18 protein-coding genes (2 of these 18 only partly in view) are annotated in these 57,671 nt (G+C 73.8%); all 18 read left to right on the top strand.

Going from position 1 to position 57,671, the window contains the following annotated elements; all coding sequences use genetic code 11:
* Positions 1-1,021, top strand: partial view of an amino acid adenylation domain-containing protein gene (locus ACWIGU_RS28120; protein ID WP_454404477.1) — the 3' end only. It extends 1,736 nt beyond the left edge of the window; the window shows 1,021 of its 2,757 coding nt (coding positions 1,737-2,757); its start codon lies beyond the left edge, outside the window; it ends in the stop codon at positions 1,019-1,021.
* 87 nt (positions 1,022-1,108) lie between these two features.
* Positions 1,109-1,696, top strand: coding sequence for an isochorismatase family cysteine hydrolase (locus tag ACWIGU_RS28125; RefSeq protein ID WP_454404478.1), 588 nt, complete (start codon positions 1,109-1,111; stop codon positions 1,694-1,696).
* 148 nt (positions 1,697-1,844) lie between these two features.
* Positions 1,845-2,876, top strand: coding sequence for a hydrogenase expression/formation protein HypE (hypE, locus tag ACWIGU_RS28130; RefSeq protein WP_454404479.1), 1,032 nt, complete (start codon positions 1,845-1,847; stop codon positions 2,874-2,876).
* A 22-nt stretch (positions 2,877-2,898) separates the two neighbouring features.
* Positions 2,899-5,283 carry a carbamoyltransferase HypF gene (gene hypF / locus ACWIGU_RS28135; protein ID WP_454404480.1) on the top strand — a complete coding sequence of 795 codons (2,385 nt, stop codon included), beginning with the start codon at positions 2,899-2,901 and terminating at the stop codon, positions 5,281-5,283.
* Positions 5,284-5,314: 31 nt separating this feature from the next.
* Positions 5,315-6,658, top strand: a complete 1,344-nt coding sequence (locus tag ACWIGU_RS28140) for a hypothetical protein (RefSeq protein ID WP_454404481.1) — start codon at positions 5,315-5,317, stop codon at positions 6,656-6,658.
* A complete protein-coding gene (locus ACWIGU_RS28145; protein ID WP_454404482.1) occupies positions 6,655-7,371 on the top strand; it encodes a gamma-glutamyl-gamma-aminobutyrate hydrolase family protein in 717 nt (238 codons plus the stop codon). Before ACWIGU_RS28140 ends, ACWIGU_RS28145 begins: the two co-directional genes overlap by 4 nt.
* 94 nt (positions 7,372-7,465) lie before the next feature.
* Positions 7,466-12,733: an amino acid adenylation domain-containing protein gene (locus ACWIGU_RS28150; protein WP_454404483.1), complete on the top strand. Its 5,268-nt coding sequence runs from the start codon at positions 7,466-7,468 to the stop codon at positions 12,731-12,733.
* Positions 12,734-12,758: 25 nt separating this feature from the next.
* Positions 12,759-14,147: a condensation domain-containing protein gene (locus ACWIGU_RS28155; protein ID WP_454404484.1), complete on the top strand. Its 1,389-nt coding sequence runs from the start codon at positions 12,759-12,761 to the stop codon at positions 14,145-14,147.
* A 138-nt stretch (positions 14,148-14,285) separates the two neighbouring features.
* Positions 14,286-15,485 (top strand): cytochrome P450, encoded by a 1,200-nt coding sequence (locus ACWIGU_RS28160; RefSeq protein ID WP_454404485.1) that lies wholly within the window; start codon positions 14,286-14,288, stop codon positions 15,483-15,485.
* A gap of 11 nt (positions 15,486-15,496) precedes the next feature.
* Positions 15,497-15,733, top strand: a complete 237-nt coding sequence (locus ACWIGU_RS28165; protein ID WP_454404486.1) for a ferredoxin — start codon at positions 15,497-15,499, stop codon at positions 15,731-15,733.
* A gap of 286 nt (positions 15,734-16,019) precedes the next feature.
* Entirely contained in the window at positions 16,020-16,367 is a 348-nt protein-coding gene (locus tag ACWIGU_RS28170; protein ID WP_454404487.1) for a YciI family protein, read from the top strand.
* Positions 16,368-16,452: 85 nt separating this feature from the next.
* A complete protein-coding gene (locus ACWIGU_RS28175; RefSeq protein WP_454404488.1) occupies positions 16,453-17,769 on the top strand; it encodes an alpha/beta fold hydrolase in 1,317 nt (438 codons plus the stop codon).
* A 65-nt stretch (positions 17,770-17,834) separates the two neighbouring features.
* Positions 17,835-18,752, top strand: a complete 918-nt coding sequence (locus ACWIGU_RS28180; protein ID WP_454404489.1) for a DUF6039 family protein — start codon at positions 17,835-17,837, stop codon at positions 18,750-18,752.
* A gap of 17 nt (positions 18,753-18,769) precedes the next feature.
* Positions 18,770-19,567, top strand: coding sequence for an enoyl-CoA hydratase-related protein (locus ACWIGU_RS28185; RefSeq protein ID WP_454404490.1), 798 nt, complete (start codon positions 18,770-18,772; stop codon positions 19,565-19,567).
* A 31-nt stretch (positions 19,568-19,598) separates the two neighbouring features.
* Complete coding sequence (gene fabD, locus ACWIGU_RS28190; protein ID WP_454404491.1) at positions 19,599-22,013, top strand: ACP S-malonyltransferase; 2,415 nt, start codon at positions 19,599-19,601, stop codon at positions 22,011-22,013.
* 72 nt (positions 22,014-22,085) lie between these two features.
* On the top strand, positions 22,086-22,910 hold the full coding sequence (locus ACWIGU_RS28195) for a DUF6039 family protein (RefSeq protein WP_454404492.1): 825 nt from the start codon (positions 22,086-22,088) through the stop codon (positions 22,908-22,910).
* 344 nt (positions 22,911-23,254) lie between these two features.
* Positions 23,255-36,550: an amino acid adenylation domain-containing protein gene (locus tag ACWIGU_RS28200; RefSeq protein ID WP_454404493.1), complete on the top strand. Its 13,296-nt coding sequence runs from the start codon at positions 23,255-23,257 to the stop codon at positions 36,548-36,550.
* Positions 36,547-57,671, top strand: the 5' portion of a protein-coding gene (locus ACWIGU_RS28205) for an SDR family NAD(P)-dependent oxidoreductase (RefSeq protein ID WP_454404494.1). Its footprint extends 985 nt past the window's final position; the window shows 21,125 of its 22,110 coding nt (coding positions 1-21,125); its start codon is at positions 36,547-36,549; the stop codon falls past the right edge of the window. Before ACWIGU_RS28200 ends, ACWIGU_RS28205 begins: the two co-directional genes overlap by 4 nt.

Here is a 57,671-nt window from a genome sequence, read left to right on the forward strand (position 1 = left end):
CACGGCGCCGACGCCGCTCGCCCTGCGGCTCGTCGTCTTCGGCGGGGAGCCGCTCGACGCCCGCGCCCTGCTCCCGTGGTTCGACAGGCATCCGGAGTCCGCGTGCCGGATGGTGAACATGTTCGGCATCACGGAGACCACCGTGCACGTGACGGCCCAGACCGTCACGCGCGCCGACGCCCTCGCCTCCTCGCAGTCGGTGGGCCGCGCGCTGCCCGGCTGGAGCGTGCGGGTCCTCGACGCACGCGGCAGGCTGGTGCAGCCCGGCTGCGTGGGCGAGATAGCGGTCGGCGGGGACGGACTCGCCCTGGAGTACCTGGGACGGCCCGAGCTGACCGCGGAGCGGTTCGTACCCGACCCGGACGGCGAAGGCCGCCTCTACCTCAGCGGCGACAAGGGCCGGCAGCTGCCCGACGGCCGCCTGGAGCATCTGGGCCGCCTCGACAGCCAGGTCAAGCTGCGCGGTCACCGCATCGAACTCGACGAGATCCGCTCGGTGCTGCTCAACCACCCCTCGGTGCGTGCCGCGGCGGTCGTCCTGACCCGCCCCACGGACGCGAACGGCGAGGACGCCACCCTCGACGCGTACGCCGTACTGGACGGGGCCGACGCCCGCGAGGTCCGCCGGCACGCCGCCCGGCTGCTGCCCGAGTACATGGTGCCCGCCACTGTCACCCCGCTCGCCGAGCTGCCGCTCACCGTGAACGGGAAGGTGGACGTGGCCGCGCTGCCCGCGCCCCGGGCCGCCGGCGGTGAACTCCCCCGTGTGGCGGACGAGTCCGCACAGGGCACGCTGGCCGCCGTGCTCGCCGCCTGGCACACCGCGTTCGGCGAACAGGTCGCGGCCGGCGACGACTTCTTCGAGCTGGGCGGCAACTCGCTGCGCGCACTGCGCGTCGTGCACCTGCTGCGGGACGCGGGCGTCCGTGTCGACGTGCGCGACGTGTACCGGCTGCGCACCCCGTCGGCGCTGGCCGAGGCCGCCTCCACGGCGCCCGCCGAGGCGGCGAGGACGGCCTGAGCGGGCCGTGTAAGGGCTTTGCCCGACTGTCCCGGACGCCACCGGCGGCGGGATGTTCGAGACCTGACACCGATTCGAGGAGTGTTCATGAGCAAGGTCGCGGTCCTCACCAATGACCTTCAGTACGACCTGGTGAACAAGAACCAGGAGCGCATCGACGCCGTGGCGGAGGCCACCCCCAGCTTCTCGGGCTTCCTCAAGGACATGCGCAAGCGCGGCCACCACGTGCTGCACCTGCAGCTGATCAACAAGGCGGACGACCCGGTCGCCGAGCGGTACGAGGGCGGCCGGCTGCCCGCGCAGAAGGGCACCCAGGGCGCCGAGATCCTGCCCGTCTTCCTGGACGACACCGACATCCTCGTCGAGAAGAACAAGGACAGCGGCTTCTACGAGACGGACCTGCACGAGCGGCTGCAGGCCCTCGGCGTCGAGACCGTCATCGTGACCGGCATGCAGGGCCAGATCTGCGTGCAGACCACGGCCGCCGACGCGTTCTTCCGCGGCTACAACGTCTGGGTCCCCAGCGACTGCGTCGTCTCGGCCCAGGAGCACGACAAGGTGCGCGCCCTGGACTGGCTGGACGGCTACTGCGCGACCGTGGCGCCGTCCGAGGAGATCGTCCGCGTCCTCGACGCCGACGGCGACCTGCCGCGCAAGGTGTTCCGCACCCCCTGAGCCCTCGGTCCGCGAATCCGCGACCGGCCTCGCCGGCGGGCGGCGCCCCTCCCCGCGCCGCCCCCCGCCTCCCCCGTCATCAGCCCGCCTCACCCCGCTTCAGCCGCCCCCTCATCCGCGTACGTCTTCGACCCCACCGGGAGTCACGTTGCCGACGGCCACGACGTCCTTTCTGGACCAGAAAATCGTCCTTGACCACGGGACCGGGGCCCGGCTCAGCCGGGAACTCGTCGAGTTCGTCGTGGAGGTGCTCGGGGACGTCTACCTCGGCGAGATGGAGGACAGCGCCATTCTCCCGCCGCTGGACGGCGCTCTCGCCATGACCACCGACTCCTTCGTGGTGGACCCGCCGTTCTTCGGCAACGGCGACATCGGCAAGATCGCGGTGTGCGGCACCGTCAACGACCTCGCGGTGGCCGGCGCCGAGCCCCGTTACCTCACCCTGGCGATGATCCTGGAGAGCGGGTTCCCGCTCTCCGGGCTGCACCGCGCCCTGGAGTCCGTCCGGGACACCGCGCGCGAGGCGGGCATCAAGATCGTCGCCGGTGACACCAAGGTCGTCGGGGAGGGCGAGGCCGACGGCATCTTCCTCAACACCACCGGCGTCGGTGTCTTCACCTCCCCGCCCAAGCGCATGAAGGACGTGGCCGTAGGCGACAAGATCCTGCTCAGCGGCCCCATCGGCGACCACACCATCCACCTCCTCTCGGTGCGCGAGGGCCTCGGCTTCGAAAAGAACGTGCTCAGCGACTGCGCCCCGCTGAACAACATGATCGACACGGTCCGCGGCGCGGTGCCCGAGTCTGCGGTGCGCTCCATGCGCGACGTGACGCGCGGCGGCCTCAACGCGGTGCTGCACGAGTACGCCTCGGCCCTCGGCCACGCCGTACGGGTCGAGGAGGAGGCGCTGCCGATCAGCTTCGAGACGGCGATGGCCGCGGACATGCTCGGCATCAACCCGGTCAACTGCGCCAACGAGGGCTGTCTGGCGCTGTTCGTGGCGCCCGAGCACGCGGACGACGTCCTGCGCGTGCTGCGCGGCCACCCCTACGGCAAGGACGCCGTCATCGTCGGCGAGGTCACCGAACGCCCGGAGCCGGTCGTGGAGATGGCCGGCAAGGACGGCCGGATCCAGGAGATCGAGGAACTGCAGGGCGCCGAGCTTCCCCGGCTGTGCTGATCCGAGGTTCCGAGGAGGAGTCATGGCAGAGACCGAGCAGTGGCTGATCCGGGTGACCGGGGTGGTGCAGGGCGTGGGCTACCGGCCCTTCGTGCACACCCTGGCCACCGGCCTGGGCCTGAGCGGCTGGGTCCTCAACGACACGCTGGGCGTGCAGACCGAGGTGTGCGGCGAGGCCGGCGAACTCGCGCAATTCGCGGGGGCGCTCAAGGACCGCGCCCCCCTGCTCGCCCGCGTCGAAGAGGTGCGCGTGGAGTCGCGGACGCCCCGGGCGGACGGTGACCTGCCGACAGGCTTCGAGATCCGGGAGAGCCGGCGCACCGGGCGGGCGAACACCATCGTCGCCCCGGACTCGCACGTGTGCGACGACTGTCTGCGCGAGGTTCTCGACCCCGCCGACCGCCGGTTCCGCTACCCGTTCACCAACTGCACCCACTGCGGGCCCCGTTACTCCCTGATCAAGGGCCTGCCCTACGACCGTGAGAAGACCACGATGGCCGTCTTCGCGATGTGCGAGGACTGCCGCGCCGAGTACGTGAACCCCGCGGACCGCCGCTACCACGCGCAGCCCACCGCCTGCCCGCGGTGCGGCCCGAAGGTGACCCTGTCCACGCCCGACGGAGTGGTGGCCGAGGCCGAAGAGGCGCTGACGCGCACCGTCCGGGCGCTCGCCGACGGCCGGATCGTCGCCGTCAAGAGCGTCGGCGGGTTCCACCTCGCGGTGAACGCGCGTGACGCGGCGGCCGTGGCCCGGCTGCGGCGCCGCAAGAAGCGGGACTCCAAGCCGTTCGCGGTGATGGCCGCGGGCCTCGCCGAGACGGCAGAGATCGCCCACGTCACGGACGCCGAGCGGGAGTTGCTGCGTTCCCCGGCCCGCCCCATCGTGCTGCTGCGCAAGCTGCCGGGCGCACTGCCCGAGGAGGTCGCCCCGCGCAACCCGAACCTCGGTGTGATGCTGCCGTCGGCTCCGCTGCATCAACTGCTTCTCGACCGGCCGGAGTCGGACGTCCTCGTGATGACCAGCGGGAACATCTCCGGCCGGCCGATCGCGTACCGTAACGAGGACGCGCTGGCCGAGCTGTTCGAGGTCGCCGACCTGATCCTGCACCACGACCGGGACATCCACGTCCGCGTGGACGACTCGGTGGTCCGCAGCTCCGTGCACCCGGCCCTGGACGAGCCGGTCATCACGTTCCTGCGGCGCTCGCGCGGCTACGCCCCCTACCCGGTGAAGGTCGACGACATCGCCGGACCGGTCATCGCGTACGGCGCGGAACTCAAGACCACGGTCGCGCTCGGCGACGGCAACGAGGTCTACGTCAGCCAGCACATCGGCGACCTGAAGAACGACGAGACCTACGCCTCCCACCGCGAGGCCGCGGCCCACCTCGCCGAACTGTACGAGCTGAAGCCCCGTCACGCCGCCTGCGACCTGCACCCCGCCTTCAGGGCCCGGGTGCTGGCCGGCACCGACCGGCCCGACGATGTCGTCGAGGTCCAGCACCACCATGCCCACATGGCGTCCTGCATGGCCGAGAACCGGCTCAGCGGGCCCACCATCGGCGTCGTCTTCGACGGCGCCGGCTACGGCGAGGACGGCACCATCTGGGGCGGCGAGTTCCTCGTCGGCGACTTCGCCTCGGTGCGCCGGGCGGCCCATCTGCGGCCGTTCCCGCTGCTCGGCGGCGACAAGGCGGTGGCCGAGCCGGTGCGCACCGGATACGCGCTCGCGCTGCAGGCACTCGGCTCTCCCGAGCGGGCCGTCGCCGCGTTCCCCGCGCTGGACATCCTCGACGACCGCAAGCGCACCGTGTTCGCGACCATGGCCGAACGCGGCATCCAGGCCCCGCCGGTGTCCAGCATGGGACGGCTCTTCGACGCGGTGGCCGCCCTGCTCGGCGTGTGCGCCTACGCCGAGTACGAGGCACACGGCCCGATCGAACTGGAGGGGCTGCTGGGCCGCGACCTCGCCCTGACCGCGCCCTATGCCTTCGGACTCCAGCGGGAGGGCGACACCGAGCTCGTCGACCCGAGGCCGCTCGTGCGGGCGATCGCCGCGGACCTGGCACGCGGCACCGGCGTCACCGACATCAGCCGGCGCTTCCACTCCACGGTGGTCGACATGGTCGTCAAGCGGTGCGGCGCGCTGCGCGAACGCACCGGCATCCGCCAGGTGGTGCTTTCCGGCGGCGTCTTCCTCAACGAGTTCCTCCAGGTCAACTGCCTCGTGGAGCTGCGCAGGGCGGGCTTCGACGCCCACGCGCACCGCCTGGTGCCCACCAACGACGGCGGTATCGCGCTCGGCCAGGTGATGGTCGCGAACGCACGCCTGCGTGACAGCCCGGACAGCCCAACCGGCACAGACAGCCCGGCCACCCCGAACCCCGGCACGAACGAATGCCGCTGACCCGCTCCACCGACGACGGAGGCACAGCCCGATGCGGACCGCAGATCTGACGCTGGACACCGTCGTGCGCCTGCTGAGTGAGAACGAGGCGAGCGCACGGCAGACCCTGAGCATGGTGCCGTCGGAGACCTCCATGTCGGGGCTGGCCAAGTTGCCCATGCTCCTCGACCCGTACCACCGCTACTTCTTCAACGAGGGCGACGACCCCGACCGCTGGCACTTCCGTGGCGCGCAGCGGCTGCGCGACCTGGAGATGGAGCTGACCGTCCCGCTCCTGCAGGAGCTGGGCCGGGCCTCGTACGCCTCGGTGCGGCCGCTGAGCGGTCTCAACGGGATGACGCTGGTGCTCGGCGCGCTGGGCGGCGAACCGGGTTCCACGGTCGTCACCGTCTCCCCGGAGCAGGGAGGCCACTACGCGACGCCGCAGGTGGCCGGCCGGCTCGGCCTCCATGTGGAGTTCCTGCGCGGCCCCGACCCGCACTCCCTCGACCTCGAGCACGCGGCCGGGCTCCTCGCCCGGGTGCGTCCCTCGCTGGTGTACGTGGACCAGTCGCACTGCCTGTTCCCCGTCGATGTGAAGTCCTTGGTGGAGACGGTGCGAAAGGCCTCGCCCGGCACGCTGGTGCACGTGGACGCGAGTCACTGGCTCGGCCTGGTGCTCGGGGACGCGTTCCCCAACCCGCTGGACCAGGGCGCGGACAGCTGGGGCGGCTCCACCCACAAGACGTTCCCCGGCCCGCAGAAGGCGGTCGTGCTGACGCGGGACCCACAGGTGGAGCAGCTGATCCGCGACGCCCAGGACTTCCTCATCAGCAACCACCACTTCGCCGCGACCATCGCGCTGGGCATATCGCTGCTCGAGTTCCGCGAGTTCGGCCCCGCCTACACCCGGGCGGTCCTGGAGCACACCGGCCGCTTCGGCAGGCTCCTGACCGAGCGGGGCCTGACCGTGGTCGCCGCCGACCGCGGCTACTCCGCGGGGCACCAGCTGTGGCTCGACACGGAGGCCGACGGCATCGCGCCGAAGGACGCGGCCGCCCGGCTCTCCGCCGCCAGCCTCAAGGTCAACTTCATGGCCGGGCTGCCCGGCTTCACCGGGCAGGGCGTGCGCATCGGCCTCAACGAGGCCACGTACCAAGGGCTTTCGGGCGACGACATCGACGAGCTCGCCGACATCTTCGTGGCCGCCGTGCGCGACACCGAGCCGGCCGCCCTGCTCGCCGAGCGCACGGCCGCGCTGCGCACCCGGACCCCGTTCGGCGCTTGTGCGGCCGACGGCAGTCCGCTCCTCGCCACCGCTGTGGACCTGTGCGAGGGCGCCCTGCGGCGCACCGGCGCGGCCGCCGGGCGTCCCCTGACGAAGGCGTCCCGGTGAGCCGGCCCGTCATCGGCATCGCCTCGTACCGCGACCGCGCGCGCTGGAACATCTGGGACACGGACGCGACGGTGCTCCAGCAGGGGTACGTCGACGGGGTGCGCCGGGCGGGCGGCCGAGCCGTCGTGCTGCCGCCCGACGACACCGACGCGGACGTGGTGGCCCGTCTCGACGGGCTCCTGCTGCCCGGCGGCGCCGACGTCGACCCCGCGCTCTACGGTGCCGCCCGCCATCCGCGCACGGACACTCCGTCGGCCGACCGGGACGCCGGGGAGCTGCTGCTGCTCGAGGCGGCGCTCGCCGCGGGACTGCCCGTCCTCGGGGTGTGCCGCGGGCTCCAGCTGCTCGCCCTCGCCTACGGCGGCACCCTGCACCAGCATCTGCCCGATCTGGTCGGGCACAGCGGCCACTGCCCGGCCGAGGGTGTCTTCGGCCGGCACCCCGTGCACCTGGTGCCCGGCAGCCGGGCCGCCGCGCTGTACGGGGAGCTGGCCGAGGTCAACTCGCACCACCATCAGGCCGTGCTCGATCCGGGCGCACTGCACGTGAGCGGACGTGGCGAGGACGGCGTGGTGGAGGCGGCCGAGGACCCGTCCAGGCCGTTCGTCCTCGGCGTCCAGTGGCACCCCGAAGTCTCCGGCGACCGGCAGCTGTTCGCGGCGTTCGTCGCGGCCTGCACCACCCGGTCGCCGCGCACAGCGGCCTCCGTCTGACCGCGCCGGCGCCGTGCCGCCGGTGCGGCGGCGCGTGCCATCGCCTGACCGGGCCCCGTACACCTCACCGTAGGACTTTGCCAGGAGGGCAACCGTGCACACTCACGTCCGTCCCGTCGGCGGCACACTGGTCGACATCCTGCGCGACCGGGCGGACGCCACTCCGCACCGCACCGCCCTGGAATTCATCCGCGACGACGGCAGCGAACACGCCGTCGGCTACGCGGCGCTGGACCGCCGGGTGCGCGCGGTCGCCGCCGCCCTCACCGAGCGCGGCCTGCGTGGCGAGCGCGTCCTGCTGCTGTTCCCGCCGGGCGAGAACTATGTGACGGCCTTCCTCGGCTGTCTGTACGCGGGCGCTGTCGCCGTGCCCGTGTACGTGCCGACCGGCAAGCGCGGCCTGTCGGCGGTCCTTGCGACCGGGGCGGACGCGGGCGCCGTGCTCGCGCTGAGCAGCCGCGAGGTGACGGACGCGATCACGGCCTCGTACCCGGAGCTGACCACGTCGGGGCTGATCCAGTGGCTGGTCACCGAGGACATCGAGGACGCGGCGGCCGACGACTGGCCGGGCGCGGGCCCCGCGCCCTCAGACCTGGCCTTCCTGCAGTACACGTCCGGGTCCACCGGGACGCCCAAGGGCGTGATGGTGCGGCACGACAACCTGGTGCACAACTCGGCGTCCATCAGCACCGCCCTGGGCGTCGGCCCGGACAGCCGGGGCGTGAGCTGGCTGCCGCCGTATCACGACATGGGCCTGATCGGCGGCATCCTGCAGCCCTTGTACGCGGGGTTCCCGTGCACCCTGATCTCCCCGATGGCGTTCGTACGCAGCCCGTACCGCTGGCTCGACGCCATCAGCAGGCACCGCGCGACGGTGTCGGCGGCGCCCGACTTCGCGTACGGCGAGTGTGTGCGCCGCATTCCCGAGGACAAGCGCGCCGAGCTCGATCTGAGCAGCTGGCAGCACGCCATGGTGGGCGCCGAACCGGTGCGGCCCGCGACCCTGGACGCCTTCGCGCGCGCCTTCGCGGACAGCGGGTTCGACCGGTCGGCCTTCCACCCCTGCTACGGGCTCGCCGAGGCGACGTTGTTCGTCACCGGCGGCGCGCCCGAGCGGGGCGAGCCCCGGGTGCTGCGCGCCGACCGTCGCGAACTGGAGCTGGGCCAGGCCGTGTCGGCCACCGCGGGCAAGGAGGACAAGGAGAACGCCGCTGTGCTGACGGGCTGCGGCCGCTCACGCAGCGAGGACGTCGTCGTGGTGGTGGTGGACCCGGCCGAGGGCCGTGTGTGCCCGCCCGGCGGGACCGGTGAGGTGTGGGTGAGCGGCCCGACCGTCACCGCGGGCTACTGGGGCCGGCCCGAGCTGACCGAAGAGGTCTTCCGCGCCACCCTGGAGTCCCACCCGGGGCGGCACTTCCTGCGCACCGGTGACCTCGGGTTCGCCCTGGGCGACGAGCTGTTCGTGACCGGCCGTGCCAAGGACCTCCTGGTGGTGCGCGGCCGCAACCACTACCCGCAGGACATCGAGCAGAGCGCCGAGCACGCCCACCCGCTGCTGCAGCCCACCCGGGCGGCGGTGTTCTCGCACGACGACGGGACCGAGGAGCGGGCCGTCCTGGTGCACGAGGTGGTCCGCGGCTTCGACCCCGAGCGCGCCGCCGAGGTGATCGCGGCGGTCCGCAAGGCGGTGACGGCCGAACACGGGCTCTCCCTGCACGAGGTGGTGCTGGTGCGGCCCGGAGCTATTCCCCGTACCACGAGCGGCAAGGTGCGCCGCAGCACCTGCCGCGAGCGGTGGCTGGACGGCACTTTGCAGCCGATCGCGACCGGCGGCGCGGACACCGCGCCCGGTGCCGGGGGCGGTGACATGCCCCCGGTGTCGCGGGCGGTCGCCGAGGTCGTCGCCCTGGAACTCGACGTGCCCGCCGAACAGCTGCCGCCCGGTGTGCCGTTGGTGGTCCTCGACCTCGACTCGCTGCGGGCCGTGCGGCTCGCCGAAGCGGTGCGTGAGCGCTTCGGGCTCCGGGTGTCCCCCGCCGAGCTCCTCGACGGGCTGACGCTCGCGGGCCTGAGCGCCCTCGTCGACGCCGTCGATGCCGTCGATGCCGTCGATGCCGTCGACGATGCAGCCGAGGCGCACGTCGGTGCCGACGCCACGGAGGCCGCCGACGCGTCCGCGAGCCGGGCGCAGGAGTGGATGTGGCTCCTTGACGCCATGGGCGGCGGCGCGGCGTACCACGTGGCGGGCGGCATCGACCTGCACGGCCCGCTCGACCCGGAGCTGCTGCGCGCGAGCCTGGAGGACCTGGTGGCGCGCCACCCGGCGCTGCACAGCGGTTTCGCCTCCGACGCCGAGGGCACCCTGCGGCGCACGCCGCTCGCCCCCCGCTCCTTCGAGCTGCCGGTGGTGGAGCCGAGCCCGGACCGGGACGCCCGCGCACGGGCGGCCGAACTCGCCCGGGAGCCGTTCGACCTGGCGGCGGGGCCGTTGCTGCGCGCGGTCCTCGTGCGGGCCGGCGCCCGCGAGTGGACGCTCGCGGTGGCCGCCCATCACATCGCGGTGGACGGCTGGTCGCTGGGGCTGCTGCTGCGCGAACTCGGGATCTGCTACCGCGACCGGCTCGCGGGGCGCACCCCGTCGCGCACCGTCGTCACGGTTCCCGCGCCGAGGAGCGCGGGCGACGACGCTGACGCCGCCGCGTTCTGGCAGGAGACCCTGGCCGGGGCGCAGGCGGTCGCGCTGCCCCTGGACCCGGCCCCGCACCCGAGCCCTTTCAGGGGCTCCGCCCTGCCCTTCACTCTGCCCGCGCCGGTGGTGGCCCGGCTCAAACGCTATGGGGCCAAGCGCCGTTCGACCCTGTTCATGGTGATCCTCACCGGCCTGTCCGCTGTGCTGAGCCGGTGGACCGGCCAGCAGGACCTGGTCGTCGGCGCCGTCACGGCCGGCCGCCACCGTCCCGGCAGCGGTGACCAGGTCGGGCTGTTCGTCAACACCCTGCCGTTGCGCGTCGAGACCTCCGGTGACCCCGCCTTCGGCGAACTGCTGTCCCGGGTCCGCTCCTCGTGCCTGGCCGCCTACCGGCACCAGGACCTCCCCCTTGAGGAGATCGTCCGGCTGACCGGCGCGGACCGCGCCGACGGGCGGGCCCCACTGGTGCGCGTGGCACTCGCCCTGCAGAACCTGCCGCTGGCGCCCTGGCAGTCCGGCGAGGTGCGCGCCGAGCCCTTCGAACTCCCTTCTCCCGGCGCGCAGTTCGAGCTGTCGCTGCATCTGACGGAGGAGAGCGACGGCAGCCTGACGGGCCACGCCGTCCACGCCTCGGACCTGATCTCCGCACCGAGCGCGCGCCGCGTCCTCGAGGCCCTGACGCTCGCCCTCGAATCCGTGCCGGGGCCGCCGGGAGCGGCGGCGACGGATCTTCCGATGCTCACCTCGCACGAACTCGACCGGGTGGTGAGCGAGTTCAGCGGCTCGGACACCCCGCTCGACGACGGCCTGGTGCACGCCGGTTTCGAGCGGCAGGCCCGGCTCACCCCGGACGCACCGGCCGTCGTGTGGGACGGCGGCACGCTGTCGTACGCACAGCTGGACGCCCGGGCGAACCAGCTCGCCAGGCGGCTGCGCTCCCTGGGCGCGGCCCCCGATCAGGTGGTGGCGGTGCACCTGCCCCGCTCCCCCGAGCTGGTCGTCGCGCTCCTTGCGGTCGTCAAGGCGGGCGGGGCCTATCTGCCGCTCGACCCGGACCACCCGCGCACCCGGCTCGCCCTGCAACTCGCGGACGTGAACCCGTCGCTGCTGGTGACGTCGCGGGATGCCGCGCACGGCCAGGCGGGCGAACTCGCGGCAGGCTCGCCCGGGCTGACGCTCGTCGAGACCGACGACCCGGCCCTGGCCGAACTGCCGGACGGCCCCCTCGACGAGGTCGCGCGCCCGGACAACCTGCTGTACGTCCTGCACACCTCCGGCACGACGGGCACCCCCAAGGGTGTGATGAACCAGCATGCCGGGGTGGCCAACCGGATGGCCTGGATGCAGGCGAAGTATCCGCTCGTGGCCGGGGAACGCGTGCTGCACAAGACACCCGTCGGGTTCGACGTGTCCGGCTGGGAGATCTGGTGGCCGCTCGGCCACGGCGCGACGATCGTGCTCGCCCGGCCCGGCGGCCACCAGGATCCCGGGTATCTGGTGCGGTCCGTCGTCGACCACGCGGTGACGACCTGTCACTTCGTGCCGTCCATGCTGCGCGTGTTCCTCGACGAGTCCACGGCCGCGACGGCCGGGGGCACGCTGCGCCGGGTCGTGTGCAGCGGTGAGGCGCTGCCGCCGGACGTGGCCGCCCGGTTCCACCGTCTGCTGCCGGGCGTGGAGCTGCACAACCTGTACGGGCCGACCGAGGCCGCCATCGACGTCACCGCGGAGCGGGTCGAGCCCGGCGCGACCGACCGGCCCCGGCTGCCGATCGGACGCCCGGTACCCGGCGTACGCCTGTACGTGCTGGACGAACGAGGCAATCCCGCGCCCGTCGGCGTGCCCGGCGAACTGCACATCGGCGGCCCGCAGGTGGCGCGCGGCTACTTCGGGCGGCCGTCGCTGACCGCGGCCTCCTTCGTCCCCGACCCGTTCGGCTCCGGCGGGCGGCTCTACCGCACCGGCGACCGGGCGTGCTGGACCGAGGACGGCACCCTCGACTACCTCGGCCGCGCCGACCACCAGGTCAAGATCCGCGGGCAGCGGGTGGAGCCCGGCGAGTCGGAGGCGGTGCTGGCCAGGCACCCGGCCGTCGGCGACGCCGTGGTCGTGCCCCGCCGGCGGGACGGCGAGACGTATCTGGCCGCCTACCTGGTGGCCGCGGCCGGCGCCGAGCAGCCGCACCCGGCGCATCTGCGGGAGCACCTCTCGGTCAGCCTGCCACCGGCGATGATCCCTTCGGCGTACACATGGCTGGACGCGCTGCCGGTGGGCGCCAACGGGAAGCTGGACCGCGACGCGCTGCCGGAGCCGGACCAGAACCTCGCCGGCGGCGAGCACGTGGCGCCGCGCGACGCGGCCGAGCAGCGGGTGGCCGAGGTGTGGTGCGAGGTCCTGGGCCTCGCGGAGGTCTCGGTGAGCGCCGACTTCTTCGCGCTCGGCGGGCACTCGCTGCAGGCGACCCGGATCGCGCTGCGGCTGCGCGAGGCGTTCGGGGCGCAGTTCTCGGTCGCCGACCTGCTGACCGGGGTGCCCACCGTGGAGCAGACGGCACGACTTCTGACGCAGCGTCAAGTGGAGGAGAGCGACCCGGAGGAGCTGGCCCGGCTCCTCGACCAGTTGTCCGGGCTGTCCGACGACGAAGTGGCCGACCTGCTGCAGCAGCAAGGCTGACGGTGCGGAAAGGAGACACCGGCGCATGGCCGTGACACTCAAGGACGACTTCGCCGAACGAGCCCGCCTGGAGGCGCGGCTGCTCGCCCGGCGCAGGGGCGGAGCCGCACTGCCGCTGCTGGAGCGCCCGGCCGGGGCCGAGTGGCACTTCGCCGCCTCACTGGGCCAGGAAGGCATGTGGCCCTCCCTGGCGACAACCGCGCGCCAGCCCCTGATCGTGGGAGGGCTCAGGGTGTCGGGGCCGCTGGACACCGGGGCGCTGCGCGAGGCGTGGCATGCTCTCGCCGAGCGGCACGAGACGCTGCGCAGCGCCTATCGGACGGTCGACGGCGCGCTGACGCAGGTGGTCCGGGTCCGCGCGCAGCCGGTCATGGACGTGGCCCCGGCGGACCCGGCGACGGCCGCCTCGGTCGCGGACGACGAACTGGCCCGCCCCTTCGACTTCGGCCGGGGCCCTTTGGCCCGGCTGCGCGTGCTGCGCCGCGCGCCCGGCGAACACCTCGTGGTGGTGTGCCTGCACCACCTGGTCGGCGACGCCCGCGCCCTTGAGGTGGTGACCTCCGAGCTCACCGCACTGTATGCCGGCGCCGTCACGGGCTCGCCCGTACGACTGCCCGAACTCCCCGCCCAGTACGCCGACTTCGCGGCCTGGCACCGAGCGCGCGTCGAAGGTGAGCACGGCAGCCGGTCCGTCGCGTACTGGCTGGACCGCCTGGCCGGCGCCGAACCGGCGGCGCTGCCCTGCGACCGGTCCGCGGACCCCTCGGACATCGCGGGTCACACCCGGTCCTTCCCCCTGCCGCCGGAGCTCTTCGCCCGGCTGCGCGAGGTGGCGGCCCGGCATCGCACCAGTTTCTACGTGGTCGGGCTCGCGGCCTTCCAGATCCTGCTCGCGCGCCGGTCGGGCGAGCGGGACATCTGCGTGCGGGCACCCGTCTCCTACCGCGACCGCAGCGACGTGCACGGCCTGGTCGGCGACTTCTCCAACGACGTGGTGGTACGCGCCGACCTGCCGGGTCACATCACGCTGGCCGAGGCCGTGGAGCAGGTGCGGGCGAGCACGGCCGACGACTTCGCCCACCACGACGTACCGCCCCATGTGGTGGCCTCGCGCATGCCCGATCCCGCCCTGCTGGAGCGGCTGTTCCACGTGCAGTTCACCGCGGAACGCGAGCACGACATCGGCGCCGCCCGGCAGCTGGGCCCGATACGCGCCGAGCCGTTCTCCCCCACGGCCAAAACCGTCGCGCGCCCGCTCAGTGTCCGTCTGCGCCACGACGACCAGGGCGGCCGCGTCATCGTCGCCTACCGCTCGGGCCTCTTCTCCGACGAGCGTGTACAGGCACTCCAGCGCGAGTATTTCGCCCTGTTCGAGGAGATCGCGGCGCACCCGGGGCGGCCGGCGGTGGGTTGACCCGATGCTCACTCCTCCCCACCGATGGGGCCGTGTGTTCAAGAGTGAGCGGCGTCCGGCGGGCGAAGGGGTCACGCTCCCAGTGCGAGGAGGCCCTCATCCGAGGTGCCCGGTTGCTGTCGCGGAGGAGTGGGACTCATGTCGGCTACGAGGCGGGTGCACATCTACCCTTTCGAGGGGGAGGTCGACGGCCTTGAGATCCACCCGAAGTTCGGGGAACTGAGGGAGACCGACCCGCTCGCCAGGGTGCGCCTCCCGTACGGGGGCGAGGGGTGGCTGGTCACGCGGTACGACGACGTGCGCGCCGCCAACTCCGATCCCCGGTTCAGCCGCGCGCAGATCGGTGAGGACACCCCCCGCACCACACCGCTGGCCCGCCGCAGCGACACCATCCTCAGCCTCGACCCGCCGGAGCACACACGGCTGCGCCGCCTGCTGTCCAAGGCGTTCACCGCGCGGCGCATGGGCGCGATGCAGTCCTGGCTCGAGGAACTGTTCTCCGGGCTCCTCGACGGCGTGGAGCGCACGGGGCATCCGGCCGACATCGTGGGGGACCTGGCCCAGCCGTTCACCATCGCCGTGATCTGCCGGCTGCTCGGGGTGCCGTACGAGGACCGGGGCAGGTTCCAGCACTGGTCCGAGGTCATCATGTCCACCACGGCGTACAGCAAAGAGGAGGCGGTGTCGGCCGACGCCTCGATCCGCGCGTACCTCGCCGACCTGGTGTCGGCACGCCGGGCCGCGCCCCACGACGACCTCCTGGGCGTGCTGGTCTCCGCCCGGGACGACGACGACCGCCTCACCGAGGACGAGCTGATCACGTTCGGGGTGACGCTGCTCGTGGCCGGGCACGAGACCTCGGCGCACCAACTGGGCAACATGGTCTACGCGTTGCTCACCCATGAGGACCAGCTGTCCCTTCTGCGGGAGCAGCCCGAGCTGCTGCCGCGCGCGGTGGAGGAGCTGCTGCGGTTCGTGCCCCTGGGCAACGGTGTCGGCAACGCCCGGATCGCTCTGGAGGACGTCGAGCTGAGCGGTGGCACGGTACGCGCGGGTGAGGGTGTCGTGGCCGCCGCGGTGAACGCCAACCGGGATCCCCGGGTGTTCGACGACCCGGACCGCCTCGACATCACCCGGGAGAAGAACCCCCATCTGGCATTCGGCCACGGGGCGCACTACTGCCTCGGTGCCCAGCTCGCCCGCATGGAACTTCGGGTGGCGATCGGCGGGCTTCTGGAGCGCTTCCCGGGGCTGCGGCTCGCGGTGCCCGCGGACCAGGTCGAGTGGAAGACCGGCGGACTGTTCCGGGGCCCGCAGCGGCTGCCGGTCGCGTGGTGAGGGGAACCGGCATGGCGCAGGAACAGAACACACGCTGGCGGATCGAGGCCGACCACGGCGCGTGCATGGGCACCGGCATCTGCGCCGGTGTCGCACCGGACGTCTTCCAGGTGGTCGACGGGCGGTCCGTGCCGCCGGCCGGAGAAGTGCCCGCGGACGAGAACGTGCTGGACGCGGTCGAGTCCTGCCCGATGGAGGCGCTGCGGCTGCGGGACGCGGTGAGCGGCGAGGTGCTCGACCTGTCGTGACGGTGCGGGCCTGCGCGGCGCCTCTCAAGTGGCTCTCCAGCGGAATTCGAGTGGGGTGTGGCAGGAAAGGACTACGGTCGGACGGGTATAGGCACCGCCCGGCTGGAGACGGGTCCCGCGGTACGCCGCGAATTCGCCCACGTGTGCCAATCCCCTTATGCCGCAATCCAGTTGCACGACTTGCGCCGACTTGACATGAATCATGGGGACATATGAGTATCCCCTTGGATTCAGGAATTCCATATTCCGGTCCGGTTTTTCGCACATTGCGACAAGGAGAGCCCGAATGAAGTTCGCGATCGTCATTATCGAGAACGCCGAGTCCCGGCGTCAGATCCAGGAGGACCGCGCCACCTACCGCAAGGCGATCGAGGGCTGGATGGGCCAGCAGGCCCAGGCCGGAGCCCTCGTGGGCGGCGAGGCGTTCGAGACCGAGACCCTCGCCCCGGTGACGGTGCGCCGGGAGGCCGACGGCACCCGTAAGGCCGTCGAGGGCCCGTTCGCGGGCGGCGACGAGACGCTGGGCGGCTACATCCTCGTCGAGGCCGCCGACCGCGACGCCGCCGTGGAGATCGCCAAGTCGTGGCCGAACCCCGAGACCCTCGAGGTGCGGCCGCTGTGGGTGGCCGAGTAACCAGCCGGTCCCACCGGCTCCGACCCGCGTCCGGGCACGCCCGGCCGCGGGTTCAGGCCTGTAGCGCTACGGAGAGGCACTCGCCATGACGGACGGCGCGATACACACACGCGCGGCGGGAGACGGCGCGGGCCGGCTGCGGCCCCTTCTGGACGCCGTGCACGACACGGCCTTGGAGGTACGGGCCCGGCGCCCCGACTACTTCGAGCACCGGCCGCTGCGCCTGCCCGCACCACTGCTCGCGCACCACGGCGCCACCCCCGCCGCATTGGCCCAACTCATCGGTGACTGCTATGAGTTGACGGTCGAACCGGTCACCGATCCCGCGGACTGCACCTCCGTGGACCGTCTCGCGGCCGCCCGCGCACAGCACCCCGGCACCACGCCCGGCGACAGCGGCGCGCAGCGCGCTCCGCAGCCCGGCGACCTTGCGGCCGTCGCCCGCGAGCAGAGCGAGCTGCGCCGGGCCGCCGAGCGGGACGCCGCGCTAATCGGTGCGGCGGCGCCGTCGCGGGTCGGGGTGCTCGGCGGCGTGCTGCCGTACACCGCGGCGGGGGTGCGCGAGGAGGGCGAGCCGCCCGTCGTCCTGGTGAACGCGCTCGGCATGGGGACCGCGCTCTGGCACCCCCTGATGGCGGCTCTCGCGCCCACGCACCGCGTGCTGACCTGGGCACCGCGGGGCACCGCGGCGGGCACCCGGCCGATGCGCCTGCGCGACCAGGCCGACGACCTGGCGGCGGTGCTCGCCGCCGAAGGCGCCGGGGACTGCCATCTGGTGTGCTGGTGCAGCGGCCCCAAGACGGCCATGGAGTTCCGTCGCCGCCGCCCCGGGTCCGTGCGGTCGATGGTCTTTCTGCACGGCTCCTTCCGGCACACGGGCGATCCGGCCGGCCTCGAACCCGACACGCCGTACGAGCGCAATCTCGAGGAGCTGTGCCGCGCCGTCGTCGCGCGGCCCGCCCTCGCGGCCCGGCTGCGCACCATGTTCACCGGTCGACCGGCCGAGATATCAACGGACTTGACCGCGCATCGGTTCGCCGACGAGGTCCTCGCGCTGCCCGCGACGGCCCTGGGCGCCGAGCTGCTGCGCCCCTTCTCGGACGACGCCGTCCTGGTCGCCTATGCCCGCCAGCTCCTGGACTACTGGGCGTACGACGGTCTCGCGCACGCGGCCGACGTAGAGGTGCCGGTGCTGTGTGTGAGCGGCGAGTTCGACCGGATCGCCTCGCCCGAGCGGCTGGCCCTGGCCGCGGACCGCTTTCCGAGCGCCCGCCACGAGCGTCTGGCCGGCGCCACGCACCACTCCATGTACGACCGCCCGCGCGAGGTCGCGCGGCTGCTCACGGACTTCTTCACGGAGGCGGTCCGGCCGCGCTCAATTGTGAGCGGCGCCGCACGGTGACGCTGCCTAGCGTCACACCAGGGGTCCCAAGGCCTCTTCACCAGTGCGACGAAGGAGACAGAGCGATGACCGACGCGGCGAGCCAGGCCCAGGGCGCGTTTCTTCCCGCCCACAGCGGGCCTCTCGGTTCCGGCTCAGACCTGCTGCACTCCGGGAACGCGGGCTTCATCATCCACCGGGCCGGCCAGCTCAACCACGCGTTCCGCGCCCAGGGGCGTCAGTTCGCCACGGATCTGGTCGGCCACCTGAACAAGGTGGTGGAGGGCGTCGCCACGATCGTGGTGCACGAGGAGATCCTCGGCACCGCCGACCGGCTCCACTGGCTGATCCACATGAAGCAGCCCAACGACTACAGCCGCTTCCTGGAGATAGCCGACCACGACCGCAGCTTCAAGGAGATCACCGAGGCCGACCGGATCGCGGCCGCGGAGGGCGCCGGCAACTGGGAGCGCATGTTCGTCGAGGGCTCCTTCCAGGAGCGGGTGTACGTCCCCCAGCACGGCCTGGACGACCACGACGACGACCACGACCACCACGACGAGCCGTCGGACACGTTCGTGCCGCCCGCCCGCCACCAGACCGGGCTGCCCGACAGCCGGATGCGCAGCACCGTGGACAGCGGCCTGACGATCATCCGTACGGCGCAGACCGCGTTCCGCTTCCGCACCGAGGCCCGCGAGTTCGCCTTCGCCTGGGCCTCCGAGGTCAACCGTGCCCTCGGCGGCGAGCTGACGGTCTACCTCTACGAGGAGACGTTCGGCCAGCAGGACCGGATCCACTGGATGATCCACCTCGAGAGCCTCGACACCTACCGCAAGCTGATCGAGCTGAGCCGCCACGACGCCGACTACCAGGCGCTGTTCGGGCGGCAGTTCGTGCCCGACTTCAAGGGCGGTGGCGGCTGGGAGCAGACGTTCGTGTCCCCCACCATCCAGGACACCGTGCTCACGCCGTTGCACCCCGGCACGCCCGCCTGGTTCTGAGCGGGGCGGACGCAGCCGTGACGGCCATCGGCCCGACCCACCGCGGAGTGCGGCTCACTGCCGAGCCGCACGTCCTGCGCGCCACTCTCAGCAGCCCGGACGGCCTCAACAGCCTGAGCGGTGATGTCCTGGACGCGCTGGGGGCCGCCCTGGACCGGGCCGAGGCCGACCCCGAGTGCCGTGTCCTGCTCCTCGAGGGCTCGGACGGCACCTTCTGTACGGGCCTCGACTTCGAGGAGGCCGCCGGAGATCCTGCGGGCGGCGCCTCGCAGGCCGGCCGGGGCGGGGCCGAGTTCCTCGCTCTGATGCGGCGCTTCGGCGAGACGCCGCTGGCGGTCGTGGCCTGTGTCGACGGCCGCGCGGCCGGCGGCGGCGTGGGACTCGCGGCCGCCGCGGACCTGGTCATCGCCACCGAGCGCAGCGAGTTCAGCCTGCCCGAAGCGCTGTGGGGCCTGGTGCCCTGCTGTGTGCTGCCCGTTCTCGTACGGCGTACCGGTTTCCAGCCCGCGTACGCGATGGCCCTGAGCACCCAGCCGGTGTCCGCGCGCCGGGCCGCGGACTTCCGCCTGGTGGACGAGGTGGTGCCCGACCCGGATGCCGCGGTGCGCCGCCTCCTGGTCCGCCTCACCCGGCTCGACCCGGCGACGATCGGCGAGCTCAAGCAGTACTTCCGGGCCATGTGGTTCACCACCGAGGACACCGACGCGTTCGCTCTGCGTGAGTTCACCCGGATCGTCGACTCGCCCGTCGCGCGGCGCCGTATCACCGATTACACGACAACGCGGCGGCTCCCCTGGGAGAAGCCGCGGCCCTGAGACCGGGGCCGAAGCCAGGAGGGACGAGGCGATGGTGGCACTGGTTTTCCCGGGACAGGGATCGCAGCGCAAGGGCATGGGGGCCGGTCTGTTCGCCCGCTTCCCCGACCTGACGCGGCAGGCGGACACGGTCCTCGGCCACTCGGTGGAGGAACTGTGCCGCACCTCGGGTGACGGCAGGCTCGACCGCACCGAGTACGCGCAGCCCGCCCTGTTCGTGGTCAGCGCCCTGTCGTATCTGGCCCGGGGTCCGGGGCTGCCCGAGCCGACGTTGCTGGCCGGGCACAGCCTGGGCGAGTACGGCGCCCTGTTCGCCGCGGGCTGTTTCGACTTCGCCACCGGGGTGCGCCTGGTCCGCGAGCGGGGCGCCCTGATGGGGCGGGCCCAGGGGGGCGGGATGCTGGCGGTGCTCGGCGTCGACGGCGACGAGGTGCCGGCGCTGCTCGCCGGGACCGGGGCGCGTCAGGTCGATGTCGCGAACTACAACACGCCCACCCAGACGGTGCTGTCCGGCCCGCTGGACGAACTGCGCATGGTCTCCGCGGCCCTGGCACAGCGGCCGGGGGTGCGCTGTGTGCCCGTGCGGGTGAGCGCGGCGTTCCACTCCCGCCATATGCGCCCGGCCGCACAGGAGTTCGCGAGGTTCCTGACCGGGTTCTCCTTCGCCGATCCGCACCGCACGGTCATCTCCAGCGTGACGGCACGCCCGTACGGGGCGGGGCAGGTCGCCGAGCTGCTGTCCCGTCAGATCGAGAGCCCTGTGCGGTGGTCGGAGACGATGACCTGCCTCAGGGAGCGCGGGACGACGGAGCTGGAGGAGATGGGCCCGGGCAAGGTCCTGACGGGCCTGTGGAAACAGGGCCGCGCCGACGGGGCGAAGGCCCGGGCCGTGGCGCCCGCGCCGGTAGCGGTGGCGGCCGGTGTCCCCGCGGCGGCAGGCGTGGCGGTGCCGGCCGGTGTCCCCACGGCGGCCCCGGCCGGCACGACCGCTTCCTGGGCTCCTCCGGTTCCCCGCCCCGCACCCTCCCCCGTCTCCCCCGCCTCGCCCGTGCCCCCCGTCTCGTCCGTCTCCCCCGCCCCGCCCGTGCCCTCAGCCCCCGGTTCGCGCGGGCTGCGGGCCGAGGAGCTGGGCAGTGCCGAGTTCCGGCAGGACTACGGGATCCGTTATGCCTATCTCGCCGGGGCCATGTTCCGCGGGATCGCCTCGGCGGAGCTGGTCATCCGCATGGGGCGGGCCGGTCTCCTGGGGTTCTTCGGGGCCGGCGGGCTCGGGCTCGACAAGGTGGAGAGCGCCCTGGTGCGGATCAAGGACGCACTCGGTCCGGACGGCCGGTACGGCATGAACCTGCTGCACTCGATCGACGACCCGGCGTACGAGCACGCCGTCGTCGACCTGTGCCTCAAGCACGGTGTCCACGACGTGGAGGCCGCCGGATTCACCCAGCTCACCCCGGCCGTCGTGCAGTTCCGCTTCTCCGGGGCCCACCGGGATGCCGCGGGCCGCCCCGTCGCCGTACGCCGGGTGCTCGCCAAGGTGTCGCGGCCCGAGGTCGCGGCCGCCTTCATGGCGCCGGCGCCCGCGGCGATCCTGCGCCGACTGACCGCCGACGGACGGCTGACGCCTCAGGAGGCGGAGATCGCCGCCGAGCTGCCGGTCGGCCAGGACATCTGTGTCGAGGCCGACTCCGGGGGCCACACGGACGGCGGCGCGGCCCTGACGCTGCTGCCCTCGATGATCCGCCATCGCGACGCGGCGATGGCCCGGCACGGTTACGGCCGGCGGATCCGGATCGGCGCGGCCGGCGGCATCGGCGCTCCCGAGGCCGTCGCCGCCGCGTTCGTCCTCGGCGCCGACTTCGTGCTGACCGGCAGCGTCAACCAGTGCTCGCCCGAGGCGGGTACCTCCGACGCCGTCAAGGACATCCTGGCCGGTCTCGATGTGCAGGACACCGCGTACGCGCCCGCGGGCGACATGTTCGAGATCGGCGCCCGGGTCCAAGTGGTCCGCAAGGGAACGCTGTTCGCGGCGCGCGGCAACAAGCTGTACCAGCTCTACCGCAGCCACGACAGCTGGGAGTCGATCGACGCCGGAACCCGGCGCTCCGTCGAGGAGACCTACTTCAAGCGGCCGTTCGCCGAGGTGTGGGAGGAGACCCGCGCCTACCACCTCGGGCGGGGGCGCGACGCCGAGATCGAGAAGGCGGACCGGCTGCCCAAGCACCGGATGGCCCTGGCGTTCCGCTGGTACTTCGCCCGCTCGGTGCGCTGGGGCCTGGAGGGCGAACCGACGCAGAAGGTCAACTACCAGATCCAGTGCGGCCCGGCGATCGGCGCCTTCAACCACGTGGTGCGCGGCACCGGCCTCGAGGACTGGCGTCACCGCCATGTCGACCTGATCGCCGAACACCTGATGACGGGCGCCGCCGACGTCCTCGCCCGCCGCTGACCGCGCGCCGCCCGGCAGCGGCGGAGACGGCGGGCGGCACACGTAATCGATCCACCGAACCCTGGAGCCATCATGACCACCCTGACCTTCCACTCGACCAACTCCGGTGTGATCGTGGAGCGCACCGCCCAGCTCAAGCAGGCCCATCGGGCCGAGGGACGCCGGATCGCCCTGGAGCAGGCCGCGTACCTCAACGACAAGTTCGCGGGGCAGACCACGGTCACCGTGCACGAGGAGACCTTCGGCGTCCGGGACCGGCTGCACTGGCTGGTCCACCTGCCCAAGCTCGGCGGCCACCGCGAGATCTCCCGGCTGCTCGACGGCGACGAGGGGCCGGCCGCGGACGCCGACTGGCACGGCATGTTCGTCGACGGCTCGTTCTCGGAGACGGCGCTGATCCCGCAGCACTGGGGCATGTACGGCACCGACGAGGCGCTGCCCGAGGGCACCGTCATCGACGCCGCCGCGCCCGACCTGCGCGTCCCGCCGGCCCAGCGGCAGACCTCGATGAGCCCGGAGCGCACCCTCAACTCGTCCGGCGCGGGACTGATGATCCACCGCGTCGCCCAGCCCAAGTACGCCTTCCGCGCCGAGGCCAGGCTCTTCGCCCGCCGCATCACCGAGTCGATCAACACCAGGCTGCCCGGGATCGCGTCGTCGTTCCTGTACGAGGAGGCCTTCGGCCCGGCCGACCGGGTGCACTGGCTCATCCACATGAAGTCCGAGGACACCTACTACGACCTGATCGACATGCACATGCGCATGGACGACGCGACCCGCGCGATCTATCTGGACGAGATCATCGCGCCGGAGAAGGGCGGCGGCACCTGGAACCGGCTGTTCGTCGAGGAGAGCATGGGCGACATCGCCTTCTCCCCGGTGCCGGACGCCCGCTAGGGCCTGTCTTCACATTCCCGTCGTCCGCCCGGAGGGCGGGCCCAGCGGCGTCTGGTGCGTGCAGCTGCAAGGCGGAGGAGGGCGTCGACGCGATGGGGGTCCCCCCTGCTCGAGCGAAGCCGAGAGCTTGGGGGAGTCGGCAACCGACGACAACGCCGCAGATGTGCGTGCCAGACGCCGCTGGGCAGGCGGGAATGTGAAGACAGGCGCTAGAGAAACGCTCGCTTCGCCGCCTCACCGCCTCGCCACCCGCGGGCCTGCTCACTTCTGAGCAGGCCCGCGGGTGCGCTGTTCCTAGGGTGCGACAGGTGCAGCAAGCCGGTGTCTTTCCTGGGGGAGCGGATATGGAGCCTGGAACCAGCCCGTCGGGGCAGCAGGATGCGGCCGGCCTCGCCGCACGTGTGACGGACGTGATGGTGCGGGTGCTGTCCGAGGCCCGGCCCGACGCGTCGCCCGTGACCGCCGCACGCGAACTGCGGGGCCTCGGCCTCGATTCGATGACGGCGGCCCGGCTGTGGCTCGCGGTGCAGGGCGAGTGCGCGGCGGATGTGCCGCTGGGCTGGCTCACCGAGGCGACCACGGTCGGCGAGTACGCCCTGCGGGTCGCCGCCCACGCGTCACAAGCGGCGCCGGTCCAGGGGGCCGGTGCCGCCGGAGCACAGGTCACCGCCGACCCGGACGCCCTGCACGAGCCCTTCCCGCTGACGCCGCTGCAGGAGGCGTATCTCATCGGCAAGGAACCCGAGCTGCAGGCGGACGCCGTGGGCTGTCACCTGTACCGCGAGTTCGACGTGCCGGCGCTCGACACCGAGCGGCTGCGCGCCGCCTGGCAGCGCCTGGTCGAGCACCACGACATCCTGCGCGCCACCGTCACCGAGGACGGCCGGCAGCAGATATCCGCGCAGGCCCCGCGCTGGGACCTCGCCGTGCACGGGAGCGCCACGCGCGCCGAGTTCACCGAGACCGCGACCGCCGTGCGCGCCCGGATGTCCCACCACCTCTTCCCGGCGGGCCACTGTCCCCCCTTCGCGATCGAGGTCACCCTCGGCCCGGACGGCACCGGCCGCGTCCACTTCGGCATCGACGCGATCGTCACCGACGGTCAGGGCCTCGACCTGCTCACCGCCCAGTGGGAGGCGTGTTACGCCGACCCGTCCCACCTCCTTCCCGCACCGACGGCCCCGCTGTCGGTGCGGGACTGCGTTGTGGCCCTGGACGCGGCACGGCGGACCGAGGCCCACCGGCGTGACCTCGACCACTGGGTGCGGCGGCTGCGTGAACTGCCGGGCGCGCCGGGCCTGTTCACGGGGGAGGCGCCGGAGCGCGGCGCCGGCCTGTCGTGTGTGCGCCGCAGCAGCCGCACCGCGCGGCTGACGGCCGCCGAGTGGCGCTCGCTGCGGGCGAGGGCCGAGGAGCTGGCGGTGTCGCCGACCTCGCTGGTCCTGACCGTGTTCACCGAGGCGCTCGCCCGACACGGCGCCCACGAGCCGTTCTCCCTGGTCGTCACCACCAGCAGGCGCCCTCAACTGCCGCCGGACGCCGACCACTTGGTGGGCCCGTTCACGGGCACCACGTTCGTCGAGGCGGTGCCCCCGCACCAGCACACGTTCGAGGAGGCCGCCCGGCTCACCCACGAGGGCCTGTGGCAGGCGCTGGAGCACTCCGCGGTCTGCGGGGTCAGCGCGCAGCGGGCGCTGCGCGGCGGCGGTCCCGGGCCGCTGCCCGTGGTGTTCACCAGCATGCTCGACGCGGCCGGCCGGCCGAGGGCGCGCGGGTTCGCGGCGGCGCCGGTGTACGCGGTCAGCCAGACCTCCGGGGTGTGGCTCGACCACCAGATGTGGGAGCAGGACGGCGCGCTGCACCTGCGCTGGGACACCGCCGACGGGTGCTTCGCGCCCGGTGTGGTGGAGGCCGCGTTCGCGTCGCTGTGCAACGGGCTGCGTGCGCTCGCCGTCGCGGGACCCGTCGTCACCCGCCCCCTGAACGACCTGCAGCAGGCGTACTTCGTGGCACGTGCCGCCGGGGAGCCGGGGCCGTGGCGGGGCTGCCAGGTCGTCGTCCCGTACGACACCGACGAGCGCGTGGACCCGGTGCGCCTGGAGTCGGCCGTGGTGCGGCTCGTCGAGGCGTACGACGTGCTGCGCTCGGCGGTCACGCAGGACGGCGTCGTGGAGGTGCGCGCCGGGGCGCCGCGCCGGTGGACGGTGCCCGTCGTCGCGGGCGGCTGCCCCGATGAGGTGCGCGATGCCATGGCGGCGGCGGACTTCCCGCTCGGCCGGTACCCGCAGTTCGAGGTGCGGGTGGTGCGCGGCGACGGCGGTGACACGGTCCTCATGGCGATGGACCTCACGCTCACCGACGCCCGCGGCATCCATCTGACCGGCCGAGAACTGATGCGTCTGTACGCCGATCCCGCGGCGGAGCCCCGGCCCGCCGGGGCGGCTCAAAACTCGGCGGGCGAGGCGGACGAGGCGGACGAGCAGGCCCGCTCGCGGGCCCACTGGCAGGACCGGCTGCGGGCGCTGCCGCCCGGTGTGCCGCTGCCCGAGCCGCGTGACGCGGACGCGCCCGACCGCCGGGTCCGCCTGGCCGGCGCGCCGCTGGCGCTGAGGCCGCTCGCCGACCGCTGCGCCGAGCACGGTCTGAGCCTGGACGCGGTGCTGCTCACCGCGTTCACCGATGTCCTCGCCCGCTGTTACGGAACGGACTTCGCCGTGCCGGTGGTCCGCTGGGACCACGGTCTCGACCCGCAGCGGCCCGGCGAGTTCACGGCGCTGAGCTGGCTGCCGTGCGCGCCGCGCGAGCTGTCCTTCACCGCTCGGGCGCGCAGCTATCAGGAGGGTCTGGAGCGGGACGCGGAGGTATCCGGCAGCGGTCTTCCCGAGCTGCGGCGGGCCGTGGCGCGCTCCGGCGGTGCCGGGTACCCCGTCGTCTACACGTGTGCCCTGGACTTCACCGACCGGCCGCTGCCGGGGTCAGTCCGGGCCGGGCAGTGGCTGAGCTGTACCCCCGACGTGTTCCTGGACTGCATCACCACCGTCGACGCCGGGCAGCTGCGGCTGGCCTGGGACGCCGTGGACGGCCGTGCCCCGCAAGGCGGCTGGAGCGAGCTGCACGCCGAGTACCGCCGGGCCGTGGCCCGTCTCGCCGATGACGCGGCGGCCTGGCAGGAGCCCGCCGGGGGCGACGCGCCGGGCGCGGACGACGGCGAGGTGCGCGGCGCCGAGCTGCACAAGATCCTGCACGAGTGGAACGACACCGCCCGCGCGTTCCCCGACGACCGGCTGATGCATCAGCTCTTCGAGGAGCAGGCGGCCGAGCACCCGCAGGCACAGGCGCTGCGCTGGCGCGGCGGGACGATGACGTACCAGGAGCTGAACCGGCGGGCCAACCGCATCGCCGCCCGGCTGGCCGCGCAGGACGTGGGCCCGGAGACGGTCGTCGCCGTCAGTGTGCCGCGCGGGCCCATGATGGTCGCGGTGGTCCTCGGTGTCCTGAAGGCCGGCGGTGTCTATCTGCCGATGGAGCCGCACCTGCCCGCCGAGCGGGCCGCCGTCATCCTCGAGGAGGCGCACGCCGCGGTCGTCGTCACCACCGCCGGCCGCGAGGGCTGGCCGGTGCCCGACGGCTACGCCCGCGTGTGCGCGGACGCCGCCGTCAAGGGCCCCCACCCCGCCGACGCGGACACCTGCCCGCGGCCCGTGACGCAGCCGCACAACACGGCGTACATCATCTTCACCTCGGGCAGCACCGGCCGCCCCAAGGGTGTGGCGGTCGCGCACCGGCCCGTCCTGAACCTCGTCAACTGGTGCCGGCGTACCTTCGGGTTCGGGCCCGGGGACATGGGCCTGTGTGTCACCTCGCTCGGCTTCGACCTGTCGGTGTTCGACGTGTTCGGCCTGCTCGGTACGGGTGCGGCGCTCTACATCGCGGACGCGGAGCAGCAGCGTGATCCCGCCCTGCTCCTGGACGTCCTGGTCGAGGAGCCGGTCACCTTCTGGAACTCGGCGCCCACCACGCTCGCCCAGGTGGGTCCGCTGCTCGACACGGTGGGCACGGCGGGTACCGGTGATCTGCGCCTGGTGTTCCTCAGCGGCGACTTCACGCCGCTGCCCCTCCCCGACGAGATACGCGCCGTCTTCCCGCGCGCCGACATGATCAGCCTGGGCGGTGCCACCGAGGCGACGGTGTGGTCCAACTGGTTCCGCATCGGGGCGATCGACCCGGCCTGGCGCAGCATCCCCTACGGCAAGCCCATCGACAACAGCCGCTACCACGTGCTCGACGAGGCGCTGCGCCCCTGTCCCGTCGGCGTCGAGGGGGATCTGTACATCGGCGGTGAGTGTCTGGCCCTCGGCTACGTCAACCAGCCCGAGCTGACCGCCGACCGGTTCATCCCCGACCCGTTCCACGAGGACCCGCAGGAGCGCCTCTACAAGACCGGCGACAGGGCCCTGTACTACCCGGACGGCAACCTGAGCTTCCAGGGGCGGGCCGACGGACAGGTGAAGGTCCGCGGGTTCCGGGTGGAGCTGGCCGAGATCGAGCACCGGCTGCGGGCGCACGACGGGGTCAAGGACGCCGTGGTCCTGGCCCGGGAGGACGGCTGCGGGGACCGCACCCTCGTCGCGTACCTCGTGGCCCTGCCGGGTGCGGCGCCTTCCGGGCGTGAACTGCGCGCCTTCGCGGGGCAGACGCTGCCGGAGTACATGGTGCCCAACTTCATCGGTTTCCTGGCCGGGTTCCCGGCCACCGCCAACGGGAAGCTGGACCGGGCCGCGCTGCCGTGGCCGCTGGCCAAGGCACACCTGACGCCGCCGGACCGCTCCACCGACGCCGGTCCCGAAGGTTCGGAGGCCGAGGTGGCCGTCCCTGTGAACGAGCCGGCGGCGGAGCCTGTCGTCGCGGACAGGTCCGGGCCCGCGGTTTCCGTGCCGTCGCGCGACGAGCTGTGCGCGGAGATCGCCGATCTGTTCGCCCAGGCCCTCGGCGTCGATGCGGTGGACGCCGGCACCGACCTGTGGGACCAGGGCGCGACGTCCTTCACCATGGTCCGGGTCTCGGGCTCCCTGCAGCGCTCGTACAAGCAGCGGTTCCCCGTCTCCGCACTGCTCGACAACCCGAGCGTCGGCGCGATCGCCGGCTGGGTCCATGCGCAGCTGGGGGGCGGCGCCGACGCGGAGAGCACTGCCGCCGCCGGGGCGCAGACCGCTCCGTCCGTCGATGCCGAGACCACTGCGACGGCCGTCACGGAGACCACGCCGGCGTCCGTCACAGAGACCACTACGGCGTCCGACGTGCGGCCCGATGCCGGTCCCGGACCGGTGGACTTCTTCGCCCCGGACGAGCGCGAGCGCTTCAAGCGGGCGCGCTGGAACCGGCGCCCCGACGAGCCCGGACTGCCCGAAGTGCCGCTGGGCGACGCCCGGTTCGAGGACGAGCTCCACGCCTGGCGGGCCAGCCGCCGGGACTTCCTCGACCGGCCGGTGCCCCACCGGTCCTTCTCGCGTCTGCTCGGCCTGCTGCGCGAGACCACCGGCGCGGACGGCACCGGCGCCCTGTACCCGTCGGCCGGCGACACCTACTCCGTCCAGGTCTATCTGCATCTGACGCCGGACGCCGTCGAGGGCCTCGACGCCGGGCTCTACTACTACGACCCGTCCCGGCACTCGCTGCGCCTGCTGCGGTCCGGTGTCCTGCCGGATCGCGGGGCCCACTTCTACTACAACCGGCCGGTGTTCGACCGCTCCCGGTTCGGCATCTACCTGTTCGGCCAGCGCCACGGCATCGAGCCGCTGTACGCCGAGGAGAGCCTGCGCTACCTCACGCTGGAATCCGGATACATGAGCCAGTTGCTGATGCTGGGGCAGGCCGCCCACGGCGTCGGCCTGTGTCCGGTCGGCGCCCTGAACACCGAGCAGTTGAGCCAGTGGCTCGGCCTGGACGAGGGCCATGTCTTCCTGCAGGCCTTCCTCGGCGGCGCGGCGGAACACCCGCAGCGCACGGCGGGCGGCACGGCTCCGTTCTTCACCGAGCCGGCCGACAGCGCCGGCGACAGCGGGAGCGGGAGCGGGAGCGGCGACAGCAGCACCGTCACCACCGAGGTCGTGGCGCCGGTCAGCGCCGCCGCCGAGGACGCCGACGCCGAACCCCCGGCGCACACCGCCGAGCCGGCCGCGGTGATCGGCATGGCAGGGCGGCTCCCCGGGGCCGGGGACCTGGACGCCTTCTGGGACAACCTGGTCTCGGGCCGCAGCGCGATCGGCCCGGCGCCCGCGTCCCGGCCGGAGACGGCGCCCTCGGGGGCCCGTGCCACCGGAGGTTTCCTGCCGCACATCGACCGGTTCGACAGCCTGCTCTTCCATGTGTCACCGCAGGAAGCGCCGACCGTCGACCCGCAGGCACGGCTGATGCTCGAGAGCGTCTGGCAGTGCCTGGACGACGCCGGGCACACCGCCGACTCGCTGCGCAGGTCCGCGGGGCGCGTCGGGGTGTTCATCGGCTCCATGTGGCACGACTACCGGCAGCAGGGCGCCGACCGGTGGAACGGAGGGGACAGCGCGGAGGTCCCGGCCACCGCCTCCGACATCGCCAACCGGGTCTCGCACTTCTTCGACTTCCGCGGCCCCAGCCTGGCCGTCGACACCTCCTGCTCGTCGTCGTTCGCCGCGCTGCACCTCGCGGTTCAGAGCCTGCGCCGCGGCGAGTGCGGGGCGGCCGTCGTCGGCGCCGTCAACCTGCTGGCCCACCCCTACCACTGGGGCCTGCTCGACGGCCTCGAACTGCTCGCGGCCGACGCCCCGCCCGCCGCGTACGCGGCCGAAGGCAGCGGCTGGCACCCGGGCGAGGGCGTCGGGGTGCTGCTGCTGCGCCCGGCCGACGCCGCCCGCCGCGCCAAGGACACCGTGCACGGCCTGATCGAGGGCACCCGGATCGGCCACGCGGGCCGCGCGCCGCGCTACGGCGCGCCGCACACCGCGGCCCTCGCCGACTCGCTCGCCCGGGCCCTGGCCGACGCGTCGGTGATCCCCGACGAGGTCGACTACGTGGAGTGCGCCGCGGCGGGCGCGGGCATCGCCGACGCCGCCGAGCTGGAGGCACTGGGCTCCGTACTCGCCCGCTGCGCCGGAGCGTCGCCGGTCCCGGTCGGCACGCTGAAGCCCAACATCGGGCACCTGGAGGCCGCTTCGGGTCTTTCGCAGCTCATCAAGGTGCTGCTGCAGATACGTCACGGCCGCATCGCGCCCACGCTGGTGTCGGGCGAGCTCAGCCCGCTCGTGGACTGGGACGGCCTCCCGGTCGAGCTGGTCGACACTCCCCGCGCGCTCACGCCGCGCGCCGCCGACGGCCGGGCCACCGTCCTGGTCAACGCGGTGGGCGCGACCGGTTCGTACGGCCATGTGGTGGTGCGAGCACCGCACGCGCACGGCACCGGGCCCGCCGCGCAGGACGGGCCCGCACAGGCCGGGGCCGCGCCGTCGGCGAGCGGGCCGCGCACCGTCGTCCTGTCGGCCGCCTCGCCCGAGGGCCTCACGGCGGCGGCCGGGCGGCTGCGCGACCATCTGGCCGGGGCGGGCCGCGCCCTGTGCCTCGACGACGTGGCCTGGACGCTGCAGACCGGGCGTGCGTCGCTCGGCCATCGCCTGACGCTGACCGCCGAAGGGCTGGAGGGCGTACGGGCCGGCCTGACCGCGTTCCTCGACGGGCGCCCCTGCCCGGGCCTCTCGACGGCCGCCGCCGACCCGGCGCTCGCGGGAGTCCCCGCCGACGCGCAGGACCCGGCGCGGGCCGCCGGGGACTGGCTGCGCGGGCACGCGGTGGACTTCGCCCGGCTGTGGTCCGCGCCCGCACGCCGCGTCCCGCTCCCCGTCCAGGACTTCACGGTCCTCGCGAAGGAGGGGCACTGGCTCGCCGCGCCCGCGGCCCTGGAGCCGGACGGTGCGGCGGGTTCCGCACCGGCCGCGCCGGAGTCCGGTCGGTCCGCGCCGCCGGCGTCCCCGCAGGTGCAGGACGAGCGTGCGCAGCGCGCCCAGGAGCATGTCGCCGCCCGCTTCGCCGAGGTGAGCGGCATCCCCGCCGAGCAGTTGCACCCGCGGGTCCCGCTGGAGCACTACGGTCTGAACTCCCGCCTGGTCGCCCGGTTCAACGAGCGGCTGCGCCAGGACGTCCAAGGGGTGTCCAGCACGGTCCTGTTCGAGTACCCGGACCTGGCCGGGGTCGCCGCGCATCTGGCGGCCCACCACGAGGGCCCCTGGTCGGCCGGTCCGGACACGCAGCCGTCGCCGCCCGCCGCATCCTCGGGCGGAAGTGTCCCGGGTGAAAGTGTCCCGGCCGACGGCCTAGAGCCCATCGCCGTCATCGGCATCGCGGGCCGCTACCCGGGGGCGGGGGACCTGGAGGCGTTCTGGAGCAATCTGGCCGAAGGCGTCGACAGTGTCGGCCCCCTGCCTGCCGAGCGCGCACGCGACGGCTGGCCCACCGACCAGATGTGGGGCGGCTTCCTCGAGGGTGTGGACCGGTTCGACGCGCTGTTCTTCGGGATCGCGCCGCGCGACGCCCAGCTGATGGATCCGCAGGAGCGGCAGTTCCTCCAGGTGGTCTGGGAGACCCTGGAGGACGCGGGCTGCACCAGGGCCCGTATCCGGGAGCAACTGGGCTCCGACGTCGGCGTGTTCGTCGGCACGATGTACAACGAGTACCCCTTCTTCGGCGTCGAGCGCTCGCTGGCCGGGGAGAGCGCCGACACGGGGTCCGCCGTCGCGGGCATCGCCAACCGGGTCTCGTACTTCCTGGATCTGCACGGCCCGAGCCTCGCCGTGGACACCATGTGCTCGTCCTCGCTGACCGCGCTGCACCTGGCGGTGGAGAGCCTGCGCCGCGGCGAGTGCGCCGCGGCCCTGGCCGGCGGAGTGAACCTCTCGCTGCATCCGCACAAGTTCCGCCAGCAGAACCGCCTGAAGATGTCCTCCAGTGACCACCGCTGCCGCAGCTTCGGCGCGGGCGGCGACGGCTTCGTGCCCGCCGAGGGCGTCGGGGCGGTGCTGCTCAAGCCGCTGTCCGCCGCCGAGGCCGACGGCGACCGCATCCACGCCGTCATCCGGGGCACGGCCGTCAACCATGGCGGCAAGACCAACGGTTACATGGTGCCCAACCCCGTGGCCCAGGGCGATCTGGTCCGTGCGGCGCTGCGCCGCGCGGGCGCCGACCCGGCCACCATCGGCTACGTGGAGGCGCACGGCACCGGCACCCAGCTCGGTGACCCCGTGGAGATCAACGGCCTGAACCGGGCCTTCGCGGGAGCCTCGGTGGCCCCGGCGAGCCGTGCCATCGGCTCGGTGAAGGCCAACATCGGGCACGCGGAGGCGGCGGCCGGCATCGCGGGCCTCACCAAGGTGGTGCTCCAGCTCCGTCACCGCCGCCTCGTGCCGTCGCTGCATGCCGAGGAGCTCAACGACGCGGTGGACTGGGCCAGTTCACCGTTCGAGGTGGTTCGCGAGGGCCGCCCCTGGGCCCCGCTCACCGGCCCGGACGGGGCCGCGCTGCCGCGCCGCGCGGGGCTGAGCGCCTTCGGCGCCGGGGGAGCCAACGCGCATGTCGTGGTGGAGGAGTACGTCCCCGGCACGGCGCCGGAGCCGGCCGAACCCGGCGTACCCGAACCGCAGTTGATCGTCCTGTCCGCGCACGACCTCGGCCGGCTGCGGGCACTGGCCGGGCGCCTGCGGGATTGGCTCGGACGCGACGACCGGCCCGCCCCGGCCCTCGCCGACGTGGCACACACCCTGCAGAGCGGCCGGGAACCCCTGCGCGAACGGGTCGCGCTGGTGGCGTACGACGTGGCCGGACTGTGGCGCGCCCTCGACCGGCTCGCCTCCGGCGACACCGGCACCTGCGTGCACGGCCGCGCCCCCGGCGGCGCCCTGCCCGACGGCCCGACGGCGACGCTCGACGAGGCCGCCGACCGGGACGCGGAGCTGCTGCGCCTGGGCCGGCACTGGACCGGGGGCGGCGCGGTCGACTGGCCGGGGCTGCACCCTGTGCGCCGCCGCCTGGTCTCGCTGCCCTCGTACCCGTTCGCCGAGGACCGGCACTGGCTGCCCGAACCGCGGACCGCGGCTCCGGTGGCTGCGGCAGCGGCGGCAGCTGTGACGGAACCGTCCGGCACCACGCTGTACGGCCGCACTTGGCGGGCTCTGCCGCCGCTCGCCGCCACGGCCGCGCCCGCACCGTCGGGTCGTGTCCTGTGTGTCTTCTCCGCACCCGGCGAGCCCGTGGCGCGCGCCCTGGCCGCACTGCTCGGCCCCGACCGGGTCACACTCGTCCGGGCGGGCACCGACGACGGGAACGGTGTCCCCGGGATCCCCGTCATCGGCGACGAGGCCGACGCGGCCGCGTTCTGCGAGGGGCTGCGGGCCGACGGGCCGGATGCCGTCGGCGGTCTGATCGACCTCACCGACCTCGGCGGCCCCGCCCGCGCGGGCGCCGGATCCTGGACGGCCCGGCTCGTCCTGCTCCGGCGGCTCGTGCGCACCCTGCGCGGCCACGGGGGACGCGTACTGCACGTGACCGAGGGCCTGTACGGGCCGCCCGGCCCCGCACCCTCGCTCGCCGGGGCGCGCATGGCCGGATTCGTGCGGATGCTGGGCGCGGAGTACGGGCGCGTCACCGGCACCGTGCTCGACCTGGACGCCTCGGCCATCGGACCCGACGCGGCCGCGCGGCAGATCCTCGCCGAGTACACCGGGCCGTACGGCCCGGGCGACGTGTCCGTGCGCAGCGCAGTGCGCCACCGCCCCGAACTCGTGGCCCTGACCGACGCAGGGCACCGGCCGCTGACCCCCGCCGCGGACCGCGCCTACCTCGTCACCGGCGGCACCCGGGGCATCGGGGCCCGGGTGGCCCGGCTCCTGGTGCGCCGCGGCGCCCGGCGGATCGCCCTGACCGGGGCGCGCCCGCAGCCGCCGCGTGCCGACTGGCCGCTCCTTGCGCCGGGCACACCCGAGGCCGAAACGGCGGCGCTGGTGGCCGAGTTGGAGGCCGAGGGCGCGCGCGTCCTGGTGCACTCGGGCCCGCTGAGCGAGCGGGAGCGCACCGACCGGTTCCTGCGTGAGGTGCGCGAGGTGCTCGGCCCGATCGGCGGTGTCGTGCACTGCGCGGGGCGCGGGCCGGTCGGCAGGCCCTCGTTCATCGGCAAGGAACTCGCCGACTTCGACGCCGTACTCGAACCCAAGACGACGGGCCTCGAGGTCCTCGACGAGCTGTGCGCCGGTGACCGGCCGGAGTTCTTCGTGCTGTTCTCCTCGCTGTCCGCCGTCGCACCCGGCCTGGCCGCCGGCGTCCTCGACTACGCGGCGGCCAACGCCTTCCTCGACTGTTACGCCGATCACCAGGTGCGCTCGGGACGCCCCGGGTTCCGTTCGGTCGCGTGGCCCACCTGGAGCGAGTCGGGCATGGGCGCGGACCGGCCGGACAGCTGCGCGCCCGTGGGCGTGGGACCGCTCGGCGACGAGGAGGGGCTGCGGGTCCTCGAACGGATTCTCGCCCTGCCCGCCGAGCAGGCCCGCATCGTGCCCTGCCCCCCGGTCGACGGCATCGCCGCCGACCCCGCGGCGCTGCTCGGTTCCCCGTGGGACTCCGACGCGACGGCCTGCGTGGAGTCCGCACCCGCAGCCGGATCCGCACCCGCTGCGACGACGACCGGGGCCACGCCGCCCCGGCCCCGTGAAGAGGAGCACACCGTGCCGAACACCTCAGTCACCGGGCCGCCCTGGCTCGCCCCGCTGTTCAGCGAGCTCCTCGCGATTCCCGAGGACGCCCTGGACCCGACGGCGCTCCTCGGCGACCTGGGGGTGGAATCCGTCCTCCTGGGTGAAATCCTTTTGCGGCTCGAGGAGTCGACGGGCCTGTCCCTGGACCCGGCGACGCTTCTCGACCACCCCACCCTCGAACTCCTGGGCCGCCATCTGGCGGACCTCGGGGTGCCGAGCGCACCGCCCGTGCCCGCCGCGACGCCGGCCGCGACCACCGCGCCCGCCGTGGCTCCTGTGACCCCCGTGACTCCTGCGGCTCCCGTAGCTGTGGCCCCTGCGGCCCCTCCTGTGGTCCCCGTGACCCCGTCCGGGAAGATCGCCGTCATCGGGCTCTCCTGCCGCTTCCCCGGCGCCGAGGACGCCGCCGCCTTCGCCCGCAATCTGCTGGGCGGCACCTGCTCGGTGACCGAGGTGCCGCCCTCGCGCTGGGACGTCGGTGAGCTGTACCGGCCCGAGCTCGAGCCGGGCCGCAGCACCAGCAAATGGGGCGGATTCCTGGACGGGATCGAGGACTTCGACCCCGAGTGGTTCGGCATGAGCGAGGACGAGGCCCGCTGCCTCGACCCGGCCGTGCGGCTGTTCCTGGAAGGCTCCGCCACCTGTCTGGCGGACGCCGGATACGGTGCGCGGGAGCTGGCGGGCCGCGACGTGGGGGTCTTCGCGGGCGCCCGGATGTCCCACTACGGGCGCCGGGTGGGCGAGCGGCGCGGCCTCGTGGGCATGGGCTCCGACCAGAACTTCATCGCCGCGCGCATCGCCCACCACTTCGACCTGCACGGCCCCAACCTCGTGGTGGACAGCGCCTGTTCGTCCTCGCTCGTGGCGCTCCAGCTGGCCTGCCGCAGTCTCCTGGACGGCGAGTCGGAGCTGGCGCTGGCCGGCGGGGTCGACGTACTCCTGGACGAGGAGCCGTATCTCGACTTCAGCGCGGCCAAGGCGCTGTCCCGGCACGGCCGCTGCGCCACCTTCGACGAGAACGCCGACGGGTTCGTGCCCGGCGAGGGCTGCGGCGTCGTCCTGCTCAAGCCCCTGGAGAAAGCGCTGCGGGACGGCGACCGGATCCATGCCGTGATCGACGCGGTCGCCGTCAACAACGACGGCCGCACCATGGGGCTGACCACCCCCAACCCCGCGGCACAGGCCAAGGTCGTCCGCCGGGCCCTCACCGCGGCCGGGCGGCGGGCCGACGAGGTCGGCCTGATCGAGGCCCACGGCACCGGCACGATGATCGGCGATCCGATCGAACTGCGCGCCCTGACCGACGTGTTCCGCGAGGAGACCGGGCGGAGGGGCTTCTGCGCGATCGGAAGCGTCAAGACCAACGTCGGGCATCTGCTGAGCGCCGCGGGCATGGCCGGCCTGATCAAGGCGGTGCTCGCGGTGCGGGACGGGCGGATCGCGCCGACGCTGTTCTGCGAACGGCCCAACCCGCGCTTCGACTTCGCCGCCTCGCCGTTCTACCCGAGCCGCACGGCCCACGACTGGGTGCCGGAGCCCGGCCGGGTGCGGGTCGCCGGGGTGAGCGCCTTCGGCCTGGGCGGCACCAACGCCCATGCCGTCGTCAGCCAGTTGGACCCGGCTCTGGCGGCGGCGCACCGGCCGCGCCCGGCCCTGCCCGCGCCGGGCTTCGCGCGCCGCAGGCTGTGGCTGGAGGCGGCGCCCCGTTCGGCGCCCGGCCCCCGGCCCGCGGTCCCCGGCCGCCCGCCGCTGGGTGCCTCCATCCTCGGCCTGACCTTCGAGGAACCCCTCTCCGAACCCGGTTACGCCCCTCTCACCCCAACCCCGACCGGCGCCGACACCGCAGCGGCGTCGCAGGAAGGACGGAAGTGGTGAACGTGCCCTCCGCACCGCAGCCCGGACACGAGTTGGTGTGCCATCTCGTCCTGGAGCACAGCGACTTCATCATGCAGAACCACCGGGTGCACGGGGTGTCCGTCATGCCGGGGGTGACCTTCCTCGACATCGTCTTCCGCATCCTGCGTGACCGGGGCTTCGACACGGCCCGTGCCGAGCTGCGCAACGTCCTCTTCCACGAGGCGATCGCCACCAGCGAGGGCTGTGACCGCGACATCCGCATCACGGTGTCGACGGCCACCGACGGCAGCCGGTGGATCACCGCGGAGAGCCGCCGCCGCGAGGGCGGCGAGAGCGCTGCGGACTACCAGGAGAACTTCCGCGGCGAGCTCGTCCTGCACGACGTGCCCGAGCCCGCGCCGCTCGACGTCGACCGGCTGCGCACCACCGCGCGGCGCGTGGCCGACCTGGACGAGATGTACGCGCGGGCCCGCGCCGAGGAGATCCGGCACGGATCCGCGATGCGCTGCTTCGGCCGGCTCTACTACGGCGACGGCGAACTCCTCGCCGAACTGGGTCTTGACGGGGAGGCGGCAGCGCTCGACGAGCACTTCCATCTGCACCCGGCGAAGATGGACTGCGCCACCATCGCCGCGTTCGCGCAGGTGCCGCCGCCGGACCAGGACCCGTTCATCCCGGTGTTCATCGAGTCGTTCCGGGCCCCGCGCCCGCTGACCGGCGTCGCCTACGCCCATATGCCGCGCCCCGAGACGTACGCCCAGTCCGGGGACATCATGCACAACGACTGCGCGCTGTACGACGCCGACGGCCACTTCCTCGCGGGGTTCACCAAGCTGACCTGCAAGCGCATCCGCAACCCCGAGCTCATCACCCGGCTCCTCGACGCCCCGGACACGACGCGCACGGCCGCGCCCGCCCCGGCCGCGGTGTCCCCCTCCCCCGCCCTCGCGCCCGCCTCGTCCGACGGCGGCGGTGCCGGGCCCGACGGGGTGCGCGCGCATCTGCGCGAGCTGGTCGGCACCCTTCTCGGCAGGGCGCCCCACACGATCCGCACCGATGCCGGTTTCTACGATCTCGGCCTGGACTCCGGGCACATGCTGGACATCAGCCGCCGCCTGGAGGAATACGTCTGCGCGCCGCTGTATCCCACGCTGCTGTTCGAGTTCTCCGACATCGACTCGCTCGCCGCGCACCTGTACGCCGAGTTCGGCGCGCAGGTGCGCAGCGCCCCCGCGAACCCGCCGGCCACGCCGGCCACGCCCGACGAGGGCGCCGGAGCCCCGCCCGCGGCGGTGGCCAGGAGCGCGGCCCGCGCCGTCGCGCCCGCCCTCGGCTGCCACCGGCCGGTGTGGACACCACTGCCCGCCGCCCCCGGCGCTGTCGCGGCGGACGGCGCACACACCGTGGTGCTCGTCGGTGCCGACGCCGCGACCGCGGCCGCCCTGCGCGACGCCGCGGCCCCGGCCCGGGTGGTACGCGCCGAACGGGCCTCCGCGTTCCAGCGCCTGGCCGCCGACCACTACCGGCTCGACCCGGCCGATCCGGCCCAGCTCGGCTCGCTGACCGCCGCGTTGGCAAGCGACGGCATCTCCGCGACGGCGTATGTCCGCTGTGCCCGCACCCGGGACACGGACGGCGCCGGGCGCGCGCTGCCGGATGCCTACCGGGAGAGCTGGGCGCTGGCCGTGGCCGTCACCGGTACCCGGCCGACGGGGCCTGTGCCGGTCCTGTTCCTGCACCCGCGCGATCCCGCCGCGCCCCGCCCGCACGAGGACGCGCTGGGCGCGCTCGCCCGCACCGTCGCCGCCGAGGCGCCGCAGCTGCGCTGCCGTGCGGTCGGCTACGACGCCACCGCGACGGCCGGGGACCTCGCCGCCGTCATCGCCGCCGAGAGCGCGGACCTGTCCGCGGAGAGCGAGGTACGGCACACGGGCGGCACCCGGCTCGCGGTGCGGCACGAGACGCTGGCCGTGCCCGCCGGGAACGGCGCGGGCGTGCTGCGCGAGAACGGCGTGTATCTCGTCACCGGCGGGGGCGGCGGTCTCGCCGCACTGCTGGTGGACCGCCTGGTGACCCGCGGCCCGGTGCGGCTCGTGCTGACCGGCCGCAGCGCGCCGGGGCCCGAGCTCACCCAGCGGATCGAAGGCTGGCGGCGGCGCGGCGCCGAGGTCACCCACGTGCGCGGCGACGTCGCCCACACCGACGACGTGCTGGCCGCCGTGACCTGTGCGCGCGAGACGTACGGCCGGATCGACGGGGTCTTCCACTGCGCGGGCAGCGTCGACGACGGAATGTTCTTCCGCAAGGACCCGGAGCGCTCCGCGGCCGTCCTGGCCGCCAAGGTGGCCGGCACCCGCAATCTCGACGAGGCCACCGCGGACGACGACCTCGCGTTCTTCGCGCTGTTCTCGTCCGTTTCGGCGTCCGTGGCCAACCCGGGCCAGGCCGACTACGCGTACGGCAACGCGTTCATGGAGCACTTCGCCGAGCGGCGTGCCGCCCGCGCGGACCGGCCCGGCGTCTCGGTCGCGGTCGGCTGGCCGCTGTGGGCCGAGGGCGGGATGCGGGTCTCCGAGGACGTGCTGCGCCGCTCCGCCGACACGTCCGGGCTGCACGCCCTGCCCGCCGACGCGGGCCTGGACGCGCTGTTCGGGCTGCTCTCGGGGGGCGCGCCGCGGGCCGTCGTCACGTACGGCGACCAGGAGCGCATCGCCGAACTGCTGCCCGCGCCCCGGCCCTGGGCCGCGCCGTCCGGGCGCCCGGACTCCCCTGAGTCCCTTGACTCCCTTGACTCCCCGGACAGCGACGACATCGCGATCATCGGCGTCGCGGGCCGCTACCCCGAGGCCGAGGACCTCGAGGCGTTCTGGCGCAATCTCGCCGAGGGCCGCGACTGTGTCGGCGAGGTGCCCGCGGACCGCTGGGACCACGCGGCGTACTACGACCCGGAGCGGGGCAAGGAGGGCCGCACGTACGGGCGCCGGGGCGGGTTCCTCGACGGCGTCGACCGGTTCGACGCGGCCTCCTTCGGCATCTCGCGGCGCGAGGCCGAGCTGATGGACCCGCAGGAGCGGCTGTTCCTCACCGTCGGCCGGCAGGCCGTCGAGAACGCCGGCTACCGCCCCGAAGAACTGGCCCGCACCCGGGTCGGGGTCTTCGCCGGTGTCATGTGGAACCACTACCAGTTGTGTACGGACGGCAGTGCCGAGCCCGTCGCGCCGACGGCCCTGCACTGCTCCGTCGCCAACCGGCTCTCGTACTGCCTGGATCTGTCCGGGCCCAGCATGGCGGTGGACACCGCCTGCTCGTCCTCGCTGACGTCGCTGCACCTGGCCGTGGAGAGCATCCGGCGCGGCGAGTGCGCGCTGGCCGTCGCGGGCGGCGTCAACGTCGCCGCGCACCCGCAGAAGTATCTGCAGCTCGCTCAGGGCCGCTTCCTGTCGTCGGACGGGCGCTGTCGCGCTTTCGGCGCGGACGGCGACGGCTACGTGCCCGGTGAGGGCGTGGGCGCGGTGCTGCTCAAGCCGCTGGCCGACGCGCTCGCCGACGGGGACCACGTACACGCGGTGATCAAGGGCTCGTTCCTCAACCACTCGGGGCGCACCAGCGGTTTCACCGTGCCGAGCCCCGCGGCGCAGGCCACGCTGATCGCCGACGCGCTGGACCGCTCCGGTGTCGCCGCGGACAGCGTCGGCTACATCGAAGCGCACGGCACCGGCACCGCGCTCGGCGACCCGATCGAGATCGAGGGGCTGAGGCAGGCGTTCGCGGACGCGGGGCTCGCCCCGGGCAGCTGCGCCATCGGCTCGGTGAAGTCCGGGATCGGGCACCTGGAGAGCGCGGCCGGTATCGCCGCTGTCACCAAGGTGCTGCTCCAGATGCGCCACCGGGAGCTGGTGCCGTCGCTGCACAGCGAACAGCCCAACCCGCACATCGACTTCGCGTCCACCCCCTTCACCGTGCAGCGGACCCGGACCCCCTGGCTGCCGCGAGAGGGCAGCACGGTGCTGCGCGCCGGGGTGAGCGCGTTCGGCGCCGGCGGCTCCAACGCCCATGTCCTCCTGGAGAGCGCGCCGCCCGCGCCGGCCACCCCTGTGGCGGGTCCGCAGCTGTTCGTGTTCTCCGCCAAGGACGAGCGGACGCTGCGCGAGGTGGTACGCCGCCAGCTGCGCCACCTGGACGGTCCGGGCCCGGCCGGGAGCTCGGCGGACGAGGCGACGGCGCTGCTCACCGGTGAGGTGGCCGCGCTCCTGGACGTGCCCGTGGACGCTGTGGACGTGCGGGAGGGCCTGGCCGACCTCGGGGTCGACCGCCTGGCACTCGCCGAGCTCGGCCGCCGTGTCGAGGGGCGGCTGCCCGCCGGGGTGGAGCTGTCCGGGCAGGCGTCGATCACCGAACTGGCCTCGGCCGCGGCGCTCGCCGCCCGGCCGGACGCGCCGCCGCTCGCGGACATCGCGCACACGCTGCGGGTCGGGCGTTCCCCGCAAGCCGTCCGGCTCGCCGTCGTCTGCGGTGAACCGCAGGAGCTGCGCCGGAAGCTGACGGCGTTCCTGGACGGCGACCAGCCCGGCGAGGGCGTGTTCACGGGCCGCGTCGAAGAGGACGAGGAGCCCGCACGGCTCGACCGGGCCGCCGAACTGTTCCGCCTCGGCCGGCTGTCCGAGCTCGCCCGCGCCTGGGCCGACGGGGCCGCGGTGGAGTGGGACGACTGCCGCGCCGGCGACGGCGTACGGCCGCGTCGCGTACCGCTGCCCGCCCACCCGCTGGACGAGCGCTCGTACTGGATCGGCGGCTGGCGCAGCGCGCAGGAGACCGGCGAGAGCCGGGAGCCGGTCGAGACGACGCAGGTCTCAACTGCCGGGCCCGCGGCTCCGGTTGACCGAGTGGACCTGCCTCAGGAGCGCGAGGAGCGGCCCGGACTCGACCCGCAGGAGGTGCTGCGGGCCGTGGTGGACGCGGTCCGCACGCGGCTCTATCTCGAGCCGGACGAGGTCGACCACCGGCTGTCCTTCAACGAGATGGGCGTGGACTCGGTCGGCGCCGTGGAGATCGTCGAGCAGCTCGGCGCACGTTTCGCCCTGGAGATGGACCCCGTGACGCTCTTCGACCACCCGACGGTGACCCGGCTCGCCGAGCACGTCAGGGAACTGCACCGGCAGAGCCCGGCGCCGCGGCCACAGGCCGCGTCAGCCGTCGCACAACCGGCGGCACCCGAGGCCGCCGCCCTGCCCGCACCGGTTCCGGTGCCGGCACCGGAACCCATGCCCGTACCCGCACCCGCACCCGAGTCGTCCGCGTCCCCGGACACCTGCGACGACATCGCCGTCATCGGCATGTCGGGGCGCTTCCCCGGGGCCGAGGACCTGGACGCCTTCTGGGAGAACATCGCCGCCGGGCGTGACAGCTTCACCGAAGTGCCCGCGCAGCGCTGGGACGTCGGCCCCGTCTTCGACGCCGACCGTCTCGTCCCCGACAGGACGTACAGCAAATGGGCGGCCATGCTGCCCGAGGTGGGCCGGTTCGACGCGGCGTTCTTCAACCACTCGCCGCTCGAGGCCGAGGTGATGGACCCCCAGCAGCGGCTGTTCCTCGAGCAGTCCTGGGCGGCACTCGAGCACGCCGGGTACGCGGTGGGCGCCGACGACCGCACCTCCTGCGGGGTGTTCGTCGGCTGTGCGCCCGGTGACTACTCGACGCTGCTCACCGAGGCGGGCCGGGCCGACACCGGCCATGCCTTCCTCGGCACCACCAGTTCGCTGCTGCCCGCCCGGATCGGCTACTTCCTGAATCTGGACGGCCCCACCATGGCCGTGGACACGGCCTGTTCGTCCTCGCTCGTGGCCGTGCACCTGGCCGCCGACAGCATCCGCCGCGGCGAGTGCGCCATGGCCCTCGCGGGCGGTGTGGCCCTCATGGTCACCCCGCAGCTGCACGTCAGGGCCAGCAAGGTCGGCATGCTGTCGCCGCGCGGCACCTGTGTGCCGTTCGACGCGTCGGCGGACGGCACCGTGCTCGGCGAGGGCGTGGGCGCCGTCGTACTCAAGCGCCTGGACCGGGCCGTCGCCGACGGGGACCACATCCACGGCGTCATCAGGGCGACCGGGGTGAACGGCGACGGCCGCACCAACGGCATCACCGCGCCGAGCGCCCTGTCGCAGGCCGCGCTCATCGCGGACGTGCACCGCAGGGCCGGCGTGGGCGCCGACGACATCGGATACGTGGAGGCGCACGGCACCGGTACCGCGCTCGGCGACCCGATCGAAGTACGGGCCCTGACCGAGGTGTTCCGCCGCTCGACCGATCGCAGCGGCTACTGCGGCATCGGCACCGTGAAGGCCAACATCGGGCACACCACCATGGCCGCGGGGATCGCGGGCCTGCTCAAGACGCTGCTCGCGCTGCGCCACCGCGAGCTGCCGCCCGCGCCCGCCTTCGACACCCCGAACCCGAAGACGGAGCTGGACTCCAGCCCCTTCTTCGTGGTCCGTGACCGCCAGGAGTGGGAGCCGGGTCCCGGCGGCCTGCGGATCGCCACGGTCAGCAGCTTCGGCTTCAGCGGCACCAACGCGCACGCCGTGCTCGCGCAGGCCCCCGAGCCGCAGGCCCGCCCCGAAGAGCCCGACCAGGAGCGGCTGTTCGCCGTGTCCGCCCGCGACGGGGCGGCCCTCGACCGGCTGCTGCTGCGGCTCGCCGACAGTGACCTGGACGGCGTCACCCCGGCCGACCTGGCCTTCACGCTCGGCGTCGGCCGCGCCCATCTGCCCGTGCGCGCCGCCGTGATCGCCCGGAGCGTGCCCGAAATGCGCCGCAGGCTCCGCCTGTTGCAGTCCGGCGTCCAGGCCCCGGGCTGCTTCCGCACCGGTGATGGGGCCGCGTCCGGCGACCTGGACGAGCAGACCCGCGCCGAGCTCGCGGAACACGCCGGGTCGGGTTCGCCCGCCGAGCGTGTCGCCGCCCTGGAACGCCTGGCCGCCGCCTACACCGCGGGCCAGGACCTCGACTGGCGGTCCCTGTCGTACGGGGACCGGCCGCGCCGGGTGCCGCTCCCGACGTACCCCTTCGGCGGGGACCGCCACTGGATCACACTCCCGGACACCGGCCGCACCACCGCGCCCGCCACGGCACCCGCCACGTCCAGCACCGAACTCCCGAACCAGTCACCGCAGTTGGCTCCCCACCCCCTGCTCGGCGCTGTCTCCGGGGCGCCCGGCGACCCGGACGGCGCCCGCTTCCCGGTGCCCGTGCCGGCCGCGCACTGGGTGCTCGACCACCACAGGATCGGCGACCGGCCGGTCCTGCCCGGCGCCGCCGGGCTCGACCTCGCGGTGGCCGCGGCCCGGCGCTGCGGCCTGCGCGGCACCGTGCGGCTGCACGGCGTGCAGTGGCTGCGGCTGATCGACGCCGAGGCCGCCGGCACGCTGCGGCTCACCCTGACCTCGGACGGCGAGGGCTACCGCTTCGCCCTGGCCACCGGTGACGACGGGACCGTCTGCTCCCGTGGCTCGCTCACGGTGCGCCCCGATGCCCAGGACGCCGCCGCCCCGGCCGCGTCGCCCGAGACCCTCGATGTCGCTCGGATCGCCGCCCGCTGTCCTTACGAGGTCCCCGCCGAGCGGTTCTACGACGACTTCCGTTCCGGCGGGATCGCCTACGGCCCGTCCTTCCGGGTCCTGGAGAAGATCACCTTCGGTGACGACGAGGTGCTCGGCACGCTGCGCGCCACCCCGGACAGCGGCGGGTTCGCCCTGCACCCCGCCCTGCTCGACGGCGCCCAGCAGACCATCGCCGCCCTGGAAGGGGGCAACGACGCCACCCTGGTGCCGTTCTCCGTCGAGACGGTCGAGGTCGTCGACGCGACGGCCGTCCCCGCGTTCGCCCACGTCGTCCGTGCGGGAAAGCACCGCTACACGGTGCGCCTGGCCGACCGGTCCGGGCGGGTCTGTGTCCGCTACGAGGGCCTCGCCCTGCGGGCGCAGAACAACCCGGTCGACTCCATGATGTACCGGCCGGTGTGGCGCCCCGCTCCCCTGCCGCAGCCCGGCGACGCGCCCGCGGGCGGCCGTACGGTGGTGGTCCACACCGCCGACTCGACGGCCCTGGCCGCCGCGCTCGCGGCCCGCACGGGCGCCGGCCTGGTGGCGCTGTCCGGCGCGCGGGACGCGGCGCCGGACCCGTACGCGGTGCTCGAACAGCCCGTGGAAACCGTCTACTTCGTGGCCCGCACCGGTGACGCCGAAGGGCCCGCCGAGGCGGACCGCACCGCCCTTGACCTGTTCCGCCTGGTCAAGCGGATGCTCGCCGCGGGCCGAGCCCGTGACCGCATCGCCCTGCGCATCGTGCTCGCGGGCGCCGTACCGGCGGACCCCGAGGACAAGACCGAGCCCGTGCGCCCGCACGCGGCCGGAGTGCTCGGCCTGGCCCGTGCGATCGAGTCGGAGTGCCCGCGCTGGAGCGTCGCCTGTGTCGATGTCGGCGCGGACGGCGGCACCGTCGGTGCCGAGCGCGCGGCCGAGCGGATCGTGGCCGAGCCGGGCACCGAACCGCTGGTGCTGCTGCGCGGCGAGGAGCGCCTGGAGCGCGTCTTCGAGCCGCTGCGCCCCGCCGCGCCCCGGGGCACGGAGCCCTTCCGCGAGGGCGGTGTGTATGTGATCGCCGGCGGCGCCGGCGGCATCGGCTTCGCGCTCAGCCGGCTGCTCGCCCGGATCGCCCGGGCCCGCCTCGTGTGGATCGGCCGCAGCCCCGAGGGCCCGGAGCACCGGGCCAAGGCCGAGGAGATCGCCGCGCTGGGCGGCCAGGTCCTCTACGTGCAGGCGGATGTCGCCGACGAGGCGGCACTGCGCCGGGGACTCGACTCCGTGCACGCCCGGTTCGGGCAGGTCGACGGCGCCGTGCACGCGGCGCTCGACCTGCGGGACCGCACCATCGCCCTCATGGACGAGGAGGACTTCCTCGCCGGGCTCGCGCCCAAGGTCGCCGGAGTCACCGCCTTCGCCCGCGTCTTCGGGGCCGAGCCGCTGGACTTCATGCTGGTCTTCTCCTCCGCGGTGTCCTTCGTGGAGGCGGGCGGTCAGGCCAACTACGCGGCCGCGAGCACCTTCGAGGACGCCTACGTCCAGTGGCTCGACCGGCGGCACGACTACCCGGTGTCCGTCGTCAACTGGGGCTTCTGGGGCAGCGTCGGCGCGGTCGCCGACGACCGGATGCGGGCGGCCTTCGCCCGCCTCGGCGTCGGCTCCGTCGAACCTGCCGAGGGCATGGCGGTGCTGCGCCGGATCATCGCCGGGCGGCTGCCGCAGACCCTCGCGATGAAGGCGGACCGCGCGGCGCTGCCCGCCATGGGCATCCGGGTCGCGGGTACGCCCGAGGGCGAAGGGCCGGCCCGTACGTCGCCGCCCGCGGCGAGTGCAGCGCCCGGCCCGGCCACGCGGACCCCGGACCCGGCCCGGGTCTCGGTCGCGGTCCCGGACCCGGTGGCCGCCGGTGCGGACGGGCTGTCGGCCGAGGCCGTGCGGTCCTACGTCGCCGGGGTGTTCGCGGAGGTCCTCAAGTACGAGAGCGCTGCGCTCGACCCGGAGGCCACCTTCGAGACGTTCGGCGTGGACTCCCTGGTGAGCCTCAACATCGTCGACCGCTTCGAGCAGGACCTGGGTGACCTGCCGCAGACCCTGCTCTTCGAGTACATGACGATCGACCAGGTCGCCGGGTACTTCCGCCAGGAACACGGCGAACGGCTCACCCGGGTCGTCGCCCCGGCCCCTGCCCCTGCCCCTGCGCAGGACCACGGTCAGGACAGCGTGGTCGCGTCCCCCGCGGCCGAGGAGGTGTCCGGCGCCGCCGTCCAGGGCGGTGACGAGGAGGTGTTCGCCCGGGCGCAGGAGGCGTTCGCCGCGGTCGAGGCGTTCAGCCGCGATCTGCTGCGCCGCACCTTCCCGCGTCTGGACGGCGTGCCCCGGCCCGGTGAGAGGATCACGGCCGACGAACTCGCCTCCCGGCTCGGCGTGGTCCGCAGGCACCGCCGCCTCTTCGACGCCGCCCTGAGCATCCTGCGGTCCTGCGGAGCGGTGACGGGCGACGCGGACACCCTCACGTTCGCCGAGCCGTCGGCGGCGCCGGGGGCCCGCGTGGAGGGCGCCGAAGTCGCCGCGCTCTACCCGGAGATGAGCGGTCACGTCACTCTCCTGGAGCGCACCCTCGGCGCCCTGGGAGAGGTCCTCGCGGGCCGCAGGAACCCGATGGACGTGCTGTTCCCGAAGGGCTCCGTGGCCCTGGTCGAGCCCATCTACAAGGGCCAGCCCATCGCCGACCACTACAACCGGCTGCTCGCCGACGAGGTGGCCGACGCCGCCCGCCGGGTGCGCGCCCAGGAGGGCCGCCCGGTCCGGGTCCTGGAGATCGGGGCGGGTACGGGAGCCAGCTCCCGTACCGTGCTGGCCGCGCTGGCCGCCGCGGACGCCGGGGCTCACTACTGCTACACCGACATCTCCCCGGCCTTCCTGCGCCACGGCGAGCGGGAGTTCGGCCCCACCTATCCGCAACTGGCCTTCCACACCCTCGACATCTCCCGCGACCCGGTGGAGCAGGGCATCGAGGCCGCCTCGTACGACGTGGTGCTCGGCACCCATGTGCTGCACGCCACGCCGGACATGGAGCGCACCCTGCGCAACATCCGCACCCTGCTGCGGCCGGGCGGACTGGTCCTCGTCAACGAGATCACCCGCTTCTCCGAGTTCCTCACGCTCACGTTCGGTCTGACGACCGGCTGGTGGATGTACGAGGACGCACAGTGCAGGCTGCCGCACTCACCGCTGCTCGCCCCGGTCCAGTGGCGGCAGAGCGCGGCGGCGGCCGGGCTGCGCACGGTGCGCACCGGCGGTCTGCCGGGCGTACCCGCCGACGATCTTGAGCAGTCCCTGGTCGTGGCGGAGCGGCCCGTAGAGGACTCCGGCGACGCGTCGCCGGACGGTGCGGCGGACGAGCGGTCGCCCGAGTCCGTGCGGTCCTATGTGACCGGCGTGTTCGCCGAGGTGCTCAAGTACCGTGCCGAGGACCTGGATCCGGCGGTCACCCTCGAGAACTTCGGGGTCGACTCGCTGGTGAGCCTCAACATCGTCGACCGCCTCGAGCAGGACCTGGGCGATCTGCCGCAGACCCTGCTCTTCGAGTACACGAGCATCGACAGCATCGCGCAGTACCTGAGCGCCGAGCACGGGGAGCGGCTCGCCCGGGTCGTGGGCGAGGCATTGCCGGCGGCGCCCCAGGCCCAGGCCCAGCCCTTGGCTCCCGCACCCGTTTCCGTCGATGTCCCCGTCCCCGCCCCCGTTTCCGCCTCCGTCGACGTCCAGGAACCCGAGCCCGTGCCCGAGCCCGCGGCGGCTGTACGGACCCCGGCCGGCGACGACCCCGCGGACCCTCTCGACATCGCCGTCATCGGCGTCGTGGGCCGCTACCCCCAGTCTCCCGACCTGGAGGCGTTCTGGCGCAATCTCTCCGAGGGCCGCAGCTGCATCACGGAGATCCCGTCCGAACGCTGGGACTGGCGCCGCAACTTCGACCCGGACAAGAGCCGCAAGCACCGCAGCTACAGCCGCTGGGGCGGCTTCCTCGAAGACATCGAGATGTTCGACGCCCCGCTCTTCGGCATCCTGCCGCGCGACGCGGCCGACATCGACCCGCAGGAGCGGCTGTTCCTGGAGACCTGCTGGGAGCTCCTGGAGACAGCCGGATACCTCGGCACGTACACGCACGAACCGCAGACAGGTGTCTTCGCCGGGCTGATGTACGGCGAGTACGGCCTCCTCGCGGCAGCCACCGACTGGCCCGAGGGCCGCTACGCCACCGGCCACTCCGCGTACTGGTCGATGGCCAACCGTGTCTCCTACACGTTCGACCTGCAGGGTCCGAGCCTCGCCGTCGACTCCGCCTGCTCGTCCGCGCTCAGCGCCATCCAGCTGGCCTGCGAGAGCCTGCGCCGCGGTGAGAGCCGGATGGCGATCGCGGGCGGTACGAACCTGATCCTGCACCCGGCGCACTTCGCTGCCCTGTGCGCCCGCAACATGCTCTCCGCCGCCGACGCCTGCCGGGTCTTCGACGACGGCGCCGACGGGTTCGTTCCCGGCGAGGGCGCGGGCGCGGTGCTCCTCAAGCCGCTCGCGCAGGCCGAGGCCGACGGCGACACCATCTGGGGGGTCGTCAAGGGCGCGTTCAGCAACGCGGGCGGCAAGGTCAGCGGTTACACCGTGCCCAACCCCAACGCCCAGGCCCGGCTCGTGGAGCGGACGCTGCGCCGGTCCGGCGTGCATCCGCGGACCGTGTCCTACGTGGAGGCCCACGGCACCGGCACGGCGCTCGGCGACCCCATCGAACTGGGCGGTCTGACCAAGGCGTTCCGCGCCGCGGGCGCCACCGACGACGGCTACTGCGCCGTCGGATCGGTGAAGTCCAACATCGGCCACCTGGAGGGCGCGGCCGGTATCGCCGCCGTGACGAAGGTGCTGCTCCAGCTCAAGCACCGCGCTCTGGCGCCCACCATCCATCTGGACCGTCTCAACCCGAAGATCGATTTCACGGGTTCGCCGTTCGGGCCGCAGCGCACCGCCGAGCCCTGGGACCGTCCGGTCGCCGGTGTGGACGGCGAGGAGCGCAGCTGGCCGCGGCGGGCCGGTATCAGCTCGTTCGGAGCGGGAGGAGCGAACGTACACATGGTCCTTGAGGAGTACACCGGCCCGGACCCGCTGGACGCCGAGGACACCATGGGAGCCGCGGGTGCCGAGGAGCCGGAGCTGTTCGTGCTCTCCGCGCTCGACCGCGAGACCCTCGCCCGTCACGCGGGGCGAGTCGCCGACTTCGTGGGCGGCCCCGAAGGCGCGCGAGTCCGGCTCGCCGACCTGGCGCACACCAGCAGGGTGGGGCGGCGCGAGCTGCCCGAGCGCCTCGCGGTGACGGCCGCTTCGCACGGACAACTCGCCGCCCGGCTGCGGGAGTTCGCCGCGACCGGGGCGGCGGGCGAGGGCGTGAGTACCGGCACGGCCCGCAAGGGCGGAGCCGGCAGCGGGCTCGGCGCCCAGGAACTCGCCGCCGCCCTGACCGGGCGCCGCTGGGCGGACGCCGTGGAGCACTGGACGCTCGGGGGCCGGGTCGACTGGCGTACGGCGGACGCGGGACGCCCGGTCCGCAAGGTCGCGTTCCCGACGTATCCCTTCAACCGCAGCCGCCACTGGATCACCTCCGACCCGCACCATCTGGCGCCGGAGCTCCCGGGCGGCGGCCGTCCGGCCGCGGAGCCGCTGTCCGGTGCGGAGCCGGCCGCCGCCGAACCGGACGCCGCGACCCGCCTGCCCTCCCCGGAGCCGGCCCGCCCCGAACCCGTAGCCGCAGCAGCAGCCGCAGCCGCTGAACGCCCCGTCCCGGTGCCCGTCCTCGTGCAGCCGGCCGAGGGCAACGATCGCGACGGAGGCGGGCCCGCGGCCGGCGTCACGGCTGACGTCACTGCTGACATCACTGCTGACGTCACTGCCGAGGTCATGGCCGACGTCACGGTCGAGCGCGGGGCCACCCACCCGGCGCTCGCCCTCGCGGCGCATCACCGGATCTCCGGTTCCCGCTGGGTGCCCGGGGTGTCGCTCCTGGAAGTGGCCCGCGAGGTCTGTCCCGGCGCGGACGGCTCCGCGGGGGCCGCATTCCCCTTCCGGCTCGGCTCCGTGCGCTGGCTGACGCCCGTCGACCTGGACGCCGGGACCGACCGGGTGACGGTCGGCTTCACCGAGGACGGCACCGGGACCGCGTTCCGGATCACCGCGGGCGGACCGTCCGGCACCACCGTCGCCCGGGGCACCCTCACCGAGGGCCCCTGCGCCGACGACGACGGCATCGACCTGGCCGCCGTGCGGGACCGCAGCACCGGGCGCCCCGACCCCTGCGAGTTCTACGACGCGTTCGCCCGCGCGGGCCTGGAGTACGGCCGCCCCCTGCGCACCGTCGCGGACCTGTGGACGGGCACCGGTGAGTGTCTGGCCCGGCTGAGCCTGAGCCGCCTGATGCGCCGCGTCGGCCCCGCCCACGCCCTGCACCCCGCGCTCCTCGACGGCGCGCTGCAAGCGGTGTCGAGCCTGTGCGCGGCGGACGAGTCGTATCTGCCCGTCGGCATGGGGGAGATACGGGCCCATGGCGCGCTGCCCGCGGACAGCTGGGCCTACGTCAGGGAGGTCACGGCCGAGGGCGCGACGGGCGGCCGGCGCCGGTTCGACATCCGGCTCACCGACGGCACCGGGCGAGTCCTCCAGGCCGTGGACGGCCTGGAGATCGCCCCGCGCGCCGGAAGCGGCGCGCCCGAGACCCGTACCCGCTACCTGGCACCGGTATGGACGCCCGCGCCTTTGCCCGCCGGGGAGCAGGCGCCGGGCACCGTGCTCCTGTGCGGCGCCGAGACGCCCCAACGCCTGGAACTCGCCGGGCAGTTGACAGCCGCGGGCAGCACCGTGGTGTACGCGTCCGACGGCCCGGCCTTCGCCCGCAGCGACACCGGCCCCCACGCCGCGTACACCCTGCGCGGCACCGACCCGGCCGAGCACACCCGGCTGATCGAGGACCTCGCGGGGCGCGGACTGCTGCCGGATGCCGTCGTGCACCTGGCCGGCGAAGCGGAAGCCGACAGCCAGCGACAGGGCGCCGACGGCCGCGAGTCGGTCCTGCCGTTCGTCCTGTGGTCCGCGGTGGCCGTACTGGGCAGGCCCGAACGCCCCGGCCTGCGCGTCGTGTTCGCCCACCGCGCGGGCGCACAGGGCGCCGAGCCCCGGCACATCGCGGTCGGCGCCACGCTGCGCACCCTCGGCCTCGAGCACAGCAGGTTCAGCGGCGTACGCGTGGAGCTGCCCGCGGGCGGCGTCGGCACAGAGGCGGTCGTCGCCGAACTGCGCGCCGCGCGGCCGGGTGCCGTCGAGGTCTCCTACGCCGCCGACGGCGGCCGCAGCGAGAAGAACCTGGAGCGGTTCGAGCCGCCGGCCGCCGGTCTGTGCGACTTCGCGCCGCGGGCGGGCGGCACCTATCTGATCACCGGCGGCGCGGGCGCGCTCGGTCTGCACTTCGCGGCGTACCTGGCCGGGCGGGCGCCGGACGACGCCACGATCGTGCTGGCCGGCCGCTCGCAGCCGGGCGACGATGCCGCCCGCCGCATCGCCGAGCTGAACGGCGACGGGGCCCGGGTGCTGCACCGGTCAGCCGACCTGCGGGACGCGGCGTCCGTGGAGCGCCTGGTGGCGTCCGTCAGCACCGAGTTCGGGCCGCTGCGCGGTGTGCTGCACTCCGCGGGCGTGACCCGGGACGCCCGGGCGGTGAAGAAGACGGCGCGGGAGCTCGACGAGGTCCTCGCGCCGAAGGTGTCCGGGACCGTGCACCTGGACGCGGCGACCGCGGACCAGCCGCTGGACTTCTTCGTCCTGTTCTCCTCGATGTCCGGCGAGTCGGGCAACCTGGGGCAGGCCGACTACGCGTACGCGAACGCGTTCCTCAACGCCTTCGCCGCCCGCCGCGACGGCCTGCGCGCGGCCGGGCTGCGGTCCGGGCGCAGCCTGTCGATCGGCTGGCCCCTGTGGGCCGACGGCGGGATGACGGTGGACGACGCCACCCGCGAGATGTTCGCCCGCACCTGGGACATGGTGCCGCTGAGCACGCACGCGGGTCTGGAGGCCTTCGTCCGGGGCCTCGCCTGCGAACTGCCCGCCCTGTGCGTGGTGGAGTCGCTGGTACGGCCTGAGGCGGCGGCCCCGGCCGCGGCGCCGCGGCCCGCTGCCGCACGCCACGGGCTGCCCGCCATGGACGGGGCGGCGCTGCGGGAGCTCGTGGAGCACGAGGCGCGGGTGCTGGCCTCCGGGTTCCTGCTCGTGGACCCCTCGGAGGTCGACGTGGCGGCCGAACTTCTGGAGCTGGGCTTCGACTCGATCACGCTCACCGAGCTGGTCAACAAGGTCAACGAACGCTTCGGCCTCGACCTGCTGCCCACGGTCCTGTTCGAGTGTCCCGACCTGGTCTCGTTCGCGGAGTACCTGACGCAGCACCACGCCGCGGAACTGGCCCTGCACTACGCACCGGACAGCCCGGCCGAGCACACGGACGTACGCGACGAGCCGGCCGTGTCCGACGGCACACCCGCCCCGGCCCCCGCGGCACCGGCCGTCCCCGCGTCTCCTGCGCCATCGGTCCCACCCGTGACCGCAGTGACCACCGCACCCGCACCGGCACCGGCAGTGACCACCGCACCCGCACCCGTCGGCCGCGCCGAGATCGCCGTCATCGGGATCGCCGGGGTGTTCCCCGGCTCGGCGGACGCCGACGAGTTCTGGGAGCACCTCGCGGGCGGCGTCGACCTGGTGCGGCCGGTGCCTGAGGACCGCACCGCGATCCGCGCCAACCCGGCCACCCGCGAGCTGCGCGGCGGCTTCCTCGACTCCGTCGACACCTTCGATGCCCGCCTCTTCGGCATCTCGCCCAACGAGGCCGCCCTCATGGACCCGCAGCAGCGGCTCTTCCTGCAGACCGCGTGGCGGGTGTTCGAGGACGCGGGCTACCGTCCGGCCGACCTCGCGGGCGCCCCGTGCGGCCTCTTCGTCGGGGTCGCCACCCATGACTACGACGATCTGCTCAAGGAGAACGGCGTCGCGGTGCAGGCGCACACCGCCACCGGTATCGCCCACTCCGTCCTCGCCAACCGGGTCTCGTACCTGTTCGACCTGAACGGTCCCAGCGAGGCCGTCGACACCGCCTGTTCCAGCTCCCTGGTCGCGATCCACCGCGCCCTGCGCGCCATCCAGGACGGCGAGTGCGAACTGGCCGTCGCGGGTGGCGTCAACGTCATCCTGACCCCGGGTCTGCTGGAGTCCTTCACCCAGTCGGGCATGCTCAGCCCGGACGGCCGCTGCAAGACCTTCGACGCCGACGCCGACGGCTACGTCCGCGGTGAGGGCGTCGGCGCGGTCCTCCTGAAGCCGCTGGCCCGGGCCGAGGCCGACGGGGACCATATCTACGCGGTGGTCAAGGGCACCGCCGTCAACCACGGCGGCCGCAGCAACTCCCTGACCGCGCCCAACCCCGAGTCCCAGGCCAGGGTCGTGGCCGCCGCCGTGCGCGAGGCCGGGGTGGCACCGGACACGATCACGTACATCGAGGCGCACGGCACCGGTACCCGGCTCGGCGACCCGATCGAGATCGAGGGTCTGAAGAAGGCGTTCACGACGCTGCACGAGGAGCGCGGCGAGGCCGTGCCGGACACCGGGCGGATCGCCATCGGCGCGGTGAAGACCAACATCGGTCACCTGGAGACGGCCTCCGGGATCGCGGGCGTCCTCAAGGTGGTGCAGAGCATGCGCCACCGCGCGCTGCCCGCGAGCCTGCATCTGCGCCGGCTCAGCCCGTATCTGCGGCTCGACGGCACGCCGTTCACGGTCAACGACCGCCACCGCCCGTGGGAGCCCGCCCGCACGCCGGACGGCAGGCAGGTGCTGCGGGCCGGGGTCAGCTCGTTCGGCTTCGGCGGCTCCAACGCCCATGTGGTGCTGGAGGCGTACCCGGCGCGGACCGCGCCCGCCGTGCAGGACTTCGCCCCCCACACCGTGCCGCTGTCCGCCGGCGACCCGGACGATCTGCGGGCTTACGCGGCACGGCTCGCCCGGCACCTGGCCAGCACGCCGGAGGCCGATCTGGCGCGGGTCGCCTACACGCTGCAGACGGGCCGGACCGGGCACCGGCACCGCTTCGCCGTCCGGGTGCGGGACCGTGACGAGCTGATCGGCGCCCTGGAGGCATTCGCCGCCGGGGAGCTGCCGGAGCACGCGGCGACCGGGACGGCCCGCCGTGACGCTCCCTCCGTGCAGAGCGACGAGGACCCCGCGCTGCTGCGGAAGTCGTGGTGCGAGGGCGCCGACGTGCCGTGGCACACCTGGTGGCCGAAGGCCCCCGGACGTGTCCCGCTGCCCACGGCGCCGTTCGCCCGCACCCGCCACTGGTTCCCCACCCCGGATGCCGAACCGACGGCGCCCGCCGTACCCGCACGCAAGGAGGCCACCATGACAGCCCGCAGCGAGGCGCAACCGACGCGTCGCGGTCCCAAGATCCGCCTCGCGGCGCCGAGGAGTGCGGGGGGTGCCACGGCGACCGCGCCGACCCGGGAACCCGTTCCCGCGCCGCCGGCTCCGGCTCTCGCCACGACGGCATCGCAGCCGGTCCGGGCCGACGCACCGCCCCCGGCCCTCCCCGAGGCGGAGGCCGCCGCCTCCACCGTCGTCGGCCTGCTGCGCGGTGAACTGTCCAAGATCCTGGGCATGCCGCCCGAGGAGATCGAGAACGACGCCCCCTTCGGTGAGCTGGGCCTCGACTCCATCTACCGCATGGACCTCGTCCGCACGCTCAACGAGGCCTTCGGCCTGGACCTGAAGGCCACCGAGCTCTACAACTACGACACCGTCGGCAAGCTCACCGAGTTCGTCGCGCCGCTGGTCGGCCCCGCCGGGGCCGCTCCCGCCGCCGAGCCGGTCACGGCCGAGGCACCGCAGCAGTCCTCCGCGTCGCTGGAGGACCTGGTACAGGACGTCATCGAGCGTGAGCTCGGCCGCACCGCCGACCCCGCCAAGTCCTTCGTCGACAACGGCTTCGGCTCCTTCGACATGCTGCGGGTCGTCGCCTCCCTGGAGCGGGTCTTCGGCGCCCTGCGCAAGACGCTGCTCTTCGACCACCCCACGATCGGCGCGCTGGCCGCGCATCTCGCCGAGACGCACGGTCCGCAGGCCGCAAGTCGTCTTTCGTCCCCGCCGCTGGAGCGGCCCCGGCCCGGGCCCGCCGCGTCCCAGGAGCCGTACACCGGCGGGGCGCTGGTGGTCGAGAAGAAGTCCCTCGCCGGGCAGCCGGAGCTCGCCTCGACGGTGGCCGCTCTGGAGAGCGCGTACGGCCGGGAGGGCGGACTGCCGGGCCGCGACATCGCCCCGCTGATCTTCCTGGGCGCGGGCCGCACGGCGTACTTCAACTTCTCGGTCCGCGACGACGCCATGCTCACCTGGAGCTATGTCGGTCCGACCGAGGAGATGCCCGCCCTGGCCACGGAGTTCGTGCGCTACGGGCAGGCGCACGGCCTGGCCGCGAACATCGTCTCGCTGATCCGCCTGGAGGAGGTGGACGGCGTCCGGTTCACCGCCACCCCCTTCGGGGCTCTCCAACGGCTCGAGGGCATCAAGGACTTCAGCCTCGAGGGCGGCCGGATGCAGCGGCTGCGCTACGCGGTGCGCAAGTTCGAGAAGGCCGGCACGTGCCGGACCGAGGAGTACACCGTCGGCTCCGACCCGCGTACCGACCAGGAGATCACCACGCTGATCGACCGGTGGTCGGCGGCCAAGGAGATGGTGAACCCGTACGTCTCGACGGTCCGGGACGAGATCGGCCGCGGCATTCTCGCCGCACGGCACCGGATGTTCCTCACCCATCTGGACGACCGGATGGTCAGCGCCGTCATCGTCACCAAGATTCCCTCCGAGGACGGCTATCTGCTCGACCTCGAGTTCTATCCCGAGGACGCGCCGCTCGGCAGCCTCGACCACACGGTCGTAAAGATCATCGAGCGGACGGCGGCGGATGGCTGCACCGTCTTCAGCTTCGGCGGCAGCTTCGGCGCCAAGGTCTGCGAGTCGCCCAACGCCGCGCCGGAGGCCGAGGCCGCCCTGACGGAGCTGCGCTCGCGCGGCATCTTCACCGGTGACGGCAACCTGCGTTTCAAGAACAAGTTCCGTACGGAGAATCTGCCGCTGTATCTGTGCCAGCCCGCGGACGCGGAGCGCACCGATGTCTCCCGGCTGATCCTGATGATCGCCAACCCGGAGGTGGGCGGCGACCGCGCCCCCACGGCCCCGACCGCCCCCACCGCCCCCACCGCCATGGCAGCCCCGGCTTCCCGGCAGGCCCCGGCCGCCCGGCCCGAGCCCGCCGCCGCTCCCCCGGCGGCCGTCGCGGCCCGGGCGGCCGAGGTGCCCGCCGATGCCCGTCGCCGTGAGCGACAGCTGGCGGACCACGGCTGGAACGCGCTCCATCTGGCCTCCGGCGACGTCGAGTTCGACCTGATCACCGACTCCTGGGCCGAACTCGACCGCCCCTTCGTGCACTCCCGCACGGCGCGGCTGCACGCCGTGGCCGCCGGGCGCCCCGTGGGCCAGACCCTCGAAGGGCTCGACCTGCTGCCGTTCTCGTGTGTCGTGGCCACCACGTCCGGGCGGGCCGCGGAAGCGGCGCTGTGCCGGGCCTGGCCGCAGCAGGGCGTCGTGGTGCACAACTCGCTGTTCCCGACCTGGTACTTCAGCCACCTCGACCACGGGTTCACACCCGTCGCGGCCCGTCGCGCGGCCACCGCGGACGACGGTGTCTTCCGCGGAGACCTCGACCTCGGCCACCTGAACGGGCTGCTCACCGAACACGCCGGCACGATCGCCTTCCTGTGCGTGGAGGTCAGCAACAACGCCCAGGGCGGGGCCGCGCTCAGCCTGCACAACCTCACCGGCATCCGGGAGACCGCCGACCGGCACGGCCTGCAGCTCGTCCTGGACGCCACCCGTGTCCTGGACAACGCCGCGCTGATCGCCGCGCACGAGCCGGGACAGACGGGCCGCGATCCGCTCGACGTGGCGCGCGAGCTGCTCTCCCTCGCCGACAGCGTCACCATCAGCCTCTCCAAGGACTTCGGCGTGGACACCGGCGGGATCGTCGCCACCGACGACCCGACCGTCGCCCACCACCTGAGGGAGCGGATCGCACTGCGCGGCCCGGAGGCGGGCCGTGCCACCCGCGCGCTCGCGGCCGCCGCGCTCGACGACCTCGACTGGGCCGCGACGGCGACCGGCGAACGGGTACGGCGCGTGGCGGACCTGCGGCAGGCCCTCGCCGCGGCCGGCGCCCCGGTCGCCCCGGGCACCGGCACACACTGCGTGCTCCTCGACACGGCGCGCCTGCCCGCGCTGCGCGGCCACGAGCACCCGGTGCCCGCCTTCCTCGCCTGGCTGTATCTGCACACCGGCATCCGTGCCGCCGCCCACCTGGACGACGCTCCCGGCACCTCGTCCCTGGTACGCCTCGCGCTGCCGGTCGGACTCGGGCAGCGGGAGACCGACGAGCTCAC

The organism is Streptomyces sp. NPDC055400 (assembly GCF_053644375.1).

What these genes read in the sequence shown, in the direction of transcription:
- ACWIGU_RS28175 (WP_454404488.1), top strand. Translation starts at nt 16,453, where the DNA reads ATGACGGACGGCGCGATACACACACGCGCGGCGGGAGACGGCGCGGGC.
- hypF (WP_454404480.1), top strand. Translation starts at nt 2,899, where the DNA reads ATGGCAGAGACCGAGCAGTGGCTGATCCGGGTGACCGGGGTGGTGCAG.
- ACWIGU_RS28160 (WP_454404485.1), top strand. Translation starts at nt 14,286, where the DNA reads ATGTCGGCTACGAGGCGGGTGCACATCTACCCTTTCGAGGGGGAGGTC.
- ACWIGU_RS28195 (WP_454404492.1), top strand. Translation starts at nt 22,086, where the DNA reads ATGACCACCCTGACCTTCCACTCGACCAACTCCGGTGTGATCGTGGAG.
- ACWIGU_RS28155 (WP_454404484.1), top strand. Translation starts at nt 12,759, where the DNA reads ATGGCCGTGACACTCAAGGACGACTTCGCCGAACGAGCCCGCCTGGAG.
- ACWIGU_RS28165 (WP_454404486.1), top strand. Translation starts at nt 15,497, where the DNA reads ATGGCGCAGGAACAGAACACACGCTGGCGGATCGAGGCCGACCACGGC.
- ACWIGU_RS28140 (WP_454404481.1), top strand. Translation starts at nt 5,315, where the DNA reads ATGCGGACCGCAGATCTGACGCTGGACACCGTCGTGCGCCTGCTGAGT.
- fabD (WP_454404491.1), top strand. Translation starts at nt 19,599, where the DNA reads ATGGTGGCACTGGTTTTCCCGGGACAGGGATCGCAGCGCAAGGGCATG.
- ACWIGU_RS28170 (WP_454404487.1), top strand. Translation starts at nt 16,020, where the DNA reads ATGAAGTTCGCGATCGTCATTATCGAGAACGCCGAGTCCCGGCGTCAG.
- ACWIGU_RS28200 (WP_454404493.1), top strand. Translation starts at nt 23,255, where the DNA reads ATGGAGCCTGGAACCAGCCCGTCGGGGCAGCAGGATGCGGCCGGCCTC.
- ACWIGU_RS28180 (WP_454404489.1), top strand. Translation starts at nt 17,835, where the DNA reads ATGACCGACGCGGCGAGCCAGGCCCAGGGCGCGTTTCTTCCCGCCCAC.
- ACWIGU_RS28125 (WP_454404478.1), top strand. Translation starts at nt 1,109, where the DNA reads ATGAGCAAGGTCGCGGTCCTCACCAATGACCTTCAGTACGACCTGGTG.